This window comes from Haloarcula nitratireducens, assembly GCF_019599505.1.
In genome coordinates this window covers 1-57,671 of sequence record NZ_RKLT01000013.1, presented here as the reverse complement: position 1 = coordinate 57,671, position 57,671 = coordinate 1, and the positions used below count along the sequence as shown (strand labels likewise).

General features: G+C 54.3%; 43 protein-coding genes and 3 pseudogenes (1 of these 46 running past the window's edge). 23 read left to right on the top strand and 23 right to left on the bottom strand.

The annotated features are described in order from the left end of the window. Positions 1 to 87 carry the beginning of a fumarylacetoacetate hydrolase family protein gene (locus EGH23_RS19310; protein ID WP_220581622.1) on the bottom strand. Its footprint begins 762 nt before the window's first position, so only the first 87 of its 849 coding nucleotides appear in the window; its start codon is at positions 85 to 87; the stop codon falls past the left edge of the window. A gap of 69 nt (positions 88 to 156) precedes the next feature. Next, entirely contained in the window at positions 157 to 369 is a 213-nt protein-coding gene (locus EGH23_RS19305; RefSeq protein ID WP_220581621.1) for a hypothetical protein, read from the bottom strand. Positions 370 to 687: 318 nt separating this feature from the next. Here EGH23_RS19305 and EGH23_RS19300 point away from each other — a divergent pair, with 318 nt between their 5' ends. Together EGH23_RS19300 and EGH23_RS19295 are read left to right on the top strand one after the other, a co-directional pair. After that, a complete protein-coding gene (locus tag EGH23_RS19300) occupies positions 688 to 1,227 on the top strand; it encodes an AzlC family ABC transporter permease (RefSeq protein ID WP_220581620.1) in 540 nt (179 codons plus the stop codon). A 142-nt stretch (positions 1,228 to 1,369) separates the two neighbouring features. Continuing rightward, positions 1,370 to 1,705: an AzlD domain-containing protein gene (locus EGH23_RS19295; protein ID WP_220581619.1), complete on the top strand. Its 336-nt coding sequence runs from the start codon at positions 1,370 to 1,372 to the stop codon at positions 1,703 to 1,705. Positions 1,706 to 1,807: 102 nt separating this feature from the next. Here EGH23_RS19295 and EGH23_RS19290 read toward each other — a convergent pair whose 3' ends face one another. Then, positions 1,808 to 2,218 (bottom strand): TRAP transporter large permease subunit, encoded by a 411-nt coding sequence (locus tag EGH23_RS19290; RefSeq protein ID WP_236044951.1) that lies wholly within the window; start codon positions 2,216 to 2,218, stop codon positions 1,808 to 1,810. Positions 2,219 to 2,428: 210 nt separating this feature from the next. Further along, positions 2,429 to 3,184 (bottom strand): IclR family transcriptional regulator, encoded by a 756-nt coding sequence (locus EGH23_RS19285; RefSeq protein ID WP_220581617.1) that lies wholly within the window; start codon positions 3,182 to 3,184, stop codon positions 2,429 to 2,431. A 465-nt stretch (positions 3,185 to 3,649) separates the two neighbouring features. Between EGH23_RS19285 and EGH23_RS19280 the strand changes: the two are divergent. After that, positions 3,650 to 4,228: pseudogene (locus EGH23_RS19280) on the top strand (transposase); the annotation flags it as partial. Between the two features lie 9 nt (positions 4,229 to 4,237). On the opposite strand, the pseudogene EGH23_RS19275 reads toward EGH23_RS19280, so the two are convergent. Beyond that, positions 4,238 to 5,203, bottom strand: a pseudogene (locus EGH23_RS19275) (IS630 family transposase). A 50-nt stretch (positions 5,204 to 5,253) separates the two neighbouring features. Here EGH23_RS19275 and EGH23_RS19270 point away from each other — a divergent pair. Beyond that, complete coding sequence (locus EGH23_RS19270; protein WP_220581616.1) at positions 5,254 to 5,442, top strand: DUF8172 family protein; 189 nt, start codon at positions 5,254 to 5,256, stop codon at positions 5,440 to 5,442. Positions 5,443 to 6,286: 844 nt separating this feature from the next. Here EGH23_RS19270 and EGH23_RS19265 read toward each other — a convergent pair. Next, the gene (locus tag EGH23_RS19265; protein WP_220581615.1) at positions 6,287 to 7,225 is read right to left on the bottom strand and encodes a glycosyltransferase family 4 protein; all 939 of its coding nucleotides are present in this window, start codon (positions 7,223 to 7,225) and stop codon (positions 6,287 to 6,289) included. A gap of 355 nt (positions 7,226 to 7,580) precedes the next feature. On the opposite strand from EGH23_RS19265, the gene EGH23_RS19260 reads away from it, so the two are divergent. From EGH23_RS19260 to EGH23_RS19250, 3 genes are all read left to right on the top strand, one after another. Beyond that, positions 7,581 to 8,615 carry a carboxylate--amine ligase gene (locus tag EGH23_RS19260; RefSeq protein ID WP_220581614.1) on the top strand — a complete coding sequence of 345 codons (1,035 nt, stop codon included), beginning with the start codon at positions 7,581 to 7,583 and terminating at the stop codon, positions 8,613 to 8,615. A 534-nt stretch (positions 8,616 to 9,149) separates the two neighbouring features. Continuing rightward, positions 9,150 to 10,457 (top strand): glycoside hydrolase family 68 protein, encoded by a 1,308-nt coding sequence (locus EGH23_RS19255; protein ID WP_220581647.1) that lies wholly within the window; start codon positions 9,150 to 9,152, stop codon positions 10,455 to 10,457. Positions 10,458 to 10,681: 224 nt separating this feature from the next. Then, on the top strand, positions 10,682 to 12,079 hold the full coding sequence (locus EGH23_RS19250) for a glycoside hydrolase family 68 protein (RefSeq protein WP_220581613.1): 1,398 nt from the start codon (positions 10,682 to 10,684) through the stop codon (positions 12,077 to 12,079). A 296-nt stretch (positions 12,080 to 12,375) separates the two neighbouring features. Here the strand turns inward: EGH23_RS19250 and glpR are convergent, their stop codons facing one another. The 5 genes from glpR to EGH23_RS19225 form a co-directional block, all read right to left on the bottom strand. Then, positions 12,376 to 13,140, bottom strand: coding sequence for an HTH-type transcriptional regulator GlpR (glpR, locus tag EGH23_RS19245; RefSeq protein WP_220581612.1), 765 nt, complete (start codon positions 13,138 to 13,140; stop codon positions 12,376 to 12,378). Between the two features lie 184 nt (positions 13,141 to 13,324). Then, positions 13,325 to 14,476: a PTS fructose transporter subunit IIC gene (locus EGH23_RS19240; protein WP_220581611.1), complete on the bottom strand. Its 1,152-nt coding sequence runs from the start codon at positions 14,474 to 14,476 to the stop codon at positions 13,325 to 13,327. A gap of 790 nt (positions 14,477 to 15,266) precedes the next feature. Beyond that, on the bottom strand, positions 15,267 to 16,301 hold the full coding sequence (locus EGH23_RS19235; protein ID WP_220581610.1) for an ABC transporter permease: 1,035 nt from the start codon (positions 16,299 to 16,301) through the stop codon (positions 15,267 to 15,269). A gap of 9 nt (positions 16,302 to 16,310) precedes the next feature. Beyond that, complete coding sequence (locus EGH23_RS19230; RefSeq protein ID WP_220581609.1) at positions 16,311 to 17,522, bottom strand: sugar ABC transporter substrate-binding protein; 1,212 nt, start codon at positions 17,520 to 17,522, stop codon at positions 16,311 to 16,313. A 172-nt stretch (positions 17,523 to 17,694) separates the two neighbouring features. Beyond that, positions 17,695 to 18,534, bottom strand: coding sequence for an ATP-binding cassette domain-containing protein (locus EGH23_RS19225; RefSeq protein WP_220581608.1), 840 nt, complete (start codon positions 18,532 to 18,534; stop codon positions 17,695 to 17,697). Positions 18,535 to 18,748: 214 nt separating this feature from the next. Between EGH23_RS19225 and EGH23_RS19220 the strand changes: the two genes are divergently transcribed. From EGH23_RS19220 to EGH23_RS19205, 4 genes are all read left to right on the top strand, one after another. Next, entirely contained in the window at positions 18,749 to 20,398 is a 1,650-nt protein-coding gene (locus EGH23_RS19220; protein WP_268899486.1) for a glycoside hydrolase family 32 protein, read from the top strand. Positions 20,399 to 20,662: 264 nt separating this feature from the next. After that, on the top strand, positions 20,663 to 22,510 hold the full coding sequence (locus EGH23_RS19215; protein WP_220581606.1) for an ABC transporter substrate-binding protein: 1,848 nt from the start codon (positions 20,663 to 20,665) through the stop codon (positions 22,508 to 22,510). After that, positions 22,507 to 23,478: a DUF1349 domain-containing protein gene (locus tag EGH23_RS19210; protein ID WP_220581605.1), complete on the top strand. Its 972-nt coding sequence runs from the start codon at positions 22,507 to 22,509 to the stop codon at positions 23,476 to 23,478. Before EGH23_RS19215 ends, EGH23_RS19210 begins: the two co-directional genes overlap by 4 nt. A gap of 3 nt (positions 23,479 to 23,481) precedes the next feature. Further along, on the top strand, positions 23,482 to 26,043 hold the full coding sequence (locus tag EGH23_RS19205; protein WP_220581604.1) for a GH32 C-terminal domain-containing protein: 2,562 nt from the start codon (positions 23,482 to 23,484) through the stop codon (positions 26,041 to 26,043). Positions 26,044 to 26,134: 91 nt separating this feature from the next. Here the strand turns inward: EGH23_RS19205 and EGH23_RS19200 are convergent, their stop codons facing one another. Then, positions 26,135 to 26,314, bottom strand: coding sequence for a hypothetical protein (locus EGH23_RS19200; RefSeq protein WP_220581603.1), 180 nt, complete (start codon positions 26,312 to 26,314; stop codon positions 26,135 to 26,137). A 102-nt stretch (positions 26,315 to 26,416) separates the two neighbouring features. Between EGH23_RS19200 and EGH23_RS19195 the strand changes: the two genes are divergently transcribed. Together EGH23_RS19195 and rdfA are read left to right on the top strand one after the other, a co-directional pair. After that, positions 26,417 to 28,495 carry a GH32 C-terminal domain-containing protein gene (locus EGH23_RS19195; protein WP_328766518.1) on the top strand — a complete coding sequence of 693 codons (2,079 nt, stop codon included), beginning with the start codon at positions 26,417 to 26,419 and terminating at the stop codon, positions 28,493 to 28,495. A gap of 317 nt (positions 28,496 to 28,812) precedes the next feature. Beyond that, positions 28,813 to 29,421, top strand: coding sequence for a rod-determining factor RdfA (gene rdfA, locus EGH23_RS19190; protein WP_220581601.1), 609 nt, complete (start codon positions 28,813 to 28,815; stop codon positions 29,419 to 29,421). Between the two features lie 5 nt (positions 29,422 to 29,426). Here rdfA and EGH23_RS19185 read toward each other — a convergent pair whose 3' ends face one another. Together EGH23_RS19185 and EGH23_RS19180 are read right to left on the bottom strand one after the other, a co-directional pair. Further along, complete coding sequence (locus EGH23_RS19185) at positions 29,427 to 31,385, bottom strand: archaea-specific SMC-related protein (RefSeq protein WP_220581600.1); 1,959 nt, start codon at positions 31,383 to 31,385, stop codon at positions 29,427 to 29,429. A gap of 916 nt (positions 31,386 to 32,301) precedes the next feature. Next, positions 32,302 to 33,648: a cytochrome P450 gene (locus tag EGH23_RS19180; RefSeq protein ID WP_220581599.1), complete on the bottom strand. Its 1,347-nt coding sequence runs from the start codon at positions 33,646 to 33,648 to the stop codon at positions 32,302 to 32,304. Positions 33,649 to 33,735: 87 nt separating this feature from the next. Here EGH23_RS19180 and EGH23_RS19175 point away from each other — a divergent pair, with 87 nt between their 5' ends. Further along, positions 33,736 to 34,413, top strand: a complete 678-nt coding sequence (locus tag EGH23_RS19175; protein WP_220581598.1) for a helix-turn-helix domain-containing protein — start codon at positions 33,736 to 33,738, stop codon at positions 34,411 to 34,413. A gap of 504 nt (positions 34,414 to 34,917) precedes the next feature. Here the strand turns inward: EGH23_RS19175 and EGH23_RS19170 are convergent. From EGH23_RS19170 to EGH23_RS19150, 5 genes and pseudogenes are all read right to left on the bottom strand, one after another. Then, positions 34,918 to 35,291: pseudogene (locus tag EGH23_RS19170) on the bottom strand (HAD-IC family P-type ATPase); the annotation flags it as partial. A gap of 251 nt (positions 35,292 to 35,542) precedes the next feature. Continuing rightward, positions 35,543 to 36,418, bottom strand: a complete 876-nt coding sequence (locus tag EGH23_RS19165; protein WP_220581597.1) for a hypothetical protein — start codon at positions 36,416 to 36,418, stop codon at positions 35,543 to 35,545. Between the two features lie 143 nt (positions 36,419 to 36,561). Then, positions 36,562 to 36,774 carry a hypothetical protein gene (locus EGH23_RS19160; RefSeq protein WP_220581596.1) on the bottom strand — a complete coding sequence of 71 codons (213 nt, stop codon included), beginning with the start codon at positions 36,772 to 36,774 and terminating at the stop codon, positions 36,562 to 36,564. A gap of 340 nt (positions 36,775 to 37,114) precedes the next feature. Next, on the bottom strand, positions 37,115 to 37,411 hold the full coding sequence (locus EGH23_RS19155) for a hypothetical protein (protein WP_220581595.1): 297 nt from the start codon (positions 37,409 to 37,411) through the stop codon (positions 37,115 to 37,117). 106 nt (positions 37,412 to 37,517) lie between these two features. Then, positions 37,518 to 37,859 (bottom strand): PadR family transcriptional regulator, encoded by a 342-nt coding sequence (locus EGH23_RS19150; RefSeq protein WP_220581594.1) that lies wholly within the window; start codon positions 37,857 to 37,859, stop codon positions 37,518 to 37,520. Between the two features lie 324 nt (positions 37,860 to 38,183). Between EGH23_RS19150 and EGH23_RS19145 the strand changes: the two genes are divergently transcribed. The 7 genes from EGH23_RS19145 to EGH23_RS19115 all read left to right on the top strand — a co-directional run bounded on the left by EGH23_RS19145 (position 38,184) and on the right by EGH23_RS19115 (position 48,180). Next, positions 38,184 to 38,588, top strand: a complete 405-nt coding sequence (locus tag EGH23_RS19145; protein WP_220581593.1) for a hypothetical protein — start codon at positions 38,184 to 38,186, stop codon at positions 38,586 to 38,588. 133 nt (positions 38,589 to 38,721) lie between these two features. Then, positions 38,722 to 39,015 carry a hypothetical protein gene (locus EGH23_RS19140; RefSeq protein WP_220581592.1) on the top strand — a complete coding sequence of 98 codons (294 nt, stop codon included), beginning with the start codon at positions 38,722 to 38,724 and terminating at the stop codon, positions 39,013 to 39,015. Further along, entirely contained in the window at positions 39,012 to 39,263 is a 252-nt protein-coding gene (locus tag EGH23_RS19135; RefSeq protein ID WP_220581591.1) for an acyl-CoA dehydrogenase family protein, read from the top strand. The genes EGH23_RS19140 and EGH23_RS19135 overlap by 4 nt, the downstream gene beginning before the upstream one ends. Before the next feature lie 310 nt (positions 39,264 to 39,573). Further along, positions 39,574 to 41,652: an AAA family ATPase gene (locus EGH23_RS19130; RefSeq protein ID WP_220581590.1), complete on the top strand. Its 2,079-nt coding sequence runs from the start codon at positions 39,574 to 39,576 to the stop codon at positions 41,650 to 41,652. Positions 41,653 to 41,903: 251 nt separating this feature from the next. Next, entirely contained in the window at positions 41,904 to 43,895 is a 1,992-nt protein-coding gene (locus tag EGH23_RS19125; RefSeq protein ID WP_220581589.1) for a type I restriction-modification system subunit M, read from the top strand. After that, on the top strand, positions 43,892 to 45,217 hold the full coding sequence (locus tag EGH23_RS19120) for a restriction endonuclease subunit S (RefSeq protein ID WP_220581588.1): 1,326 nt from the start codon (positions 43,892 to 43,894) through the stop codon (positions 45,215 to 45,217). The genes EGH23_RS19125 and EGH23_RS19120 overlap by 4 nt, the downstream gene beginning before the upstream one ends. After that, positions 45,214 to 48,180, top strand: a complete 2,967-nt coding sequence (locus EGH23_RS19115; RefSeq protein ID WP_220581587.1) for a type I restriction endonuclease subunit R — start codon at positions 45,214 to 45,216, stop codon at positions 48,178 to 48,180. The genes EGH23_RS19120 and EGH23_RS19115 overlap by 4 nt, the downstream gene beginning before the upstream one ends. A gap of 871 nt (positions 48,181 to 49,051) precedes the next feature. Here the strand turns inward: EGH23_RS19115 and EGH23_RS19110 are convergent. Then, the gene (locus EGH23_RS19110) at positions 49,052 to 51,241 is read right to left on the bottom strand and encodes a hypothetical protein (RefSeq protein WP_220581586.1); all 2,190 of its coding nucleotides are present in this window, start codon (positions 51,239 to 51,241) and stop codon (positions 49,052 to 49,054) included. A gap of 220 nt (positions 51,242 to 51,461) precedes the next feature. Further along, positions 51,462 to 52,205, bottom strand: a complete 744-nt coding sequence (locus EGH23_RS19105) for a hypothetical protein (RefSeq protein ID WP_220581585.1) — start codon at positions 52,203 to 52,205, stop codon at positions 51,462 to 51,464. 223 nt (positions 52,206 to 52,428) lie between these two features. On the opposite strand from EGH23_RS19105, the gene EGH23_RS19100 reads away from it, so the two are divergent. Continuing rightward, positions 52,429 to 52,941, top strand: coding sequence for a hypothetical protein (locus EGH23_RS19100; RefSeq protein ID WP_220581584.1), 513 nt, complete (start codon positions 52,429 to 52,431; stop codon positions 52,939 to 52,941). A gap of 328 nt (positions 52,942 to 53,269) precedes the next feature. On the opposite strand, the gene EGH23_RS19095 is transcribed toward EGH23_RS19100, so the two are convergent. Together EGH23_RS19095 and EGH23_RS19090 are read right to left on the bottom strand one after the other, a co-directional pair. After that, positions 53,270 to 54,811: a hypothetical protein gene (locus tag EGH23_RS19095; RefSeq protein WP_220581583.1), complete on the bottom strand. Its 1,542-nt coding sequence runs from the start codon at positions 54,809 to 54,811 to the stop codon at positions 53,270 to 53,272. A 141-nt stretch (positions 54,812 to 54,952) separates the two neighbouring features. After that, positions 54,953 to 55,699, bottom strand: a complete 747-nt coding sequence (locus tag EGH23_RS19090; RefSeq protein ID WP_220581582.1) for a hypothetical protein — start codon at positions 55,697 to 55,699, stop codon at positions 54,953 to 54,955. A 102-nt stretch (positions 55,700 to 55,801) separates the two neighbouring features. Here EGH23_RS19090 and EGH23_RS19085 point away from each other — a divergent pair, with 102 nt between their 5' ends. Next, positions 55,802 to 56,824: a hypothetical protein gene (locus EGH23_RS19085; protein WP_220581581.1), complete on the top strand. Its 1,023-nt coding sequence runs from the start codon at positions 55,802 to 55,804 to the stop codon at positions 56,822 to 56,824. Positions 56,825 to 57,671: the final 847 nt, after the last annotated feature.

Below are 57,671 nucleotides of genomic sequence, written 5' to 3'. Positions count from 1 at the left end.
CGGTGCGTCGGCGAGCGAGTGCACGGTGTCGCTGTCGAGGACGCCCCAGTGGCCGCCACCGCCGGCGCTGTATCGAACGAATTTCACCAGTTGTATGGGATCACGTTTGTCACTTAAGCGTTTCTGTGGCTGCCCGGCGGACGCGGGGCTGTGCGGTCAAGACACGGTCCCCGAGGCGCTCGCCGTCGGGTCGTGGCTCTCCGTGACGAACGCGGCGACAATTCCGAGGCCAATCCATGAGAGGAGGCTCACCAGGAGGAAGACGGGCTCGAAACCGAGCGCGTTTGCTGCGAGGCCGACGAGCGGCGGCGCCACCATTCCGCCGAACCCGCGCGCCGTCGAGCGCAGGCCGATAAGTTCGGATTCCACTAGTTCGCTCCCGCGGCGACGGCGACGGTGGTCTCCTGGCGGTTCACTCTCCCCACGCCGTCTCAGCTCCCGTGGCATGACGTTCTCGGCTGGTTACTCCTCGCATCTTGCTCGTGTGGTTCGAGAGTGGTTCGGGCATAGGGCATAACCGTTGCGTTCATGGATATCACTCGCCGCCACTTCCGGTCACCCGCAACCCCCACCTCTCATCCGCAGCCTCCCCCCGCCATCCGGCGACGGTATCGTCGGTCCGGGCAGACCGCCGCTCGATCGGCGAAAAAACGAGGGTTAATGACAAGTTCGGTCTATCATCCAGTAATGACTGCACGTCGCGGTTTCGTCGCCGGGGTGAAGGCAATGGGGCCGGTACTGCTCGGGATCGCACCGTTCGGACTGATCAGCGGCGTGGCCGCGGTCGATGTCGGAATGGACCCGCTTCAGATAATGGGCATGTCGCTGCTGATCTTTGCCGGGACCTCCCAGCTCGCGGCCATCGACCTAGTCGCCCAGCGCGCTAGTGCGCCCGTGGTCATCCTGACGGTCGCAGTAATAAACATCCGTATGATGATGTACAGCGCGTCGATCGCCCCGTACCTGCGGGACCTCTCGGCGCGGTGGCGGTCGCTACTCGCCTACCTGCTCACCGACCACGTGTACGCGCTAGCAATCGTCGCTGTCGAGGACGACGACCGGCCCGTCACCGTGAAGTGGTACGTGCTCGGTCTGGGCGCGGCAATCTGGATCGTCTGGCAGGTGAGCACCGTTGCGGTATCATCCTCCGGGCGACCGTTCCCGACCAGTGGGGGCTCGGGTTTGTCGTCCCGCTCACCTTCCTCGCCATCCTCGTCCCCGAACTGAAAGACCGCGTTCACGGGCTGGTGGCCGCCGTTTCCGGCATCACCGCCGTGCTCGGTGGAGCATTCCCGATGAACCTTGACTTGATTACCGCGGCCGTCGCGGGCGTCGTTGTAGGGATGGTCCTTGAGGAGGTGCGTCGTGCGTGACCCCCACTGACGACTGGCTCCTGTGGGCGGTCATCGTCGTCGCCGGCCTGCTCACCTTTGCCCTCCGTGCGTCGTTCGTCTTCCTGCTTGGGCGCGTCGGCGACATTCCCCTGCGCCTTGAGCGGGCGCTCGGGTTTGTCCCCGCCGCGGTGCTCGCAGCGCTTGTGATACCGAGCCTGCTCGTCCAAGACGGCCAGCTGGCGGTCAGGCCGGGCAATGACCAGCTTCTAGCCGGTGCGGCTGCCGCCCTGGCCGCGTGGGCGAGCGAGAACGTGTTAGCGACGATCTTTGTCGGGATGGCGGTCTTCTGGGGACTGCGACTTCTCGCGTAGGTATCCCGGCTTTGGTTCGGCCGGCGAAACTAGGCTTCACCGAACGGCGCGGCTCCGTGGCGCGTGGATTGCTACGAGCGCGATAAGTAACCGGTCTATAGGTTAGCCGCCCGCGGCGCTCGGCAGCATTATCCTCAGTTGGGCGATGAAAATGATCGACAGCAGTACGAAGATGTCGGCAACGTAGAACGGAAGGACCTGCTTGCCAATCGCCCAGACCGACCGGTCAGAGACGCTCGAGGTAGCGAACAGGCGGATCCCCAGCGGGGGTGTGCTGAGTCCGAATTTCAGGGTCACGACGAATGTGGTCCTAAACTGGTAGGCAGGGATGCCGAGCGTCTCGGCAATGGTAGCGAGCGTCGGCGCGAGGATGACCGTTACGGCGCCGATCTCCAGCCACATGCCGACGAACTGCGGGACGAGCCCGACGACAGGTATGAACGCTTCCGGACCGATTCCCATCTCGACGAGCGTCGTGCCGAGTCCCCACGCGATGCCCTCTTTGGCGAGCATCCACGACAAGAACCTACTATATCTCTACCAGCATATCAACCTGCCCCAATTCGGGCATAACGTCGATCTTCCTACGATTGACTCAATAATGTCGATGCTGTTTTTCGACGGCGCTGGCCGTGGGTCGTGTAAACCTGTCCGTCGTAGTCGGGATAGTCACTCTCTCCGTATTTAATTGGACGTCGTGAATCTCCGGCAAAACGAGAATGACTACGAGTAGGTGATATTGAGTTCGATTACGTTCACTGCTTCGAGGAGCTTCGTCGGTAGCTTTTCGTGGAAGGCATCGTCTCGTAGCCGCTTCGTCGGCCCAGCAATACTGATTGCCCCTAGAACTCGGTCGCTGTTGCTCTGAATGGGCGCAGCGACACAGCGCAGTCCCTCAAGCCGTTCTTCGTCGTCATAGGCGTACCCGCGCTCACGAATCGTCTCGAGTTCTTCGTATAGCTTATCGCGGTCGGTCGTCGTCCGCGCTGTCTGTTCGGGCAAACCGTGACGGTCAAGGATTTCTTCGCAGCGTTCGGCAGGGAGGTTCGCGAGAATCGCCTTTCCGAGAGCGGTGCTGTGGAGATAGACGCGGGTCCCGACGTGGGCCTTGACTTGTACAGCATCCTCGCCGCGAGCACGACGGAGATAGCTCCCGCGACCGTGTTCCTCAATGAGTAGGTTCGCCAGTTCCCCGGTCTCCTCGGCAAGCTTGTCGACCTCGGGCTTAGCAGTTTCGTAGACGCGCTTGCGGGCCCGAGCGTACGCTCCATGTTCGAGGAACCGGATTCCTATATGGTAGGTACCGTCATCCTCAGTCAGGTATTCTGCCTCTTCGAGCGACTTAAGATAGTTGTGGGCCGTACTCTGGGGGATTCCCATCTCCCGGGAGAGCGTCGTCAGCGACGCGCCGTCAAGCTCTTGGATCGTTCTGACGATTTCGAACGTCTTTTCGACTGATTTGACCTTGTTTTCGACCATACTGATACAAGTATTGATTAGCCAAATAAATCTTCAGAATTGCATTGGGCCCGACTGTCCGCTGTGCGTGGTTTTAAAGATGCTCTCTGACCGAACAGCGTCGTCAATGTTATAATTAGCTCTTCAGTACTGCTCTCGCTCTTGCGAGCCGCTGCTTTGTTGTTGTAGGTCACGCCTGTCGGTTACACCACCTTGGTACCAAGGGTTTCGCTACCTTTTCTGAGATTGCGTCAACGACCGAAGTCAGCTGGGCGCTATCTTAAACTAGCTCCGACAATACTGAAACACTATTTATCTTCTAAACCAGCAAATCCGGGGTCTGATATTGTTATATCAGTAGTACATCTGTTATGCCTATATTTCAGTAATACTGAGTTCCTTTTGCGTAGAGATTATCGATACTGCTGAGCGGTAGCTACGGAGTCGAAGATCACAAGAGCACCGCGTCAGCGGTGCCCGACACGAATGATTCCGCTCGATGTGTTTGAGTCGGAATCGGCCGCAGTGGACCTGCTCCAACAGTTTCGCTGGCGTGACGGTGTTAGCTGTCCCCGCTCCCATTCTGACCGGACGGTCAGATACGGCAGCTACAGAGAGTTTCAGCGGTGTCTCTGTAAGAATTGTGACCACACGTTTAACGACAAGACAGACACGATTTTCGCTCACTCGAAGATGGCGCTCCGACAGTGGCTGTTCTCAATTTACGCGTTCCTCCGGTTTAACGCGAGTCTCAGCCGACTCCAGTGCGAAATCGAAGTGACACACAAAACGATGCACTAGCGCATCGAGCACTTCGCCAGAGCGCTCGATGTGCCTCCCCTCGATCTTGTTAGACCAGTCGAAATCGACGAAGTGTACGTCTCTGCCGAGAAGAAAGGCTGCGAGCGCGACCAGGAGTCGCGCTCGCGTGGCCTGTCCACGCGTGGCCGTGGTTCGTACGATGGCGACAAGCTACCCGTGTTCATAACCGCCAACCGTTGCACCGGACAACGGTACGTGATCCCGGGGAAAGCCGCAGACGAATCGACGATTCGACTCCTGCTATAGTGAACGTTAGAAGTAGTTGCTCACTTTTGTGATTAAAAGTTGGTCAAGAGCTGTAGCAATCGCTGTCGTCAGCTCGTCAAGTGAGTCAAAGAAGCGGTTGCTAAGAAACGCTTGAAGCTGTCTCCAGCACTCCTCGACAGGATTCAGTTCCGACGAATACGATGGTAACGTCACGAAAGAAAGGTCGTCACGGGCCGCTCGGTCCGTGACGGCCGACGCCTAGAAATATGGCGCTCTATCTAAGACGATAATCAAGTTATCTTCGAATTATTTGTATAATGATAAAATGAAATGTTTCGCGTGTTCAGCGGTGACGTACTCAGTGAATCGAGAGAAAAAGCAATCACCGTTCTCGGTGATCGCGCCCAGCAGACACGTCCAGTCGCGTTGGCCAGGCAGTTCGACGGAGGGCTGCGTGCCGCGCGGAAACCACGCGGCACGCGGCTCGACTTGCACGGATTTCTTGGTTTGGTTGATACAGACTACGGTGGCGTCTATTTCCCGCCGCTTTTTTGAGTTCATCGTAGAACTCTTCTTGCTCGGTTTCGCCAGTCTCGACGGCTTTCAGGTGGGGTTTCTGATAGCTCAACCCCGCCTCTTTCAGCAACCGCCGGCAACTCGGGAGTGAGTACTCCACGCCGTACGTTTCTTCGAGATACTCTTGGACGAGCGCCGGCGTCCACGCCAGCACGTCGATTCCAACCTTCTCGGGTGGTTCGTGAACAGTTTCTCCGATTCTTCCAGTTTGTATATCATTAGACACGGCCTGCTCAAGCGACTCGTCGGTGTCGAGTCGCTTGAGCCAGCTGTAGATGGTCCGCCGCTGAACGTCGTACCACTCGGCTAGCTCGGCCTGCATCACACCGTTCTTGTACACGATTGCCACTAAGAGACGTTGTATCGGCTTTCTACCGTTCCGTTGTCGAGAGCGTCTTGCAGTTCCTTGACGGAGATCTTGTCAAGATGGTCCACTATTTTCTGCAGCAGTTTTTGGGCAGAAAGTTCTAACGGGTATCATAGATATGCACTGGCGTGAGGCCCTTACGACGTACGCGATGCGGCACGAAGCTCACTGTCGGGCGTTTGCTCGTGCAACTCTTCAACGAGCAGACCGCGACGCGCTCCTGAGTCGAACCGGACCGACAAAGCGGGAGTTCATCGACTACTTAGAAGCAGGCCTCGTCGAACGGGACTTCAAAAACCTGTTTTGATCAGTCGCGAAGCTCCACAACTGACTGACCGACCTCGCGGACGTGTTCACTTCGCTCGAGGTCGAGTTCCTCGGCAAGGTAATCGACTGTCTCTTCGAGGTTCATCGCTGAATGGGAGCTTCCGAGCGGGATAAACCTAGTGCTGTGCCGACTACTATGGTTCACTCACTCGACTGCGCTGGCGCTCAGATAGTATAAGAGGAGGGAATCTTCTGTACATTGGAAGTGCTGACAGCACTTTCGGAGAGATTTCTTGCTGGGAAAGTCGTCACACCCGTTGTGAACAGGAAATCGGGACTAGTCGCTCCGTTCGTGTTACAAACACTCACTACACTCCTGTAAGAATGGGGTCGCTCCCGGTTCCTGCATCAAGATTGTTCTACAACAGCGGCGGCGTAAGGATGCCCTCGAGTAGTGCCGATGGCGTTACCACTTCGAGATCCTCGGTAGCTGCAATCAGCTGCATCTGGTCACGAAAGCCGGCCTCATCGATCCACTTTCCAGCGCCAATCTCGTGGTATGCGAGTACAACAATACAATTTTTCGAGAGTGCATTTCGATAATTTGGTCTTATTTGGGACACAGCGACGATAAGATGGGGTTTCAGTTCCTTCTTCTACCAGTATCTCAGTCAAGCTTGTTCCTGAACACTCCGCAAACCGTGCCCACAGATAATCTAAGGAAGTCAGATCTTGCCTTCGGCGAATTCCGTAGTTCTATTACCTGTACTCCGACGAGTCTTTGTGACAAAGCTGGTGGATCTGTATATTGCTACAAACTCAAGCATTGGACTAGAGCCAAACGAGAGCTTGTGGAAGCAAATACCGCTTCGAGACGTCGCAAATCAGCCTGCTAGTGCCTGACGATATACCGTTTCCAGTTGGTCAGCCATCCGGTCAACACTCAGCAACCGTGCGACTGGCCGTCCATTCGAACGTTCATCGTGGTCAAGCACACGTGCTAACGCCGCAGTAAGGCTGGTTTCATCGGTACATACGGCTGACGGCGTGACCCCATCCAATCGTTCCCGAACGTCACCAACGTCCGTTGCGACCACAGGGAGGTTGCATGCCAGCGCCTCCTTGACGGTGTTGGGCGATCCCTCTCGGCGAGAGGTTAACAGTAACGCGTCAGCCGCGTTCATGTAGACAGGCACATCCGGTAACTCTACTTGGTAGACGGCATGCAGTCGCACGTTACGGTCGATTCGAGGGCGAGCTTGCTTGACGACGCGTTCGGCGAGTGGGTAGTTTTTCACCTCCCGTGAGGGTGTATACGGGAAGAGAACGTGTGCGGCTGTGGGATCCCAGTCGACCGCCTGCTGGGCAGTCTGTTGGTCCATCGGTTTAAATAGGTCCAGATCGACCCCATGAGGAATTACTGTCGCTACCCCATCGAGGTGAGTCGCCATCTCATGACTCATCACAATAGTCTCATCAACCAGTCGAGTACAGCGTTCGGTGAGCCATCCGAATTCACCGAATAGATCTGTTCCCCATAACGTGAGGACGACCGGTCGGTGCGGTTGGGCGAGTGCGAATGGCGATGTGAGGCCATAATGGGCGTGGACGATGTCATAAGAGTCTCGGACGGCCGAGAGGACATGTCTGTAGAAGCGAAGATAGTGTTGGAATGATCGGGTCGTTGCTTTGCGCTGGGCACGGTCATCGAGGTCACGACCAGGAACAGTAACGATATCACATGTATGCCCCCGCTTACGAAGACTCTCGATTCGCCGGTCAAAGAACGATGACCGGTGGGTCACAAGATGGAGAATCCTCATCGGCCACTCTATCCGGTCTGTGACACAAAGTAATGATGCGCCAACCACGGTCTAATGACGGTAGATAAGTTCTACATCGGCTGAAAAATCAGTGATCTATCTGCTGATACTATTATCTGGCTGAACACTCTCGGATGGTCAGTTATCGGTGCATATCTCAGCCGTACAGAGGCTTTAAGTCCCGAAATGCGGAATAATCTCACTATTACAAACTGTCCGTTGTGCGGTATATAGTCATATGGACGTGTTGGTTACCGACGGATTCGAAAAAAAGTCGTTAACCGTCATTCGCGCTATCCATCCACTTACTGACTCCATCGGAACGGTTGCGCAGTACCCTGGTTCGGTTGCGTCCATGTCGCGATACACCACTCGTACTCACCGTTTCCGCGCTGACGATCCTGCGGAGTATGCCGACAGATTGGCAGCTGTCGTTGCGGAGTACGGGTACGATTATGTTATTCCCGTTGGGGGCCGTACAACTGAAATTGTCTCGGAGTATCGTGACGAGATTCCAGTTCCGCTCGATCCGATTCTTCCCCCGAAGACGTCGCTCCGTCGGGCTATCGACAAACACGACCTCTACCTACTGGCCGATGACATGGAAATTCCGAGACCGACGTCTGTTCGCATCCAGTCGTCCAGTGATATACCGCGTGCTATTGAGACGGTTGGAGAGTCAGGCGTCTTTAAGACGGGCAGTGAGACGGAGCCACGGTTTCTCCGATATGTTGAGTCCCCGACGGAACTGCAAGCAGCCTACCGGGCATATGTCTCGACACACGAGTCTGCGCCGCTCTACCAGGAGTATCTCAGTGGGCGTGGCCGTGGGTTCTTCGGCTTCTATCTCGATGGGACATGTCACGGTTACTATGCCCACCGTCGCATCCGTGAGGCACCGCCCTCGGGCGGTAAAAGCGTATGTGCGGAGTCACTTCTCGATCCGGAGCTGTACGACTACGCCGACCCGCTGCTGTCTGCGCTGGACTGGAATGGCGTGGTCATGCTCGAATTCAAGAACGACGCTGCGGGGAACCCGTATCTGCTGGAGTGTAATCCGAAATTCTGGGGGTCGATGGCCCTTGGCGTCATATCGGGAATGAATTTTCCTCGAGCACTCGTCGAATATCTGGTTGCCGGCACGACGCCGGAGTTCGAGTTCACGCCGGCTCGAGTACACTGGCCGCTCTCAGGCGATCTTCTCCATGCACTCGCTCGACCGGCAAGTGTTCCAGCAGTCATGACTGATTTGGCCTCACGCTCGACCAACTCGAATATCCGACTTTCCGATCCACTACCACACGTCTCCGAGGCCGTCCAAATGCTTGTTTCGACCGTCGTTAGCGTCGACGGGCCGATTAATAGCTCTCGAGTTGAGCCCTCCCAGTAGTGCTCACTGAGAGATGCGAGTATACTGTCAGGTGGACTTATTTTCGTGCAGTTTGCTGGCTTTCGGACATATACGTTCATTCATACCGAGAGCTCAGTAATTCAATAGAACGGGCCCTGATGACGGTACGCAGTCATTAGCTCACTGAGCCGCTCTCACTTAGTTTGACGAATGATGGAGTGGCTAAGCGAACTCGTAAGGGCAGAAAAATAAAATAATATTGTTATATTGGCGTTCTAATCGTCTCTGAGACGATAGCAGACTACTAATCATTACAGAATTCTTATATAATAAATACCGTAGAGCCAATCCGTTATACTTTCAATTCCTGCCCATATCTCGACGCTACATCCATATTCATTGCCAGCCTATCTTATCAGAAAATCGTTGTTTCATTTTTTCAAGCACTCAAAATATAACGAATGCGTATATAGATTATTATGTCCGCCAAAATTCTTTTTACACCTGTAGTAAATATTTTCACCCACGATGTTCGACCAGGACGATGCGACGAAGGCGAATAGACGAGACTTCATGAAAACGGCTGCTGGCGTTGGTCTCGCCGGTCTTGGGCTGTCGTCGGTGACCGGATCCGCAGCCGCCGTCGAACCGCGTGAGGCTGACCAGTGGACACGAGCAGAAGCAGCGAATATCGAACTTACTGACGACACCACCGCGCCGGTTATCGAAGAGAACTCCGAGTCTATCTCCGACGACTACTGGATCTGGGATACGTGGCCACTCCGGACGCGGGACGGCTCGATTGTGAAGATCAATGGCTGGCAGATCGTTTTCTCGCTGACGGCTCCAGATGATCTCGTCCCTGGTGCTCGGCACAACGAAGCGACTATCCGCTATTTCTACTCGCGTAACGGACACGACTGGCAGGAAGGTGGGAAAGCGTTTGATGCGCCACTCGGACATCATCAGTGGGCTGGCTCGGCGATGTACGACCAGGACGAGGAGCAGATCTACCACTTCTATACGGCTGTGAGTTCCTACCCTGAGTTCCGGCAGAAGCCTGCACTTGGGAAAGGAGCGTCAATCGAAACGGGCCCCAAAGGCGTTGAATTGGTTGGCGAGCAGGAACACGTCATCATGGGGACCCCAGATGGCGAGATGTACCAGACCTACGAACAATCGATCGAGCAAGGGATCGTCTACGCTTTCCGTGACCCGTGGTACTTCACGCATCCCGAAACCGGCGAAGACCTCGTCGTTTTCGAAGCAAACACGCCAACTGGGAGCCGAGACCCCACCAACCCTGAGAGCTTCAACGGAAATATCGGGGTCATGCGAGCGACCAACGACGAGTTGACCGAGTGGGAACTGCTGCCGCCGGTTCTGGAAGCTATCGGTACCAACCAGCAGCTTGAGCGCCCACATTACGTGTTCAAAGACGGCAAATGGTATCTGTTCACCATCAGCCACCAGTTCACGTTTGCGCCAGGACTGAGTGGCCCTGACGCGCTGTATGGGTTTGTGGCTGATTCGATGTACGGGGACTACGAACCACTCAACGAAGGTGGGTTGGTCATCTCGAATCCCGACGAGGCACCGTTCCAAGCGTACTCGTGGCTTGCAATGCCACACGGTGATGGGATCGTCGCTGAGAGTTTCGAGAATTTCCGAGGTCTCGACGACACGTCACGCGGTGCGATTAGCCTCGATGAGGTGGGATACCTTCCACCAGAAGAGCAAAAAGAGCTCTTCGGCGGCTCACTTGCGCCCAGTCTCAAACTGGAGCTTGATGGAGCGGAGACTCGCATCGTAACCGAGCTTCAGGATGGTCATTTCCTCCCATCAATCAAATCCTCACGGTCTCCAAACAGGTCACGGTAATAGACTCATAAATGGCCTAATTTTCGGTATGAGGCCCTTGTGATACCGATTTCGGTATCGTTTCGCCGAGTGGGCTGTACCAATAACGAATCGAGACATCTTCCGGATGGGAGGGTCCCGATTCAGTTCTTACACAGTGGCAACTCTCTCTATTGTTTTCTTATTTCTAGACTATACATTAAGTATAAAGACTTATGTGCAAAACCGGTCTACGAGAAGATGGAATGACGGAAGATAATTCCAAACGCGAGCTTGGACGTCGCAAGTTCCTTCGAACGACCGGCGCTGTTGGCCTTGCCGCCACAGTTGGTATCGGAGCGACGAGTGGATCGGCTGCAGCAGTCGAAGTAGAGGAACCAGCGCAGTGGACCGAAGAGATGGCCGCTGAAATCGAACGGACGGAGGAAAACACTGCCCCGTACCTCGATGAGGACCCCACGCAGATTGCTGAAGAGGCAGGCTACTGGGTCTGGGACACGTGGCCGCTCCGGAATCGAGATGGGTCGATTGCAGTCATCGATGGCTGGCAAATCATCTTCTCGTTAGTGGCTGATAAGAGCCACCCAGCAATCGAGGTTCCAGGAGATCGTCACAACTACGCACGTGTGGGGTACTTCTACTCCCGAACTGGCAAAAGTGAGGGACCGAATGGCTGGCAGTTCGGTGGTGAAGTCTTCGATGAGGATGCCTTCCTCGGGAACCAAACGTGGGCCGGCTCTGCGATGTACGACCAGGACGAAGAGCAGATCTACCACTTCTATACGGCCGCAGACGCACTCCCCGAAGCACGCCAGCGCCTCGCCTTGGCGAAAGGGGCCACCGTCGAAACCGGACCACAGGACGTTACCGTTACTGAGTCCGAGTCCCACCACATTCTTGCTGAGGCCGACGGCGAGATGTACGAACAACTGGAAGATTCCAGCGGAATCATCACTGCGTTCCGCGACCCGTGGTACTTCAAGCACCCCGAGACTGGCGAAGATTGGATGATCTTCGAGGGCAACACGCCCACGGAGAACGACAATCCGAATAGCCCGCTGAACTACAACGGAAACATCGGTGCGGCGAAAGCGACGAACGAGGATCTCACCGAGTGGGAACTGAAGCCGCCGATTTTCGAGGCAGTGGGCGTAAGCCAGCAGACTGAACGACCTCACTTCGTCTTCCACGAAGACAAATGGTACCTGTTCTTCATCACCCACGAGTTCACGTACGCTCCCCAGCTCTGGAGCGATGGTGGCCGATTCGAAAAAGAGGGCGAACCGCCGGGGCCGGAAGCCCTCCACGGATTTGCCGCAGACGGCCTGTACGACAGTGAGATGGAACCGCTCAACGGGAGCAGTCTCGTTGTGGCGAATCCGGAGAAAGCTCCCTTCCAGACGTACTCGTGGCTCGCGATGCCCCATGGCAAGGACAGTATTGTCGAGAGCTTCGTGAACTTCCAAGACGTCGACACGCTTGGGCTGCCTGGCGACGAACTGAAGGAGGCGTTCGGTGGTACGCTTGCTCCGAGCCTCAAGGTCGATATCGACGGGACCGACACGAGCATCACAACGGAGCTCAAGGATGGTCAGTTCCCAGCATCTATCGGCGCACGCTCGCGTGGCAACGGGAACAACTAGCGAAGCGTCTCGGCGAGCTTCCCCCTCTCGGTAGCGTGCAGTTCCGAATCCGATTTTTGCGGGTGCCCTGACTGGCACAGTCGTACAAAATTAGGGGCGGGAAAGCCTGCACGGAGAATGTCACTAAATCGCATTGTCACCGTCTGCCGTTCTGGCGTCGACGATGTCAGAACCTTCCCGCTGATGACGTTCTCGAACTTGTAAACATCTCGTCTCCCTTCTGAGCAACCCATCTTGGTGGTCAAGTGCGAGATAGTTCGACTGCTAGAACCGCTCGCTGGTCTGTGCGTTGTCGGTCAGTCCGATACCTCGGCGATAGTCACACCCGCGTCTTCAAAAGCCCCATAGACACCTGCGTCATCCACCGAATCAATGACGAGGAGATCGATATCCTCAAGCCCAGCAAAGCGAACGAAACTCTGTTGGTTGATTTTTGAACTATCAGCAACAAGGACAACGCGTGAGGCAGCATCGACGATTTTCGACTTTATCTCTGCTTCTGATTCGTTTGGAGTCATCAGGCCTATTTTTGGGTCAATACCATTTGTTCCAAGAAAGAGCAGATCGAAGCTTGTTCGATCGATGAACCGCTCGGCGCTTGGGCCAACACAGGCTCGCGTTTCTTCCCGGAACGTCCCACCGGTGAGTTTCACTCTGAAGTTATTTTCCGCGAGAGTGTGGGCCTGGAGTGGAGAATTGGTGACCGCGATGAAGGATTGCTCCGATTCGACTCGTTTAGCGATTTGCATCGTGGTCGTTCCCGCATCAAAGAAGACGACCTCACCGTCGCGAATTTCCTTTTCGGCGCGTTCGGCTATCAATCGCTTCTGTTCTAAGTGCTGGACCTCTTTTTGACTGTAGGACTGTTCGTTTGCGAGTGCCGTCGCTGGGACAGCACCCCCATGTGACCGTTCGATCCGGCCTTCGTCTTCGAGGGCGCGGAGATCGCGACGAATCGTTGCCGTCGAGACGCTCAATTCCTCCGCGAGAACGGCAGCTTTGCAGCCGTCTCGTTCAGTCACTCGTTCGACGATGAGCCGTTTACGTTTTTCTGGTAGCATCGTTAGTATCGGTTGTTAATTGTATGTCCACATTCAGCCGTCTATTATCCTCTATCTGGACTATTTGTCTTTATCTGTCTATTTGTACTCTGTATATCTGGCAGGGAATACCACTCCCCGGGACATATATCGGTTTGTGTGGGTGAACTTTGATTGGTACGGCACAGCAGCTTTCATTTCTATCTTAGTTCCGCATTGCGCGTATCGAGGAGACTTCACTACCAGCCTCCTCGTCACAGTTTGGGTCCGGTTTGATAAGTGTCACCGTCACAGCAGTGATGAGCGATCCCAAGAGGGTGATCCCCACGAATGCCGCTGGTGCATTCGAGAGAGGCACCACAAACAGACCACCATGCGGGGCCCGCATCGTGAGACCGACAACCATTGAGAGGCCTGCGGCCACGGAACTACCTGTAACAAGTGCAGGAATGACCCGGAGGGGATCGGCCGCGGCGTAGGGGATTGCGCCCTCAGTAATAAATGACAATCCGAGGATGACGCCGCTTTTCGCGTTCTCGTACATCGTGTCGGGATATTTGTGGGGGGCAACAACGGTGGCAATGGCCATTCCAATTGGCGGAGTCATCCCCGCGATCATGACGGCAGCCATGGGCTCGTAGATGCCCGCCCGCAATAGGTCAAACGCGAACAGGTAGGCTACCTTGTTGACCGGCCCACCCATATCGAAGGCCATCATCGCTCCGAGGAGCATCCCGACGACGACAGCCTGTCCACCCTGAATGTCGATCAGCGATCGCTGCAACCACTGGTTGACGATTGCACCGGGCACGCCGATACAGAATAACACAACGGGAAATAACAACAGCACCGTCCCTGCCGGAAGGATCAATACCGGCATCATTGGCTTGAGCGCGTCAGGAACAGCTAGGGATCGGATGTAGCTGACAACATATCCCACAAGCAGACCGACAGCGAGTGCACCGAGATAGCCTGCTTGGGCTGTCGCGGTGGGAAACCCGATGGCTTCACCAGCGACCTCCAATACCGTTCCTTGCTGGATAATGTACGAAAGGATGAAACCTGGCGCAATAGCCGGGCGATCTGCGATGGAATACGCGACGTAGGCACCGAGGACTGGTACCATCAGCGTCAGCCCAGCGGTCCCGAGTTGTGCGAGAAACCATCCGATTGAGCCGGTCGTCTCAAAGACGGAGACCGTCCCATCACCAAAGAACGTGGCATAGGCGAATGCCATCGCCAAGAGGAGTCCACCCGTTGTTACGAACGGAACCATATACGATACTCCGGTCATTAAGTCTTCGCGAATTGACGTGAGGTACTTTCGCAGAGCCCCCTCCAGGAGTTCCTTTGACATGGCCTACCAAAACTCTATACTTCGTCAATTATAATATTTGTGTAATTTCCCATTCCTGCGCGTTTGTGAACAGGAAAGAGCAAATATTAGGGGGTTTGCACATTTTTGATTGGTCTGCCAGTCTCGAGAGCATATCCTCGTATACGCCCACGCGGTTCGTCACTATCGGCGAGATGCCGGTTGCAGCCGGTGTTCTCGAAGCCGCCGAATCGTCTCTGATTCGGTTCGGCTGACCGCCGGTCGGCCGATTCCTCTCGTTTCCCACCCATACAGTTATATACGTATCTTGGTACCGTTTCACGTATCGGCGAGGAGAATAACACCGGTACCGATGTTAGACGGCGTGCGTTTCTGTGTGAAATTGCCCCCTTACTCGGGAAACCGAACAGGGCTCACATCGGATGTTCTCCTGATAGGGCGTGACCACTCGACGACGAGGCAGTAGAGACGCACCAATCGAGCAACTGGTCGCCGAACTCTCTATGGCCAAGCACCGAGTGTCGCTGGTGACTGGGCGATATCTACAGACGGAGCAGGTCGAGTGTCTCGGAGTTATTGGAGACAGCTGTACCGTCTCGTGATGGCGAGCGAGCTCGCTCTCTCGAACCACGTGACTCTGTGGCGGTTCACCCGGCGGACCATGGCCTGCGCAACTGCTGATTACCATGACCGTTTGTGTCGATCGGAGATGAGTACAGTTCGACACGACAGCAGTTACACTCGCTGCCGAGGTTGAGTAACAGACATCTTGTAGCCAGACGGAAACGGCTGATGGAGAAAGCTGAGGACCTTAGAGGTCCGAGAGGAGTCGTTCGCGGTATCGGCCGACGAAGGTATACAGCAGGATGGCCGCGAACAAGATGACGCCGTTGACCGTCTGGACGATCTGTGGACCGACGTTCAACATCACGAGGCCGGCGCTAATCGTGCCAAGCAGCAGGACACCGCCCAGTGCGTTGAGGACGTTCCCACGGCCACCGAACAGGCTGATACCGCCGATGACCGCCGCGGTGAACGCCGGGAACAGCTGGGCGGTCCCGAGTGTCGGCGTAGCCCCACCAGTGAAACCGGTCAGCAGGAGGCCACCTGTCGCGGCGAGCATTCCGGAGAGGACGTAGACACTGATGACGACTTTGTCGACGTCAATGCCGGCCTCCGCGGCGGCGTCTTTGTCACCGCCAACAGCATAGATAGCACGGCCGAACCGCGTCTTCGTCAGCCAGAGGAAGACGGCGACGAACAGCGCGAACAAGAAGAAGACGGCGACAGGCATCGGCTTGAACAGCGGCAGGTCAAGTGTCGCGCCGCCGAGGTAGGTGAACGTCTTCGGGAGGTTGTAGATCGACGTCGAGGAGAGGACGAGAATCCCACCCTCGAAGATGATGAGCGTCGAGAGAGTCTGCAAGAATGGATTCACGCCGAATTTGCTGATGAAGAAGCCGTTCGCAAACCCGACGAGCGCGCCCATCCCGAGGACGATGGCGATGCCGACGACACCGGGCATCCCCGGGGCCCACTTCGTCAAGAATAACGCCCCGGTCATCGCCGAGAAGCCTGCGATCGACCCCACCGATAGGTCGAAGTGACCACTGATGAGACAGATACCCTCCGCAAGGGTGATCGCACCGAGTCCTGCACTCGTATACAGCAAGAATCGGATGTTACTGTATTCGGTGAAAATCTCGGGCAGCAATGCCGAGAAGAACAGGAACGACACCAACAGAATGGGCCAGATGAGGTTGTCCATGAGGAACAACAGCGTCTGGGTTCGGTTGGCGCCGCGGAGGCTCTCCACGGACGACGACAGGTTTGTCAGAGCACTCATTATCGGCGGTTACTGTTGTTCCTGGTAGCGGCGTGCGATGTTGCCGTAGAGGTACGGTTCCATAGCGTTGTCCTCGGTGATCATAGCGTGTCGAGCTTTGAGCCATGGGAACCACGTCTTGTCGTTAGACGTGAACTCCGTCATCGGGGCCGGCCCCCAGAAGTTCTTGCTCCATGGCTTGACGCCGAAGACCTCCTTGTTCTCGACGGTGAGGTCCTCACCGGGTTTGACCGTTGAGCCGACCTGCGGCAGCGCTTCTTTACCACCCTCGATGTAGTCTATCATGAGCTCGATGGTCATCGGGGCGTAGAAGTGAAGCGGCTGGTCGACGGCGAAGTCGTAGTAGCCCGCCTCGATACGCTGGTTGAGGGTCGGCCCGCCGTCGATACCGAACGCCATGACGTGGCCCTCCTTTCCCTTCTTCTTGTAGCGGTCGAGTTGCTGGAGCGCCTGTAGTGCGCCCATTCCGCTCCCGACGTTATTGGAGTAGATGGCATTGACTTCGGGGTTTGCCCGGAGGGCGTTGACCATCTTCGGCGTGGTTTCTTCTGCGGTCCCGTTACTCTCGACGCGCGAGACGACTTCCACGCTGTCGGGTAGATTCTCGGTGAACCCGTACAGTCGCTGTTGGCTGGTCGGAGCCGAGAACGTGAAGACGCTGGTGATCACCTTCGCTTCCTTGCTGCCGGTTCGCTCTTCGAGCAGCTTCACAAACCGCTCGGCGGCGACTTTTCCACCGCGCCGCTGGCCGAACATGTTGCCGAGGATGACCTCGTTGCTCAACGTTGCGGTGTCGAAGTTCATCACCGGGACGTCCTCCTCTGCGGCTCGCTGGGCAATCTTCGCGGACGCCTCCCCCGACGATGGATTCAGGAGGATGCCGTCGACGTCCTGGTTGAGCAGGTTGATGGCCTGCTCGGTCTGCTTGGAGGCTTCGAACTGCGCGTCGGTGATGGTCACTTTGTGTGGGGTGTCCTGCGTGTACCACTTGCCGGCGAGGCCCTGTACGAACAGGCCCGCTTGCCCCATCCCTTTCATGGAGATGCCGAAGTGATAGCCGTTGGAGCCGCTCCCGCCGCTGGCGGTTCCCGTCGACGCGCCGCCATCACCGTTACTCGTCGACCCGCCGTCCGAATCCCCGCTGGATTCCAGACAACCGGCCGCACCGAAACAACTGGCTGCACCTATCCCTCTCAGGAGATTACGTCTGCTTACTCGCATGGCTAGTATGGGATGTGTTCCCGAGATAGAATGATAGTTAACTATACTTAAGTTTTTCTAACTATCATTGACAAAGGTCCCAACTGGAAGCATTTCTCTGATAGCGAGGCTGCTATGGCGGTCGTGGCATATCCGAAAACGATGAGAATCGAGACAGGTGCAGCGAGTTCGCCTACGCGGTTGATGAAGATGACGTGGTCGACTCTGATTCGGCACGTTGTTCGTCCGGATCTGTTGTGGTTGTACCAGCGCCACTAGCCGGCTGCCCGCTGATCATCATCGAGACAATGTCGTCTCGGGTTACGCCTTCGGTGTCTACAACGTCGACGACGCGACCGTTGTAGAGGACCGCAATGCGGTCGGTCCAGGAGAATATCTCTTCGAGGTTGTGGTCGATGATGATGACCGAATGGCCGTTGTCCTTGAGCGTGGCAACGAGTTCCTCAACCTGATTGACCGCTGCCTTGGAGAGCGCAGAGGTCGGTTCGTCTAGGAGGACGATGTCAGGGTCGGTGACGAGCGCTCGCGCGATGGCAATCGCTTGTCGCTCCCCGCCTGAGAGATACTCGACCGGCGTTTCGGGGTCGACGTGGATGTTCAGCCGTTCTCTGAGGATGCGCTCTGCTTCTTCGTTCATGTGGTCTTCGTCAATCACGGGGATGAGCCCGCCGATCTTCTTGACGGGATTGCGCCCGAGAAAGAGATTCGAAGCCACCGACAGTTCGTCGACGAGCGCTAGGTCCTGATACACGGTCCCAATACCGAGATCTCGTGCGCCCTTCGGGTCGTCAATCGTCACGGGGTCACCCTCATATCGTATCTCGCCGGCATCCGGTTGGTGGATCCCAACGAGCGTCTTGATGAGCGTGGACTTGCCAGCACCGTTGTCGCCCACGAGACCCAATACTTCGTTATCTTCTAATTCCAGATTCACGCCCGACAGCGCCTCTACTGTTCCGAAGCGTTTCTCGATGCCGTCTACTGCGATGAGGGGGGTATCGTCGTTGGTCATACAATCTGCTCCGTGTGCTACCACGTACCCCAAACTGAGTGGAAAATAATATAAATAAATAACGGTGCTGTTCGGTCACTTGCGTTTCGGGAGTGTCGCACTAGACTCTCTTTCGAAAGATTAGTTATATTATCTGTCGGAAGTGATTGATGTTTTCGTGCCACGTAGGCAAATATTTATGATAGTTGGTTAGCTACAGGGAAGTGCATCACCTATGCACGGAGACGACTCAGAAACAATAGAGACCTCTGACGGAACCGCCCAGACCTCGGAGACTGACCTACAGCTCACTCGACGAAGCCTCACACGGACGATAGGGGCCGGTGCGTTCGCGGCCTTGGCCGGCGGAGTCGATGGTCTTCCGTCCTTTGCTAGTACCGCTTCTGCTGCGGAAGACGCCGAACCGTACCGACCGGAGTACCACTTTTCGCCGTCCGAAGGCTGGATGAACGACCCCAACGGACTGGTATATAAGAACGGTACGTACCACCTGTTCTATCAGGCGGGCGAGTGGCCGCGGCGGTGGGACCACGCTACGAGTACAGACCTCATCAACTGGACCGAACACGGGACGAAGATCCCGGCCGTCGAGCCGGGCGACACTGCGGGTATCTCGCCGTTCTCCGGTGGAGCCGTCATCGATGAGAACGATACGGCCGGATTCGGCGAAGACGCTCTCGTGGCTATGTACACCGGTCATCATTATGGCGACGGGTTCGACGCCGCCGGAATCGAAGACCAGCGCGTCGCATACAGTACGGACAACGGCGAGACCGTCCACAAGTACGAGGAGAATCCAGTCCTCCCAAGCGACGTCGGCGACTGGCGTGATCCGAGGCCGCTCTGGTACGAATCCGACGGGAACTGGCGCATGGTCATCACACGCGTCAGTCCAGCCGAGAACCGCCCGGCTGGCGTCGAAATCTGGGAGTCCTCGAACCTGAAAGATTGGGAGTATCTGAGTACCTACGAATCCGGCGGCGAACCATGGGAAACGCCGAACCTCGAACAACTTCCCGTGGAGGGGACTGACGAATCAGCATGGGTAGTTTCGATGTCGGCCATGGATCCCCGGCGTGTCGAGCACCACATCGGTTGCTTCGACGGAACCGAGTTTACTGCCGAAAAGGCCATTCGAGCGGACCACGGGTTCGACTTCTATGCACCGCAGTACTGGGCGAACACGCCAGAAAACAGAGGTCTCTATATCGCGTGGATGAATAACTGGAACTACGCGATGGAGACGCCTGATAATGGTTGGCAGGGCGAGATGACCGTCCCGCGGACCATCTCACTTGTCGACGGTGACGATGGGCCCGAAGTGAGACAACACCCCGCGAGCGAACTGACCGAGATTCGTCAGGAGCAACTCGCGGAACTGAGCGATAAACAGATTACGCCGTCTAATGCTGATCAAGTCTGTTCTCAAGAGGCTTCGGCTAGCGGTCCGCTAAGCGGAACAGACGTTGACGGGCGTACGCTTGAGATCGTCGCGACTATTGACCCGCAGGACGCCGATGAAGTTGGGCTCCGAGTCCGAGAGGGAGACGAACAGGCGAGCATCATCACCTACGATGCAGCGAATGAAGAACTCCGCTTCGACAGGACGAACGCGGGCGAGTTCTTCGACGAAGGTGAATACGGCGTCGCGGACGCACCGTTGAAGCCCCTCTGTGACGGAACGATAGAACTACGCGTATTCGTCGACAGATCCTCGGTGGAGATATTCGCCAACGAGGGACGCAAGACGATGACGAATCTCGTGTTCCCTGACTGGGAGAGCACTGGCGTCTCGCTATTCGCCGACGGCGGCACTGCGACTCTGGAACACCTGATAGCATACGATCTGTCTACCGAATCGTAACCGCTCACAGGAAGGCGAAACGATTCGACTGCGTAGCGCACCTCAATTACCGAAAGCAGATTTCGGACCTTGGACGCCTATTTCCTCGCTTTCAGACGGTACAACTTCCCATAGAAACTGACGACCGACTATCCGAGCCTCCACTCGATAGCGCGATGCTCGAAGCTCTTTTTGATGGCAGTAATTATTTGTGTACGAATCACTTACCGGGTAGATACGTCGTGTGCCAGCAGTTGTGAGCCACGACATCGGGAGCTAAGAGAGATGAACGATACGTTCGCCACCTATAGCCGTCGCAGTATCCTCCAGTCGCTCGCGATAGCGACCGGCGGGACAGCGGCGGTCGGCATGGAGACAGGTGTATCAAGTGCACAGACTAGACAGGACATCACGTTCAGGGTTCCGGTCGCTGCGGCGACCGACACGGCGCAGTTCAACCCTCGAAATGAGATGGACCGCGTCCCGGCCATCGAGGCGTTCCTATACGAACCGCTTGCGGAGTACGACCCCGAAGACGACGAGTTCGTTCCAGTGCTTGCAGACGAGTGGGATGTCGAGGACCAACGCCTGACCGTTACACTCGAGGACGACTACGAGTGGCACTCCGTCGCAACCGCGTCGGGGAAAACGATCGGCGGCCAACCGGTTACGGCCAGCGACATCGTCAGGCAGTTCCAATTCGACGAGGCGGCGGACGCGGCATACTGGAACGTTATCAGCGACGTCTCGGTGGCCCGCGAACCCCGTCGAGGTGGGGGCGGAACCGTCGCTATTGATTTCGACGGTGACGTCAACGTCGACGTACTGCTGTTCGACGTCCTCACACAGCACGTTAGCCATTCGCCGACCTACTTCGAGAACACAAGCCCGTCGGCCGCGGCATCGCTCTCACTGGCAGCGGACGACGACGGTCCCCCTGTCGGAACAGGACCGTTCAAATACGCTGACCAGACCGACGAAGGAGTCGTACTCGAACCCGCAGCGAGCCATCCGGCGGCAGACGAGATCAACTGGCAGACCTACTCTTTCGAGTCGCATCAGTCCGAACATGCCGTCCTCGATGGCCTCGCTGCGGGGCGATTCGATGGCACTCGAGAGGCCCACTTCCCTGAGGAGTACCGAGAGGCAGCGGGCGACTCATTGGACAATTCGTTGCAGGAGGTGACCAACGAGAGTAGCGGCGGGTGGGGGATCCTCCTGAATCACGAACACCCCCACCTTCAGAACCGACGATTCCGCAAGGCCATCGCGCATATCTTCAGCTCGGCGGAGGCCGTCGAATCGATGACTGCCTCCGTTGTCGAGTCCGTGGCACTCCAAACCGGCCTCTCGCCGGCCCAGACACGGAAATATCTCGATGGCGAACTCGGAAAGTTCGAGATGTACGGCGACGAGAAGCGCGCCGGGGAACTACTCGGAGAGCTTGGCTTCTCCCGGACGTGGGAGATCTGGAACGACTCGCGGGGCGGTTCACTGACGCTGGGGATGATCGGCGCGCCGAACCCGACGCAGGATACGAGCGCATCGCAGAGTCCGAGCGAACCGGCGTGGTACTACGGTGTCCGCTCGTTCGAACGCCAACTTAACGAGTTCTTCCGCGATCAGGACCCGGACATCCAAGATAGCTGGTTCAACGGGACGGACCTCGCCGCGCCGGTTGGCGTCGTCGAGCAGTTTACTGACGTCGGTGTCCATGATGACATCTTCGCGTTCCTGCCCGCGCGGCAGTGGGGCCACATGGCACAGACGCACCCATATCACACATTCCGGGCCGACATGCTCATGCGCGAGGCATCCGACCTCGGATTCGGTCCCGTCGTCTCAGTGCCGCCCTACGCCAACCCGGGCGGCCCTGAGGAAGAAGTCGATATTCGTGAGACGCTCGCGTCCTTACAGCGAGCGAACGAGGAGGACGAAGAACGCCGTCTCGTCCGAGAACTCGCCTGGATTGTCAACGAGACAGTGCCGTATCTGCAAGGGTACTACCGTCCCTCCGTGTCTTATTTGGACGACGAGGGCTGGTCGTTCCCCGATGCATCGGAACTGGACGTTGCGTATCCGAGTACGCACCTACCACGCACCGGCGATATCCAAGCAACCGAACAACGATGACACTCGATTCACTCTACACCGACGGCCTGCGCGACACGTCGATAACCGTGTCGCTCCCCGAGTGGAACCGCATTCAAACGACCGCCAGCATCTGGAACCGCGATCGTGACCCTGCTGACGTAGATCTGACGCTGACTGTCGACGGTGAGGCCGTTGCCAGCGAAACGGTCTCAGTTCAGTCGGATAAAATTCGGACGGCAGTCGAGGAGTGGCGGCGCATGGAACGTGTCGAAATTACACTCGAGCATACGGTCGAGACAGCTGGCGAACATACTGTCGAAATCGGTGGGACGTCACAAACTGTTCTGACCCTGAAGCCCCTTCCCGACGGCTACCGAACGTGGAACGGACGAGGGTTTCAGGGCGACGACGGTGAGTTTGGTCTCGGAGCGAACGACAATCCCATCATTATCGCGGGAACCGGGACCGACGCATGGCGTGGTGTCAACAACTTCAACACCATCTACCGCCCGAACGGTCTCGAGGATGGTGGGTCAGTAACGGTTCAGGTGGTCAGTCAGGAACAAACGAGTCCGTTCACGAAGGGCGGTCTCGTCGTCCGGAACGACATGGACGCTCCGGCGAGCGAAGACGGCGGCAAGGGGATGGTCCGCGCCCTCGTCTCGCCACCGGAGACCATAGACAGACTCGGGACGAGTCCCGGGGACGAAGCGTACGGTCGGTTCTCCGTAGAATGGGATCAGAACGGCGACGGGACGGCCAGCGGCGCGCCATTTCCGCCGACCTACTACGGCGACACCACTCAGGAGTCGACGTGGCTCCGCCTCGAAAAGGACGGCGCCAGCTACACGGCGTCGTATAGCATCGACGGCGACACGTTCACTGAGATGACAACCGTCGAGGTCCCACAGGCGGCGTCCGTGCAGGACGTCGGCATGTGGGCCGTCTCGCTCGCAGGCGAGCGCTGTCGAACCGAGTTCGACGACTTCACCGTGCGGAACCCATAATCCATGAACATCGGATTCATCCATCAAGGCACGCTGACGACAGAACAGAACGCCGCACTCTCGTGGCTCGAATCAACGGCAGAGAACGTCCGGACGGTCGAGCTCGACAGTCTCCGATCATCCGGTCGCGGTCCGCCGGAAGATCCCGGAAACGGCCGTGGGCCGCCGGATAACGTTGGAAATGAGCGCGGTCCGCCGGATAACCTTGGAAACGGTCGTGGGCCGCCCGAAGACAGCAACGAGCGAGACGAGGATAGAGATCGTGGTACCCCCGCCCTCGACTCGTTCGACGCCCTGTGGTGGCACCGCGATCACAGTGTCAACGAGTTCTCGCCCATCTACGACGACCAAGTACAGTCAGCACTCGCGTCTTACGTCGAGAATGGTGGGGGACTCCTACTGACCCAACATGCCTTCGAAGCGGTGACTGTCCTCGGGTTCGAGCCACTGCCCACAGACACCGACGCCGCCGACAGCGAAGGGTCGACGTTTGGCTTCTCGAAGCGCGACCTCTATACTGATCACCCAGTGTTCGATGGCTTTGACAGCCGTGAGTTCACGACGAAGACGGACGCGCGCGATCACCATGATTCAACTCTCTATTGGAGCTTGAACAGCCCGCAGAACGGCGAAGTACTGGCCTATCTGTCCAGAGACGGGCAGCGTGCGCGAACTCACAAGCCGTTCGTCTCCTGGTACGAAGGTGAGGGTACAGTCCTCGGCATGGCAACCGGTGTGCGCTTCACCGATGCTACCGAGGATGCACATCGAGCAAATTTGACACAGTTACTCTCGAACGCGCTGTCGTATCTCCCACAGGGAACTGAAAAGCGACTGCCTGGTGAGGACCGTCCACGAGGCGAGGAGGGATTCCTCGAACTCAGAGAACGACTCGCAGATAATCCGTATCGGCCGCGCTATCACTTCGCACCGCCGGCGAATTGGAACAACGATCCCGCTGGGCTGGTCGAGTACGAAGGAACCTATCACCTGTTCTATCAGCACAACCCCCATGGGGACTTCTGGGGGAACATGCACTGGGGACATGCAGTCAGCGACGATCTCATACACTGGGAAGACCGCCCTATCGCCTTGGCTCCCGAACCCGACGAACACGGTGAGTTCGGTATTTTCACTGGTTGTGGTGTCAATATCGGCGATGAAGCACTGTTCTTCTATACCGGCGTCGGCCCGGAGGTCCATCTCAACGGATCCGCCCAGAAGCAACTTCCCTGTCGTGCTGCGGGGTCGAACGGTGATCTCACGAATATCGAGAAGTATGACGGGAACCCACTGATGGATACGCCCCCGATGGGTGCGTTCGTCCCGCCGTACGATGGTGATGAAGCAAGCGTTCCCTTCGCTAATCCCGCTGGATTCAGAGACCACCACATCTGGGAGGAAGATGGGACATGGTACCACATTGTTGGGAGCGGCCTACAGGGGAACGTCGGCGCGGCTATCGTCTTCCGAGCCGACGACCCGAAAACCGACGACTGGGAGTTCCACACGACCATTACCGGCGACCGAGTCGGGTTCTGGGAGTGTCCACAGCTGTTCAACTTCGAGAACAAATCGCTGGTCCACTGGTCGCTGGGCTTCTTCGCCGACGAAACGGTCGGGTACAACCTCGGGACATGGGACGCCGAGGCCGGCGAGTTCGACATTGAGGAGCAGGGGTACGTTGCTCACGGTGAGTACTATGCTCCACAGGCAATGGAGACACAGGACGACCGCTATGTAATGTTTGGCTGGATAACGCCGGTCCTCGAATTCGACGACGGGTGGGCCGACACGATGATCTCGATTCCCCACACGCTCTCGGAGGCCGAGGACGGGACCTTCCGTATTCGGCCGACCGAGGAAACCGCGAACGCCCGCGACGACCGGTACGACCCGATCACGCGCTCAGAGATCACGCTTGCCCGCGGCAATGGTGGCGAGGGGGATCGCCCGCTCTCGGAACTTGACTACGATAGCGTCGAAATCGAGACGACAATAGAACCGGCTGGCGCGACCGAAGTGACCCTAAATGTCCTCGAACATCCTGACGGGACCGAGGTGACACCCATTACCTATGACTTCGAGGCAGAGACGCTTACCATCGACCACAGTTCGTCCTCGACAGCGACCGACCGACCGCGCAAAGACAGTCGGTCAGAGACGCGGTCTGTTGATGTGCCGACTAATGACGACGGATCGGTTGATCTCCACGTCTTCGTCGACCGTTCGATTATCGAGGTGTTCGCCAACGAGTCAGAACTCGTTGTTTCGAGGGTGTATCCAGAACTCGAAGCGAGCGATGGATATAGTATCGACGCTGACGGCGACGTACGCCTCCAGTCGCTCGCCGCGTATCGAATGCGGGCGATCTGGGACCACCTCGACAGCGAAGCGCGTTCGGGGAAACAGAGTGATCTGGTCAGTGAACCACGTTATGGGACTGTCTCGGGTGACGAAGACCTGCCATTCGAGGCGGTCGTCGAGCACCAGAACAGAGTCAAGACGGATGGGTCGGCCACCAGCCGCTCACTGCTCTCCAACGGGCGCCCGTCGAAGCAGTAACCAACATTCGCGCCTGTAGAAGACGCCGCAACTCGGTCTGACGGCAGCCAACGCGACCGACGGCTCCGCGTCCCCCCGTCGATTCGCTTTCTCAACTGAGTTGTTCTGCCAGCAGTCGCGCCAGTTCTGCTTCGTCACGTTCCAGTGCTATGGTCGCCGCCACATCGACAGCGGCAGCCTTGCTTTCAACGCTGTACTCTTCCATGACCGCCGCGAGCAACGCGGCCGTCTCCTCGCTGACCGTTATCGTCTGATATCCCTCGGGTGGCATTGTTACTGTATTAAACCGACTCAATACGGTAAATCGTCCATTTCAGCAGTTCTACAGTACAATATTGGCAAACCATTATTAATTATCATCGGTATTAGTCGTATGGCTGCAAGAAACGTGCTAGATAGGAACACGCAGGCAGCCACTCACGATACCATGACACGAGATATCGACGATCCGGCTCGGCAACGCACAGCACAGACGAATTCGGCGATTACGGAGGATGCCACGCCGTTAGGCCGACGCACCGTCCTGAAGAGTCTCGGTGCGGGGCTCTCGACGGCACTTCTCAGCGGTGTCCTCTCTGAAGACGCTTCACTCGTTGGGTCCGCTAGTGCCGACGGTCAACCCTATCGCCCAGACTATCACTTCTCACCGAACGACGGTTGGATGAACGACCCGAACGGGATGGTGTATCACGATGGGACGTACCACCTGTTCTATCAGGCGGGCGAAAACCGACGGCGCTGGGACCACGCAACCAGTACGGATCTCGTCAACTGGACAGAGCACGGAACAAAGATTTCGGATACGAGCACGGTTCAGGCGTTTTCCGGCGGCGCGGTGATCGATGCGGACAATACGTCGGGGTTCGGTACCGACGCGCTCGTTTGTATGTATACGGGCCGTCACGACGACGGAACCCAGGACCAGCGACTCGCCTACAGCACTGATGGCGGCGACACTGTCGCCAAGTACGCTGGGAATCCAGTCATCAACACCAATCACGACGACTGGCGCGATCCCAATCCGTTCTGGTACGAACCCGCCGGTGAGTGGCGAATGACCATTGCTCGCGTCAGTTCGACTACGGACGACGGGACAACGTATCCCGCAGGCATCGAAATCTGGCGCTCGCCCGATCTGAAGAACTGGACATACCTGAGTACCTACGAGTCCGGCGGCGCTGGTTGGGAGTGCCCGGACCTCTACGAACTTCCGGTCACGAACACTGGCGAGCGGCGGTGGGTGATGACCATCTCCGTCGAGTGGGACCACGTCGAACACCATATTGGGCGTTTCGACGGGACGACGTTCACCGTCGAAAACACCGTGTACGCAAACGACGGCCGTGACTTCTACGGCGGGCAATCGTGGGACAACGAACCGGCAACCGGCGACCGCCTGAGTCTCTCGTGGATGAACCACTGGGACTACGCGATGGACACACCCGATAACGGATGGAAGGGCGCACAGTCGTTCCCACAGCGCCTGGAACTGTACGATACGGGGACTGCAATCGAACCGCGCCAGCGTCCAGACAGTGCCCTCGAATCTGCTCGAGAGAACCGACTCGCTTCGCTGAGCGGGGAGCCGATCTCGTCCGCGAACGACCCGCTCTCGGGAACAAACGTACAGGGACAGCGCCTCGAACTCTTCGCCACTATCGACCCCGGTGACGCCGATTCCATCACCCTCGGTGTCCGCGAGGGCGACAGTGAGACGACGCGCATCACCTACGACGCTGTCAATACCGAACTCGTCTTCAACCGCAATGACGCTGGCGTGTTCTTCGGCGACACGAACAAAGACGTCGCCAGCGGGCCATTTGACACGTTGAGCGACGGGACGATACAGCTCCGTGTCCTCGTCGATCGAAGCCTCGTGGAGATCTTCGGTAACGACGGCCGGTTCAACATGTCGAACCAGATATTCCCGCACGAAGACAGTATCGGGACCTCGCTGACGGCCAGCGGTGGGACCGCCACACTCGAGAGTCTCACGGCCTACGGGTTCGAGCCCGGACTCATCGACGGCGCGACCTACCGCATCGAGAACAGCAACAGCGCGAAGACGCTCGAAGTCCGAGACGCGGGGACAGGCGACGGCGACCGCGTTCAGCAATGGGATTGGCTCGGGTACGACCACCAGAAGTGGATCGCCCACGAAGTCGCGTCAGGAGTCTGGCGGTTCGAGAACGTCCACAGCGGTAAGGTACTCGATGTCGCAGACGCCTCGACCGACCAGGGAGCATACACCACTCAGTGGGAGTGGTGGGGCGGTGACAACCAACAGTGGACAGCCGAATCAGTATCGAACGGTCTCTATCGGGTACAGAACGTCAATAGCGACTGGTATCTCGATGTTGAGGACGCCTCGACTGCCGACGGAGCCAACGGGATGCAGTGGGAGTGGTGGGGCGGTGATAACCAGCAGTGGCGGTTCGAGCGTCTCGACTAACCGGCCTATAGTGGCACGTCGATTCTGGCTTACACTCGTGTCGACGCTCCATCGATTCTGTGCGTTTGTGAGCGGTTATCTCGTGCGAGGTGGTTATTTTACTAGTTCGGTGGTCGTTTCAATCGGAAGCTGAGAGTGGCGGCAGAGTGGCGAATCGCCGATCCGATTATGTACCCCGCATTCGAATACTAATTTCAGCCGTAAACTTCGGCGACGACTCCTATGAAAAGCTCAATGGTCAACGAGTAGATTGCACACGAATCGACAAAATTCGCCAAGACGGAACTGATAACTGCGCGATGCGAGAACACCCGCATATGAGCGGATCCGACGACACGCCGACGACGAAGGTGGGGCGTCTCATCGAGATATACGAACTCGATGGGTTCGGCGCGGAACTCGAAGCGTACTGGACCGGAGAGGGTGCGGAACGCAAGAGCCTCCGGGACTTGGCGACCCTGTTCAACGAGGAACTACTGCGGACGCAGATGCGCGACCACGGAATGAGTGCTGTCGACAGTGACGTCGAGTCATACTACGAACTCCTTGACGATGATGAGGTGAGTGCTGGGCGCGCGACGGAGGCCCGACGTGATCTCGAACAGCACGGTATCGACATCGATGAAGTCACTGACGACTTCGTCACCTATCAGGCCATCCGGGGATACCTCCAGAACGTCCGCGGTGCGAGCTACGAACAGACCGAAGACAGCGAGCAGATAGCCAAGGAGCAGGAACGATTAGAACGACTCATTACCCGGACTGAGGCAGTCAGCCGAGAGAAGCTTGAACGCCTGCGGGATACGGACCGAATCGATCTCGGCACCTTCCGGATGTTCGTGGGTGTCAACGTCTTCTGTGAGTCCTGTGGCTCCCAGTACAGTATCGAAGAACTGCTTGACGAGGGTGGTTGTGATTGCGGTTAATATCCTCAGATATCGGTGACACGGTTGTACGACTCCGGTAATGCCTGTGCATCCTCGGGTAAGAGCGCAACGATAAGATATTCCGCGAACTCGGCGAAATAGTCGACCAGGTCGGCAATGCGGGCCGAATCGATGGCCTCCAGCGAGTCCATGAGCATGAACGGCACCGTCTCATGGAGATCGTGAACCAGATAGCCCGCGAGCGCGAAGATCAGTCCCGTTACCTCACGCTCACTCTCGCTCAAGTGTGCTATCGTATCCTCGTATGCAGCCCCAGTTTCTGTAGTCCGGACCACGTGGAGTTCGAATGTCGTGCTCTCTTCGGCTGTCGGTAGTCCGCCGCTGTCTGCCTGTGTACGTCGCTCGATCCAGATTCGGTCTAAGTTGTCGTAACCGAGAATATCGAGTACCTGCTCCATATGCGTATTGAACTGCTCGACGGCCGCTCGCTCTAATTGGTCGATGCGCGTCCGCAGATCTTCGAGCTCGTCCATCAGTTCCTCCCGGCGTTCTCGTAGGTCATCTGCCTCCGCAATTGTCGCCTCCTTCTCAGCAATCTCCTCGGCGACGGATTCTAACTCGGATTCTAGCTGTTCGATGTCGAACTCCAGTTGATTTGCTTCCTTATGCAATTCGAGCACCTCGTCGAAATCCTCGACACGAAGACTCTCAACCTCTGACTCTAGTGTCTCTATCTCCGTAGTCAGCTCGCTCCGACGCGTCCGCAATTGCTCTAACCGGTCGGTTCGCTCCGCGACTTCGTCGTCTATCTCCGCTAGCTGGCGTTCGATATCGGCCCGGCGCTTGCGCATCTGTTCTTGTTCCCGCTGTTGCTCTTTTAACTGTTCAAGTTCGGACTCGATCGAGCGAATCTCATCGAGTTGTTCCTGTCGGTAGGTCTGTAGCTGGTCGAGCGTCCGTTCGATATCTTCTTTCTCAACACTCGATCCGCAGGTCCAACAGGTCACGTCTTGTTGTCGCTCGAGTAGTTGGTTCGTAATGTCCCCCATCGTCTCAGGCTGTTTCTCTACGGCATTTAGGACCGCGCTATCGGCGTCTTCAAGCATTTCTTCATTGAAGGTGATGACACTCTGGAGGTCGTTTATCTCGGCATTTCTGGCGCGCTTTTCCTCACGGAGTTGTGAGAGTCTGGCGTCGATGTCTCTCTCCGTGTCGTCGCTCGATTCGTCGAGCTCATCCTGATCCCGCTGTAGCTCTGTTCGATCCTGTTTGAGCGCTGCAAGGCTCTCTTCCTGTTTGTCGATTTCGTCACGGACAGTAGCGAGTTCGCTACGTCGATCCCGCAACGCTTCGAGTTTGTCTTCGAGTCGTTCCTGCTCCTTTCGTGTCTCTTCTATCTCGCCACTACTGCGATCGATTTCAGTCTCGAGGTCAGTGAGTTCTGCACGTTTCGTCTCTATCCGCTCTCTGAGTTCCGTCCGCTGTTGTTCCAGCTCCGGGAGTTCCCGTTTCACCGATTCGATGGTCGCCAATTCGTCATTGATGGCCTGTTTTTCCTCATTTGTCTGGCGTATCTCAGTTCGTAGTTCATCGATATCGACTGGTCGCATGATGAGCCGGCGCAGGTCTTCGTCCAGTGCGACCGCTCGGCGAGCCTCATTCGTCTCGAGGAGGAACGCGAACAGTTCGGCAACGGCTGGGTCCGAAAGGAGACCCTCGCCTGTACTGATGACGTTCCCCTCTTCATCGCGTGAGAGCGTCCGATCGTAGGTTTCCCCGTCATGAATGAGAATGACCTGCGCCTCATCAGCGTCGCCTTTTACTGTCGCTCGGTCGCTCCCCATCCCAGCGATAATGGCCTGTAAAAACGAGGTCCGATTGGTCGCATTCTTTCCGGTAAGCACCGTCACACCGGGTGGAATTTCGACAGCTGTATCGTCTATCCCGCCGATATTTTCGACCTCGAATCGAGATCGCTGCCCCAACTCCGATGACTTCGTCATTGAAGCAGTGTTGACTGTTCACATATATACCGCTTTCTATGGTTCGGGCTTAGGATAACACCGGTACCGATGTTATACAAGCTTTAGAATCTAGTTGAGTGGTAGAGCTTCCAGAGCTAATTCGCAGGACCATCCGATAATGAATAGACAAATAGTGCCCTCATACAACTATACCTGCGTATAAATGGTGGTTAAACCATATGAAAGTCCAAATTTCGGATTTTGTATCTGTTCTGCTAGCTCTCGTTCTGAATAGGGTCAAACCTTGAGAAGAAAAGGCCATATAGAATAGTATATTGTAAAATATACTTCTATATCTGGCGGATTCTATCTAACTTCTCTATCTCTGGTATAGGATCGGGTATCTTGAAGCAATGAGGCCTCAACGGACGCACGCTTCGACGGTCGATAGTTCGTGCTCTGCACGCTTGATGCGGTCTCGGCCGACTAACTCGATCGCCGTCCCTCGGTCGAGCTCCTCGCTCACACATCACAAGAGAACTATTCTGCTGAAAGGTCCGTCACACCTGTTGTGAGCAGGGAATTAGGACTGGTCGCTCCGTTCGTGTTACGAACACTCACTTCGCTCCTGTAAGAATGGGGTCGCTCCCGGTTCCTGCAGCTAGCAAACAGCAACGGCAGCGGCAGCAGGGTACGTGCCGCCGAATTCAGAAGGTTGGTTCCGTATCGATCCGGTCGGTAGGTCGTCTGATCAGAGGGCGGTGTCCCCTCACCGTAGCAGTAGCGGATCAACAGGACTCTCAGATGAAGAACACCGAGTTGATTTAGGTTCGTCTCCTGAACTCACAGGTATAGATGGCGCGAGTCGTCCATTATCACCATCCGCAAGCCGAGAATTTTTCGCTGAAGTATAGCTCGGCGTCGTCAGCGGATTTAGCCGTTCATCTAACAGAGACTACTCCGTCCGGCGACGGACCGTCACGGACACGTCGTCTTTCGGGCGCGAGGTAATCGTCTGCAGCACCTCCAGATTTCGGTCGGAGGTTAGTTCGAGATGGTAGTTCTGGTATATCATCGCGAGGAGCAACCGCGCCTCGAGCATCGCGAAGCGGTCACCGATACACCGGCGAGGCCCAGCGGAGAACGGGAAGTACGCCAAGCTTGGAAGCGACTGCTCGAACTCCCTCGTCCAGCGTTCCGGCTCAAAGGCGAGGGGGTCGTCGTACCACCGCGAATCCCGGTGAACGACCCACTGGTTCAGGAGTACTTTCGAGCCTGCTGGAATCGTATAGCCGCTGATCTCGTCCGCGGTCTTCGCCTCTCGAATGATGCCCGGGACCGGTGGGAACAGCCGCATCGACTCTTTTACCACCTGTTCCGTATAGGTGAGTTCGGGCAGGTCACTCATGGTCGGAACCTCGTTGTCAAGTACCAATTCGAGTTCGTCGACCAGTTTGCTCTCTATCTCCGGGTGTTGTGCCAGCAGGTACGTCGTATACGTGAGCGAGACGGCAGTCGTTTCGTGACCCGCTACGATCAGCGTGATCGCCTCGTCGCGGATCTGCTCCTCGGACATCGACTGTCCGTCCTCGTCGCCCGCGGCGAGCAGCATCGAAATCACGTCGTCGCCCCCCGGATCGGCGCGCTTTTGCCGGATGATGTCGTCCACGACGTCGTCAAGGGTCTCGCGGGCGCGTCTCATCCGCCAGCGCGACGGGAGCGGGACGTCTTCGGGCAACAGGGCGTTCGGGAGACTGGATGTCGCCGGGAGGAACTCGTTGACTGCGGTCTCGATATCGTCTACGTATTCGTCGATGTCGACTCCGAAGAGTGCCCGCGTAACGATTCGGAGCGTGAGCTCCATCATGTCTTCGTGTATCGAGCGCGTCTCGCCGTCCGACCACTCGTCGAGCATCCTGCCCGTCTCCTCGGTCATCATCTCAGCGTAGGTCTGAATCCGATCCGGGTGGAACGCCGGCTGAACCAGGTGACGGTTCCGCCGCCACTCTTCGCCTTCGCTGTTGAGAATCCCGTTACCGGTGAGCGGGCCGAGCAACTGCTGGAACTGCTCTCCCTTCCGGTAGTTGGTGTTGTTATGAACCAGGACGTGACCGATGTCGTCCGGGTGGTTGAGCTGAAAGACGTCGCCACTGGGGTCTGTCCAGTGGACGACGTCTCCGTACTCCTCGAGCATGCGCTCGTTGAACTCTAATCCCCCGAGAATCGACTTCGGCATCGCCCCGACGAGAGGGAGTCCTGACGGGCCGGGCGGATACTCGACGTCCGATAAGCTGTCTACCACACCCGGTGAGTGGGCCGCCGAGCAGTTACTGATTTCGTCTGGTATGCTAGAACCATTTATATACGAACTCCCGTAGAATACAGGTCCATGTCCGCGGACTCGCTTCGATACGCGTCGCTCTCGCTCTCGGGACAGACAGAGTTCCCGCTGTTCGGGGAGTCCCAGGCAGTTTCGCTCGAATCGACCCGGTACGTCGGCCCGGTCCAGAACGGGGAGTACGTCGGGGTGTCGGAGTTCCGCGGTGACCTCGCTGTCGCCCGCGAACTGCTGAGCGAGAGCGACCGAGTGCTCCAGTTCAACATCGTCGGGACCGACGAACACGCCATCCTCTACGGCCATTACGAGACGGTCGGCTCCATCGAACGACTGCTCACGATTCTCTACGAACACGACATCGTGATTGAGTGGCCGATAGACCACCGACGAAAGCACGGAGAGCGGGTGATAGAGTTCACCGTAATCGGACGGTCGGCGGGGATCAAACGGGCGGCAGCTGAAATCCCCGATATGATCGGTCTCTCGGTCCTGAAAGTCGGCCGGCTCGAATCGAAAGACGGGACCGACGCGCTGCTGACGGACGCGCAGAGTGACCTCCTCGAACGCGCTGTCAGCGAGGGTTACTACGAGGTCCCCCGTGAAACGACCCACCGCGCTCTCGCTGACGAACTCGGCCTCACTGCGGCTACGATAAGCGACCGCCTCCAGCGGATCGAACGCCGTATAATCGTGGATTACGCCGACGATTTCGCCAGTGGCCGACGATAGACCGAAGCTCGACGTGATTCCCCGGTGACGGTTTCGTCCATGACTGCCGCCGTGGTTTTCGCCTGTATCCGCTGTAACCCTATTCGGTTAGTGTTCGCGGATAACCAGAACGGGGGAATCCGTCCGCTCGGCGACTTGATTGTACGTTCTCCCGAAGATTCGCTCGGAGGCGATGTCCTGCGTTTCCCCATTACAATGAGGTCCTGATTCCGTGCTGCTTGGCTGAGCGAAAATGCAGGGTCGTCGGAAACCTCCACGTTGATATCAATGCTCGGACGGGAGCAGCCCTCCTCGACGAGATGGTTTCTGATCTCGGTCAAGAGTTGTTCACCAGCCGCGACGTCATCTTCATGCCGGAGCCGTAATACTCGAGTGAGGAGTGACGCCGGTAACCTTCGTTTCGTCGCGACCAGCAATGGTCATTCCACTCGGGTCGTCAAGCGCAGTGGCCAGTTCTTCCGCTTTCGTGTGTCAATCGACCGTAGACTCCGACAATCGGCGTCGTCATACCGAGAGATCTACCCCTCTGAGTTGGCGGGCGTTTACCGCGACGATGATCGTCGATAGCGACAGGAACACCGCACCGGTCGCTGGCGACAGTAGGATCCCAATGGGCGCGAGAATCCCGGCCGCAAGCGGGAGCGCGATCACGTTGTAGCCGGTCGCCCATACGAGGTTCTCCTGCATCTTTCGATAGCTCGCCTTCGAGAGTTGGATGAGTCGCACAACGTCAGAGGATTGTTGTCGACGCGGATGATATCGCCCGACTCGATGGCGACGTTAGTCTCGGAGCCGATGGCGATACCGACGTCGGCTCTGGTGAGTGCGGGGGCGTCGCTGACGCCGTCACCGACCATCGCGGCCAACTTCCCCTCTGTATCGTGCGACTTCTGGTATCTCTCTGAAGGGTTTCTTGCTTGGAGGCCCGTCACACCCGTTGTGAACCGGAAACCGGGAGTGGTCGCTCCGTTCGTGTTACAAACACTCACTCCACTCCTGCAAGAATGGGGTCGCTCCCGGTTACTGCAGCTAACGAACAGCCACGCCAGCGGCAGCAGGGCACGTGCCACCGCGTCCAGCAGCGTCGATTCTATGCCGATTCCCGTCTTATCTCGTGTTCGTCACAAGGTTACCCCGAAGACTCCACCACAACGGGTGTGACGCCTCCTGTGGTTGCTTTCCGGTCGCCGTTCTCCAAGAGATCCAAGCCGACATAACGTTTCTCAACCAGTCCTTCTGCTGTCTCGGCATCCATCGCCAATAACTCCGTCTTCGTCTGGTCCCGTCCCACTTGCCGCGTCTTCTCGATAAGGTCGTCACCACCGATCTCGATCAGCTTCTCCCAGACACGCTTGACTGTCTGGCGGTGCGGTTCTTTCCCCAGTTCGGCGGTCAGCGCGGTCTCCACATCGTCCTTGGTGAAGAACACGCCGCTCCCGTCAGTCCGTTCCGTGGCGAACTCCGGCCATCGTTTGGCCACGCTGATCGCTCGGTAGGTGTTCTGCCGATTCGAGCGCTCGACGAACATCGTCTTGACTTTGGCCTGCCGGCAGTTCGCGAAGAAATCCAACGGCGAGGAACTGGGTTCGATGCCCTCGGGCAGTGTCTCAGCGTCTTCCTGCTGGTCAGGATCCGCTTCGAGTTGCTGCGCTTTGGCGATGGCACTCTTGGCGATCTCGTGGGTTTCCTCCTGTTGCTCTTCAACGTCGTCGAGGCGGCTCTCGGCTTCAGCTGACTTCCCAACAGCCGTCGTCGCGACGTCGTGGGTCTGCTCTTGTTGGGCTTCGAGTTCGTCGACCCGATCCTGCAGACTGTCGATGGTCGCGACCAGTCCTTCGAGAACACTCGAAACGGGGGGTGCCGTTTTCCCCTCTAACTGCCCGACCAGCTCCTGTAGGGCCTCGGTATCGGGCGCATCAGTAATATCCATCCCCAGCTGGGCAGCCAGCTGGTCGTCGGTGGCTGTGCTCTCGGTCTCGTTCTCGTCGTTGGTGTTACGTGGCATACTGACCACAGGGCCCGTGCTCGGAATCGAACCGAACAGTGCCGACCACGGCACGGGCTAGGCGTGACTGGGCAACAGCAGCGACTGGCCACTCCTCGCACCGCGCAGGACACGAGCCAGACCGCCGTCGGGACCGAGTGCCCTCATCCCTCGACCGCCGTCCGGCGTTCGATGACGACGTCATGGCCGTAGTCGCCGTGTCGATACTGCACAGCGAGATTCTCGACCGTGGCAAAGTCCTCGTGCCACTCGGTGTAGTGGACCAGATCCCCGACCTGATAGCGCAGCCGCCACTGCGGACGCTGAGCGGGTGCTGAATCGCCTCCGGTCGCTGCTGTGGGATCAGTCCGGGCCATCACCGATCACCCCCATTGTCCGCCGAGAGCGGATCGTGAGGCCACTGATAGAGTCGAACTGAGCGATGGGGCTGACGGGAAGACCCGTATATATCTAGTGAGAAGCTTTTTACAACTAATTGGTAAATAAAGTGAATGCTGTCAGAGGAGCAGCCGTGAATCTTCGGTTCTCGCGTCCGGTGGTCTGGTACTCCCATCGGACGCTTCGGCCCCGTACACGAATACGGACGCGTCTCCCAACCACGACCATCTTTCTCGTAGCCCTGGCTGGGTCCGTGGCGCTGCCAGTCAGTCGCAGTGTAGGTTCGCTTGTACCTACGCGACAGTAGTCCTGCACGAGTCATTGAGTCTCACGCTCCCGGCGTGCAGCGCCATCGAAACCCGATTCATCCAGCTGCCGACACTCTTCGACTGGCACACAGAACCGCGCGAGCTCAGTCTGTGTCACCGCGAGTACCAGCTCCTCGCGACGGTGGCGGTCACCGACCGAGGCGAGCCGTTGGAGCGTCTCGGCGGCCAGATCCGCGAGCAAGACGCCAGTGACAGTGTCGTCGCCGTCGTCGACGGCGGTGACGAACAGCCGTGGCGTACTGTCGAGTTTGGTGAGGACGACGACCGCGCCGACGGCGGGCATCATCGATCCCCGCCCAGCGCGCGTCTCGTCGCCGCCCAGTGCTGGTGGGGGTTCGACGGCCGTTCGTGGATCTCAGCGCTGGCTGGGCAAGCTCGTGCAACGGGGCCAGTCATGGCCGGTCGGCCTCCGTCGGGGCGTGGGCACCGCCATCGGCGACCGGCCGCGGGCGGTCAGTGCAGCGGGCGAGGGTCTCGGCCTGGTGGGTGAGGAGCTTGTGGCCGGCCGCAGTCAGGGTGTAGGCGTTGGTGCGGTCGTCGAGAGGGTCGCAGGTGATGAGGTTCTTGTCGGCGAGGGTATCGAGGTTCTGGTAGAGGCGGCTGTGGTTGATCGGCTCGGGGTAGCGCTCGTCGAGGTACTCCTTGAGCGCGAGGCCGTAGGGGTCGTCATCGACGGCGGCGATGGCCTGGCAGACATCGCGCTGGAAGCCCGTGAGGGCGTAGTAGGACGTCATGCTGGGCCTCCTTGGCGGGCTGTGCGGTCGTGAGCGGGGCTCCAACGGCTACTGTGGGCACGTGAACGACAGGTGGGCTGTTGGTGTCGTGATCCGAAACGACGAAGCTGGCTGATGATCGGATAGCGATACGACGCAGTCCGTGGGAAGGTTTCAAGGCTCCCCGTTGCGTGTGCGTTCATGCGGTTCTGGACCGACGCGGCGCCCGTGTTGCACCACGGCGTCGTACTCGGTTTTCCAACGACGCCCGAGGAGCGACGCGTCGGCTGTGCTAAGACTGTGAGATGCGCAAGCACTTAGTGCTTTGCACGCAACTGGATAAATATGGCCAAAACTAGAAATAATTGCCCAGTATCAAAGAAATATGACAGATTCAGTAATGTCATTGCACAGGGCTACGAGAAGCAGAGTGTGGCGTCTAAAGAAGAGCGCAAACAACGCGTTCTGGAATTTATGGAAGAGACGCGTTTAGCCTTACCAAAACGGGCACTTTACAGAAATCTTGCCTATCGGGGTGTCGACTTTGGAGAAGGGTCGTTGAAGAACTACCTAGGAGAACTCCGCGAGGAGGGTCTTATTGAGCGAATTGATGCTGAGAACTATGAGAACGGTAACCTCGTGATTTCAGACGAAGATCCCGGGTATTGGGTAATTACAGGAGAAGGAGTGAAGGTGGCTCAAGGGAATACCACTTCTGGAAAGTCAGATATAGACGGCAGCCATCTTTAGCCAGTACTGGAAAAGTTTTATTGGTATGGGGCTTCTGAGTTATAACTGAGAGCGCACGCGTCGCTGGCCGATTTCCATCAGGAAATCGCCCCGGTGTACCAGCACCGAGGCGCGTGGGTTCTTGCTCAGACCCATGTCGAGAACAGAAGCCAATCCCCAAGAACGTATCGCCCGCGACCGACTGACCCAGCAGCCGTGCTTCGTCGGCATTGATGCCGACGACGCTGCCCACTACTGGGACAGCTACGAATCTGCTGTCGTCGTTGTCGATGGAAATCTGAACGCTGAGAAATTCGATCTTGCCGAGACGCCTTGCCAAACGCTCCGGGACTGGTGTGAGCACACCCGGCGAAAGCGTGGCTGGGACGTTGGCCCGCACGTCGGCGGCTCACTGGTCGGTGATCTTGTGCGGGGTGTCGAGGCATGAGCTGCACCGTCGAGGATCGGAAGCAGGTGCGGCGCGCCGCACGAGCGATTCGAGATTCAGTGCCGACCATCGCTGTTGACGTGGTCGCGCCGAACGCCAGTCGCCACGACGCGTGGACGCTCGACGCTGTGTTGCGCGACCGGGAGAGTGTGCCACCAGAAGTGTTGCGGGAGTTGGCGCTGGCTGGGCTAACGCTGCAGCCAGTGCCGTCCCAAGCTAGGTATCAGCATGTTGTGGCGACGAAATAGATCGTGAGGATGCTGGCTAACCTGGTACTGTAGCAGCTCGGTACAGAAACTAATCTTTTCTTGCTCATTTCGGTGAGCATCACTAGGTTTTCAATAGTTACAGACGGACCTTGGCCTGTTGAGGGTCACAGATGGTCCATGAGAACGGTAATTCCCTCACTGGTATCAGATGGACCCCTGTGCGGCTGAAGCGACGATCATAGGTGGTCGCCGACACGATGCTGGCCGAAGTTTCAGACTCAGTAGTCTGAAGGACTTCGCTGTTATAGACATTTTAAACGTTTATTAACATATTTAGCCAGGATAGTATATGGAACGAATGTACACCACCGGATTACTACGGAGATTTAGTCGTGTGGATTTATATGTATCGGTGGTTGCAAAACAGATAATGGAATTTGAAACGATCTGCATCTCCGGGTATCGGTCTCTTGACTCAAATGTACGCCTTAATCTCGAACCTCAAATCACTACATTAGTTGGACCAAATGAAAGTGGAAAATCTAACCTGATAAGTGCTCTTTCTAAATGCAAGGTAAATCCTAAGTATTCAGATTCAGACAGATCGTATATCTCTGAGGAAGAAATGGAGATTATAATTGAGATATCAAGTACTCCCATAAATAATATATTAGAAGATATAGTTAAAACAAGGCAAAGGCTATACAATGATGAAAGTATCCCGAATAAGGTTAGATTATCTATCGAATTGGCTGATAATAACCCTAGTATAGTTGAAATAGACTCCCCAGATATAATATCAGTAATCAATGAAAGACGGCACGAAGAATTACGTAACGTAGTTGAATTTATCAAAAATAAAGAGGATTTGTCACCACCGGGACACCTCATTTCTACTATTGAAAATATGATATATCAAGACGATATTAGGATGTCTAAAGAAAAAGATTATTTAAATAGTTTGAAAAAGTGGGCAGATGCTGAATTGGAAGATTCTGAATTTGATGGCCTCGTATCTGTTATAGAGTGGGTCTCATATTCACCAGCACAGTTGATTCTACAATCGATTCCTGATGTTCAATATTATGATGAAGCTCAAACAGTAGAAGACGAAAGACAGATTTCAGAACTTGAAGAAGGTGATTTCTATTACGAACTTCTCAGATACGCAGAATTGGAACCTGATGAGTTCAATGAATTAGATCCGATCAGCCGCAGGAATATTCGTGAACTAGCCTCCAAAGAACTCACAGAACTCTTCAATGAATTTTGGCGGCAGGAAGATATTGACTTCAAAATCGAATTCGGGAACGGAACAGTCTCGTTACTCATCGCTAACAAAGACGACGATTTAGAAGATGGTGAACTCAGAAATTATGACTTGCCATCGTATCGAAGCGAAGGATTCCGATACTTCCTCTCATTCTTTGTCAAAATCTTAGCCAACTCAGATAATCTTCTCGAAGACAATCTAATCCTTCTAGATGATGCTGGAACACATCTCCACCCGGATGCACAAAAAGACCTGCGAGCGTCACTAGAACGCTTAGCAGAAGACAATCAGGTAGTGATGGCGACCCACTCACCATTTCTCATCAATGGCGATGATACATCCGAAATCAGACTAGTCGACACCCAAGGCGAAGGCGAGGGGACACGGGTCTTAGAGAAGATGTCTCAGCACGATGCCTCGGGTGATGATGCCTTTGCGTCGGTTCGAGCAGTTATCGGTGCAGGATTCGCTGATTCCCTATTCGCGAACAAACGGAATGTTTTGGTGGAAGGAACAACCGATGAAACCTATCTCAAAGCTTTCTCGAAATACTTTGAATCTAGAGACGGTCCCGCACTCAACCCTGAAAAGACAGCCGTGGTTGATTCGATGGGCGCGTCAAAAATGGGCAAGTACGGCAAAATCTTCTATGCAGAGGGCTATGACTTCGTCTGCCTATTTGATTCAGACAAGGAGGGAATAGACCACTCTGGGGAGCTTAGAGAGGACTACAATATAGGGACAGAATCAATACACCTCTTGGACGAATCAATAAAAGAACTACAGGAATACAACGCTGAGATTGAGGACCTAGTGTCTGTTGATGTATATTTCGATGCTGTCGCGGACAGTCATGACCAAATCGGACGTGAGGAACTTGAAGCGATGGATCGACCAGAAACACGGCAAACCACCAATCAAATTAACAGAGAGTTCGGTCCAAGGACGGGTGGAATCAATAAACGCGCTGTAGCAGATACAATAGCGGAATGGACTGAAGAAGACCCAGGGCAGATCGATGAGGAAACAGTACAGAATTTCGAGGCTCTGATAACGGACTTGCTACACAAACTGGGTGATGACTATTCTACTGACAGTAAGAGTCAACCAGAGTCCGCGATTGTTCCACACGAGCCAGTTGAAAACGGCCAATAGATACTAACGGACTTTCGGACAGTTGAAGTTGTAAGCAGTGTCGGTCTGCCGACTCAGGTATATAGTTACAGATAATTTTCGAATGATTAAATTGGGTTAGCACAGAGGTACCATTTTGGCTGGGTCAGTGTTTCAGACGGACCTTTGTGGAGGGCAGATCTCATATGAATAGTAGTATATTTTCAATTTTATTACTTCTAAAAGAACTTCTCCGCACCACTTATGTCCCCCAGTTACTACGAATGACGTAGATGGTCGATAACTTCAATAAGAAGGCTGATTTCATTTGGTCTATTGCAGACCTTCTCCGTGGGGATTACAAACAATCAGAGTATCAGAAAGTCATTCTGCCGATGACAGTCCTTCGCAGACTCGACTGTGTAACTGAGCGCAACAAAGATGAGGTGCTAAAAAGATACGAGCAACTCCAAGACCAGGGCATTGAGAACGTTGCTCCTGCCCTGCGAAAAGCGTCTGACGAAAAGGTGTACAATACCAGCGAATACACCTTCGAAAGCCTCTGTAACGACCCTGATCAGATCGCGAGTAATCTCCAGTATTATATTAACGCCTACGACGAGGAGACGCGAGAAATCTTCGATAAGTTCGATTTCGACCACCAGATTCAGCGCCTTGATGAAGCGGATCTCCTCTACAAAGTAGTTCGGCAATTCGCTGAAATCGATCTTCATCCTGACGAAGTCCCCAACGAAGAGATGGGGTACATCTACGAAGAACTAATCCGGAAGTTCAACGAGCTCAGTAATGAGACCGCGGGAGAGCACTTCACGCCCCGTGAGGTAATCGAGCTGATGGTAAACCTCATCTTTGACGAGGATGACGAGGCACTAGCCGAGGAAGGTGCGGTTCGTACTGTCTATGACCCAGCATGTGGGACTGGCGGGATGCTCAGCGTAGCTGAAGATCACGTTCGGAACCTCAACTCGGAAGCGAACCTCCACGTCTTCGGACAAGAGCTAAACCCGGAATCTTACGCCGTCTGTAACTCTGACATGCTAATCAAGGGTAAAGAACCAGAGAACATCGTCTATGGAAATTCATTTACCGAGGATGGATTCCCTAATCGGTCCTTTGACTATATGCTCTCGAATCCTCCATTCGGGGTGTCATGGAAGAAAATTAAAGAAGAAGTTGAAAGGGAACATGACGAACAAGGATTTGCTGGGCGATTCGGAGCAGGCACGCCACGTATCAATGACGGTGCGTTTCTGTTCCTCCAGCACATGATTAGTAAAATGAAACCACCTGAAGAGGGTGGCTCCAGAATAGCTATCGTATTCAACGGTTCTCCCTTGTTTAATGGAGGACCTAACAGTGGAGAGTCAGCTATTCGTCGCTGGATTCTCGAAAATGATTGGCTAGAATCCATCATCGGTCTACCGGAGAATCTATTCTATAACACTGGAATCAGGACATACATTTGGGTGCTCTCAAACGATAAATCGGATCATCGAGAGGGCAGGACCCAGTTAATAGATGCCAGTGATATGTATGATGAAATGGACGAGAGCCTCGGTGAGAAGCGTCACGAACTTCTCGATAAACATATTCAGGAGATCACTCGGATATTCGGTAACTTAGAAGCCAACGACCGCTCAAAGATAGTTGATAATAAGGAGTTCGGCTATCGGCGTATCGTAATCGACAGACCGCTTCGAATGCGGTTCCAAGTGACCGAAGATCGAATCAAGGCACTTGACGACGAACGTGCATTCACAAATCGTGAGGAAGAAACACAGAAGGAAATCAGGGAAGCACTTTCTGAGATGGATAAAGAGAAAGTTTGGATGGACCGCGATGCCTTTGTGAATGACGTTGAGCTACAGTTGAACATGGCTGGTCTTGACGTGCGGAATAGCGTCTACAACGCCATAGAAAGGGTAATGGGGAAACGAGATCCAGAAGCCGAAATCTGCCGAGACAGCAATGGTAAACCTGAGCACGATAGTGATCTCCGCGAACGAGAGCGCGTACCTCTTGGAAGGGATCCATATGAATATTTTGAACAGGAGGTTGCGCCGTACTTTGACAACGCGTGGATCAACGAGAGTAGCAAATATCATGATGATCAAGACGGTGAGCTTGGCGTAGTTGGCTATGAAATAAACTTTGATAGACATTTCTACGAATACAAATCTCCAAGACCATTAGAAGAAATAGATTCGGAAATTAACTCCCTGAAAAAGTCGATTTCAAGTCTTCTGGAGGGAGTGACTAAATGAAGACGCCTTGGGAGGAAGAGATTCCAGAAGAGTGGGATACCATTCCACTCAAGTATCTTATGGATATTCGAACTGGTGGAACTCCAAGTAGGTCTAAAGACAATTTTTGGGACGGAAAAATTCCGTGGGTTTCTTCAAAAGATATGGTATCGAAGAACATTGGTGACGCAGAAGAGTATATTTCACATGATGCAGTTGAACAATCATCGGCAGAATTAGTTCCTAAGGGGAGTTTATTGATTGTATCTCGATCAGGGATTCTGGAGCACACAATACCAGTAGCGGTAACGACTGATAAAGTCGCAATCAATCAGGATATTCGTGCGTACATTCCTCGAGAAGATATTATATCTTCAAAATACATTTGTAATGTTATAACCGGCTTTGAACAACCATTGCTAGAAATGTGGAAACAACAAGGTGCTACTGTTCAGAGCTTGAATTCTGTTGCTGTGGCTGAAACAAAGTTCCCAGTCCCATCAAAACAACAGCAGAATTTAATTACTGACTTCTGTTCAGAAAATTCTATTTATATTTCATCTGCAATTGATGCAGCCGATTCTCTAAAAGAAGCGCTGAAACAAAGACGAATTGCGAAGATTTGGGAAGAAGTAACTCACTCTGGCAGTAAGAATTCAGGAAGAAAGGAGACGAATTTACCTTGGTTGGGTACTATTCCGAATGATTGGATGGTCACAAAAATAGGCTGGATTTATGATATTCAACTTGGTAAGATGTTAGATGAATCTGAAATTTCTGGAGATGATTTAGCCCCATATCTACGAAACAAAGATGTTCAATGGTGGAGTATTAATACCGACAATCTGCCAGAAATGGATTTCTCTGAAAGCGAACAATCAAAATACCAACTTAAAAATGGCGACGTATTGGTGTGTGAAGGGGGCGAAGCAGGTCGGAGCGCGGTATGGCGCGAAGACGATGACGAAATCTTCTACCAGAAAGCCTTGCACCGAGTGAGACCAACAAACTCAGACCAAGTTCCAGAGTTCTTTTGTTACTTTATGGAATTCGCTGTAAAAGAGGGTCTCTTCTCTTCTCGGGCGAATCAGAGCACGATTGAGCATGTAACTGTAGAGAAGTTGAGCAATCAAAAGATACCGGTACCACCACTTAGCGAACAAGAAGAAATTGTACAAGAATTGTCTGAATGTATAGGCGAAATAGAATCTTCGCTAGAAGATTTAAATAAAATCCAAGATTTACTTAAAGAAAAGCGCCAAGCACTCATCACCAAGGCAGTCACCGACCAAATTGATTTAAGCGACTGGCAACCACCTGACAAGCAAGAAGCCACCCCATGAGTCCCGGAATCTATGACGAGCACGCCTTCGAGGACGCTATAGAAGCGCATCTCCTCCAGCACGGCGGCTATGAACAACTCCCCGCCGAAGAATTCGACGCCGAGCGCGGCATCTTCCCCGACGTCGTCGTCTCGTTCGTCAAAGAGACACAACCAGACAAATGGGAGAAACTGGAGACGGCATACAAAGGTAACGCCCGAAAGCGCTTCCTCCAGGACCTCACCAGCGCCCTCGAAAACCTTGGCACGCTCGAAATCCTCCGCCACGGTCTCCGCACAACAGGCACTACCATCGAGCTCGCCGCCTTCAAGCCCAACACGGGCCTAAATCCCGAGGTCCAGCGACGCTACGAAGCCAACCGACTAGCCGTCACCCGCCAACTATACTACTCTGCGACAGACCCACAGAAGAGTATTGACCTCGCGCTGTCGGTCAACGGCCTCCCGGTCGCGACAGCCGAGCTGAAGAACAAGAAGACTGACCAGAATATTGAGGACGCGAAAACACAGTATAAGACCGACCGTGACCCCGGTGAACCGGTCCTGAAATTCAAACGCGGCGCGTTAGTTCACTTTGCCATTGACACTGATAGAGTCGAGTATACTACTGAACTCGATGGTGACAGCACGCATTTCCTGCCGTTCAACCGCGGACACAACAAAGGTTCAGGAAATCCTCAACACGAGTCGGGCCACCGAACGGCCTATCTCTGGGAGGACATCTGGGCTAAGGATAGCTGGATGGACATCATCCAGCGATTCATCCACATCGACACCGAAGAAATCCGGAAAGACGGCGTGAAGGTCGACGAGGAAGAGACGATGATCTTTCCCCGGTACCACCAGCTAGAGTGTGTCCGTCAGCTGGTCGACAGTGCCCGTCAAAACGGCGCGGGGGAAGACTACCTAATTCAACACTCCACCGGCAGCGGCAAGAGCAAATCTATTGCATGGTTAGTCCATCGCCTTGTCTCACTACACGACGCTGACGACGAGGCTGTATTCGATGGCGTGGTCGTCGTCACGGACCGAACTGTTCTCGACAAACAGCTTCGCAACACCATCTACGAACTGGACCATAAGACCGGCGTGGTCCATGGAATCAAGGGCGAACAGAGCTCGAAATCCGAGGAGCTTGCCGACGCGTTAGAAGCCGGAAAACCGATCATCATCACCACACTCCAGACGTTCCCCTACGTCATTGAGCACACCCAAGGGCTCCCCGAACGGGACTATGCTGTCGTCGTCGACGAAGCTCACAGTAGTCAGACCGGTGAGATGGCAAAAGAGATGAAACAGATTCTCTCCGGCCAGGACGTCAGCGAGGATGACGACTGGGAAGACCTCCTCGCCAAAAGCGCAGAGTCTCGTGGCCAACAGGATAACCTCAGCTTCTTTGCGTTCACTGCCACGCCGAAGGGGAAAACATTGGAATCGTTCGGTCACACGTCGAAAGACGGTGAGAAACCAGACCCGTTCCATCTCTACTCGATGCGCCAAGCCATCGAGGAAGGGTTCATTCTCGACGTCCTCCAGAACTACACGACCTACGATACCTTCTATGGTATCGCGAAGGCCATTGAAGAAGACCCGCAGGTCCCTCAGAAGAAGGCCGCCAAGGCTGTCTCACGATTCCTGAAGCTCCATCCACACAATATTTCCCAGAAAGTGGAGATCATCGTCGAACACTTCCGGAATCACACGCAGCACAAAATCGGCGGCAAGGCAAAGGCGATGATCGTCACGTCCTCGCGCGTTCACGCTGTGCGCTACAAGCAGGCTATCGACGAACACATTGAAGAACACGGGTACGACATGAACGCACTCGTCGCGTTCAGTGGGACCGTGGAGGACGACGGGCTAGAATACACCGAGAAGGGGATGAACGATATCAAGGAATCCGAACTCCCCGATAAATTCGACACGCCAGAATACCAGGTGCTTGTCGTCGCCGACAAATATCAGACTGGCTTCGACCAACCACTACTCCACACAATGTATGTGGATAAGAAGCTCTCTGGCATTCAAGCAGTGCAGACGCTCTCGCGGTTAAACCGCACGCATCCTGGGAAAGAAGATACGTTCGTCCTCGACTTCGAAAACGACAGAGAGGATATCTACGATGCGTTCGCGCCGTACTACGAAAAGACGACTGTCGAGGAGACGACCGACCCTCAGCACATCTATCAGCTCGAATCCGAACTGAACGCCTTCCAAGTCTATACCCAAACAGAAGTCGATAAATTTGCAGAGGCGTTCTTCGACCCGGAGAACAAAGGGACCGAACAGGCTCATGCAAAGCTGAGTGGGCACATCCAGCCTGCGAAGGATCGCTTCATGGTCAAGGACGAAGAAAGCCAAGACGAGTTCCGCTCAAAGCTTCACTCGTTCCTTCGCCTGTATAAGTTCCAATCGCAGATTGTCAACTACGCTGATCCGGAACTGGAAAAACTCTATACCTTCGGCCGCTTCCTCTACAAGGAACTGCCTCGAGACGCCCAATCATCGCGTGTCGAATTCAACGACGAACTCGCACTACAGTACTATCGGCTCGAAAAAGCTGAAGAGGGTGATATCGAAATGCAGACTGGTAGTGGGGGTGTTTCCGTTCCAACAGATACCGGGACTGGAAGTCAAGAAGACGACGAGGTGGAGCTGTCCACACTCATCGACAAAATTAACGAGCAGCTGGGGACCGACTTCACCGAGGCTGACCAGCTATTCCTCGATCAACTGAAAGAGGACGCACTGGAAAATGACCATCTCCAGCAATCAGCGCGAGTTAACAGCAAGGAGAACTTTGCACTGGAATTCGACGACGCGCTGACTGAGATGTTCATTGATAGAATGGACCAGAACCAAGAGCTGTTTGCCAAGTTCATGGATAACGACGAGGTTCAGGAAATCATCACGAATCACCTGCGAGATGCAGTGTATCAAGAAAGTCAATCTGCTGAGGGTTGATTGGGCTATACCGATTGATATCTCTGGCCCGAAAAACGACACACTTCTGATGCCGATTTCGCCACCACCAGCACCAACGCGCTTGACCTACCGTGCCGACCCACGATTACACTAGCTGAAAGATACGAAGGCCCCAGTACAATTCTCGCCGAATCCGTTGGTACAAGTACGCATTAAGATTCAGAAATCCGATACAGAGAGGGACACTCGGAAGCCACACAAGAAGAGTATGCACTACGAGACTGCTTGTCCCCATATCTGAGGCAATAGACTTACCCAGGGGCAGAACCGGCAACGCAGTTAGATATGTCAGTATTGCCCCAATGACCTCAAGCGGAACAGATGGAAGTAGTGAGCGGACTGCTGTCTCGTTGAAATAGAGCCACTCGTAGTAGCCGATATTCAGCAGCAGGATACTGCTCAGCGCTAAACCACACCAATCTATAGCTTTAGACTTCGCCGTTTCCATCGATTGGCCGTGTACGACAGGCAGTAGAGACGCTGGCGGGCGTTGACGATGCGGAGGTGTCTGGGTTCGCCAAAATTGCTTCAGGTATCGCCGCCCAAGAACACCGAGCTGAATTAGGATGGCAGCCTGAAATGCGAGATACAGGGCAACTAGCGAATACTGTACTGATAAGAAATATATCGGCACTCGTCGTACTCCCTCGCTAAACAGTAGGAGAATATATAGTCCCCTCAGCACACCCAGTGGACCGAACCAGACTATACAGAAAACAGCAAGGAATGCTGCTGGGCGCGTCCAGAAAATAGTCTGCTTTCGCCATGGAGTAGGATTGTCAAACATGATCTGAGAATATATTAGCGCGATATAAATACTTAGTTGGGTTTTATATAAGATTCAAATGGTTCAGAAATACCGATGTCTGTCTTCTGGCATATAATCCACGTTGTCAACTGCTCGTCTTATTTTTCCGATGTGTTTGTTTTCACTACTACTCAAGTCTTCACAATCCTCAGCAAATTGACTCTCATCGATCATAGATTGAATAGTGAAGAATATTTCGTTTTGCAACTCAGAGCTGCTTGAAATAATGTTAGTATGCTCTGAGAAGAGATCGTACAGAGCACAGACGATCTCGACACTAATAAAATGAAATGAGAACTCGGTACCCTTCTCAACTCGCTGACGAGCTTTCCAGTTCAAGCTGCCAGACTTTGTATTCGACAGGAGGAGTTCTTTAGAGATGATGAAAATCATATGCTTGCTTCCACTATACGTGCTATTTTCAGATTCTTCTAAATCTTCTTTTGATTTTGTTAGCTGAATTTTTTCAACTTTTTCACTCTGCTTAGAATCTACAAGATAGCTATCCCCCTCCAATTGAAGTGTTCCATCTGGCTCGTTCTTTCCGCCCCCTGAGAGATAGTCCCGAAATAGGTATCTCAGCACGACATTCAAGTGATCCTCTATCTCATATCCTGCTTTCTGTTTAGTGTCTTGAGATTCCCGAAATTCCTCTGGCTCTGGATAGTACTCTTCTAATATCTTTGCCGATCTACGCGCCTCCTTCTCAATAAGCATTTCTTGATGATATCTTATTATCTTTCGAGTTTCTCCCACAATGTATTTGACTACTTCTTCCTCTGATTCAGAGGTCAATATTTTGTGATAGTTGATCTGGGAGAGAACAACATTGTATATCTTTTCGAATTTATCTGGTCTGGCTCTAAAGGGGATAATGACTCTATAGAACCGTCGATGGTCATCATCAGCATTGTCCGAATACGATTTCAAAACAAGATGTATTCTGTTTTCGTCTGGATCCTCAACGTCCGCAATTCGATGCTGTCGGCCATTAGCCTCTATATCTACTCCCGCCGATTCGCTTAGAACACTATGTGTCTTCTTAATTAGCGCCTCCTTATCCAAAGGAATATAGCTTTCATCACTACTCATATCTATAATACCGTCATTCAAGATCTCATCTACACTCGCACCCACATCCATCTCTTGTAGAGATTTGAGATATTTTTTCCGATGATTTCGATTTGTAGTCAGCATTTTATTGAAATAGTATGAGGCTGGTTTGTGATACGGCTCATAAACATCAATGCCATATCTTGAGAGGACATCTTCAATTGTGTCTCTTATTGATGGGTCACTCTCAGACACTTCGAGAGAAATTTTGATGAACTCTCTATTATCACTTGTTCGGGAAAATGTTTGAAAATTGAGTTCAAACTCAATGTCGTTTTCTTCAGTAACATACACAAATTTGCACTTATTTACCGCCAACAAGTCCAGTTTGTTCCGTATTAGAAGATCATAGTCAACGAACTCTTGCACCGCAATAACGCCTTCACCGGAAGATACAGAAAGGGAGATATCTGAGCTTCCCCCGGAGATACTGATATCTCGGAGGAAAAAGTCGTGTGACTTCAACTGCTGTATGAAGTGCGGATCTATGTCCAGTTTATCGTATGCTTCTGGCTCCTCATCTTGAAGTACAATCGTATCAAGATCATGCGCTGTATGCACGAACCGATTTCTCTGACTTTTGTTACCTGAAAGCCGTATTTCGTCATCATCCTTATTTACCTCCAACAGGAGTGGCGGATAGTATTCTTCCTCAGTTGGTTGAAGTGGCTCAATATACTCTCTCGAATTCTTTTCACCAACGTAGATTATTCTGGGATTACAGCTTTCACTATTCAAAACAATATTTTCTCCCATATCAATATCTAATAAAAACTCATCAATATCCGTTTCATCGTCCAGTTTTCGAATGTCGCTTAATCTGAACTCTTTGTCGAATCTAGCGTTGATCAATTCAGTCACAAACTCTTCGAACCCGACGTCAGAAAAATCTGAAAATGTGACATCATAGGCATCTGAGAGTATGTCTGCTACATCCTCCCAGAACTCATTGTCCTCTCTATATGTTGAAGTATACTGTTCCTGCAGTTCGCTTACTGATGTATCATGGCTTTCAAGCGCATTTCTAGCTGAGCGAAAGATGGTAGCACTCTTCCTATTGAAAAGTAAAGGAAGTATTCTGTCCGTCAAGAACCTCTGTTCAAATTGTTCGTCTTTCATGTTCCTTTCTCCCACGGGATAATCCCAGTAAATGTAATATATGTACCATTGAATGTCATATTTCTTCTCAGTTCGAACAGATATTAAAGGTTAGCCATCAGGTTGAGATTGCGAGGATCAAACATCCGCGGAAACACCTCAATCTGAGCCATTCCATTCAAGCGAATAGCCGATGACAGCGGCACCAGATTCCAGTACCCTTCAGCCGGTGGGACGGTTTTCAGCGAATCAGCCAACAAATCCCCGATAGCACTATCCCGGAGACGAATCCAGCGCCGTGACTGATGATATTCGTCGTCGTCCCCTGCTGGACGATATCTACCGGGAACAACAGGAGAACAAGGAGCCCGAGTAGCACAACGACGAGACCAACGAACAGTCCCTCCGGAACCACTTCCAACCGAAAGGCAGCCCCCACTGGCAAAGCGACCTCGTCGACCAGCTGCCATCCGCTCAATGCGATGCCAACCAAGCCCAGCCCGATGATGGTCACCGGCACACCCGACGTGTAGATGACCGCAATCTCAAGCAACAACCCAATGAAAACCATTGGACCCACCGACCACGTAACCACACGCGAGTACCGCCGCTCCAACCAAATGAGCAACGCAACGAAGAGAAAGCCGACAAACCCAGCGGCGACACCGGAGAACCCACGTTCAGCCCCCATGAGTCCAGGCTGCAGGCTCGTCAGCACCAGATAGCTTGTCGAAGTCACCAAGAACGGTACCATCACGACGAGCACGACGACCGTCCGACGGAACCAGCGACGCTGGCCAGCCTCCCGGGATAGCAGATACGTCATGCCCGCAGCCAAGCCATAGCCAATCAGATTCGTGACCAAGTGACTGGTGCTATGATGGACGAACGCACTCGTGAACACCGACAGCACAGCTGGGTACTGGTACCTGAACGCCAACTGCGAGTGCATGGCTGGTGGCAACAAGACGTGAATCGCGGCCACGGCCAACCCAATTCCTCCCACCAGTCCTATCTCGAGGTATGCACCTGACAAACTACAATAGATAGTGTATCCATCTACATATTAACGTTATTGCAGACATATACTAATGAGTGAGATAAACCGATTCCGACTGCTCATAGCGAGACTGTTTCCCCTTCCGGGACAATTTGTCGGTCAGACCAGTGAGCACAATGTCGGAGAAACATCGACGACAGTCTGCTGGATGCCAAACGCGGTCATCGGCACGCCGGGGAAGACGACAATTTTCAATACTATTTGGGTAAACGAGCGCGTCAAAGACGAATTGCCGGCCGAGCTAATCGAGTATCTGATCCTCCACGAACACGGCCATGCATCACGCAGCGTTGCCGTCCGCCTCAAATTCCTCGTCCTGACGGTCGGTCTTGCTGTTACTACCGTAGCCCTGCTCTTTCTCACCATGATTGTAGGCACAACTGCAGTGTTCAATCCGATGTACTCCCTTGTGCAGGGAGCGATCGTGGTCATAATTGGTCTAGTGTTTGCGACATTCGCCGCTACAGGATATCGTCAGGTGCGCTGGAACGAGGAACTTCGAGCGGAACGGAACGCGCTTCGTGGATTGGGGCCAGCGGAGTATCGGCGCCGGCACGATCAATTTGAGAGACTCAGAAACCGTGGAATTATCGAGCAACTCAAGCGCCGACTCTTTTATCCGACGGTAGACGAGGTCGTCGGTAGAGAAAATCCCCAGTAAGAGAGTAGGTACATGGGGGATAATGAGATGTCTGCTCAGCAGGTCCGAAAAGAAGCCAGAGGATGTCCACGGAACCTTGCTGTTGACGTTCAGTTGCATACCCATCCCAGCGGTCGCGTATTTGGTGCGGTGAACGCGCCAGTATCGGCCATCTCGCAGCACCGAACTCGGGTGACAGTATCCAATAAACGAGGCCGGGTTCCCATCGGACAGCCAGTGCAGTATGCTGTCATCTGGAACCTGGCTCCGATCCGCCTCTGAGCACTGTTGTTGCTCACGACAACGGCAGAAACATCCACTCAGTGGAAATGCGAAATGACTACCGGTTTCAGTATGTAGTATCAATCAGCTCAACGTTGTTTTGACTCTTGAACCGATTGTTTGTCCACCAGTAATCAAAAATTTTCTCAAGCTGTGCGGCTTTTTCTTCAGAAATTTCGTGTACAATCGTCAGATTGGATTCCAACGAGTTGAACGAGGTTCCAAAAGTCATGCTGCGTCCTTTGGAGAGTAGAAATCTATCGTGAAGCGGTGTCGGAGAATCGGGGACCCAGCTAATGTGGAGATCTTTCCCATCCTGTCTGGCCGTCGATACAGTGCTCTCAAAGTCTTGGCGTTTATCTTGCATCTCTCCACTATAAAGGGCTGTTATCACCCACATATTAGCATCTTGTTCTGACGCAGCCACTAGTTTCGTGAGGTCATCCGGTCTCAAATACGGATCGACAATCTTGACGGTCCCTGACAGGGAATCATGAACCATTTCCATCACCTCCTCATAATCCGATTCGTCTTCAACAACCCAATTCTCTTGGTCACTTCCGCCTGAAAGCGCTAATCTCTGATCCCAACTAAAACGGCCTACGGTATAATCTGAATCTCCAAAAATTAGTTCAGGAGTTTCGGCCGATGGAGCTGAACTATAACCAGACCTCACATTGACATTCAGGTTAACATGCCTCACGAGGGGTATGCTGTATTCATCAAGGAGAACCCCGTCATACGTGATTTTGAGAATCCTATCGGATGCGCCGGATGAGGGGATATCAGGAAGCTCGTACCTCTGAGTTGAATCCGCATTTAACGCCAACCTTGATGGCACACGTTGCTCTGTCCGAACAAACTCGCTTGCAGTGCTCTCGGAAATACTATTTGAACCGTTCAAATCTACAGATTTCTCATTCAGTAACTGACCGTACTCCTCTTCCCGTAAGGTGATTTCTAATTCGTTCGTGAAACCCGACTTGGTTTCAACAATCCACGTATCATGCAGGTCCAATACCTCCTCATCATTGAGAGTCTCTACCTCTTCGTGCAGGCGGCGCGCTAATTTCTCACCACTTTCGTTAAACCGAATCCGTACCCTCCTATCTTCTACGGCAGCTAGAATCGCACCGAGGTACTCCGCATGCTCATCAAGATCGATACCAAAATTATCTTTCAATGAATCCTGAAGAGCTATTTCCTGTTCAAGCCCCGAGGACGGGATTGAATCTCCCACAGGCCAATACTCGACACAGAACGCGGGATACTCCATTCCAAATCCTTCCATCTCCTGACTATTCCGACGACAGATGCGGGGTTGCCGATGCTGATCAAAGGTGATAGTTCCGGTGTCCGGCAAGTCCACTGAGAGTTCTATCTGGACCTGATTGCTGAGGGCCTCAGGGACGACCTTAAGAAGATCTGTTTCAGAAATTCTTTCTGAAGTAATAATAAGGTCATCTTCTGGAGAAATCGTTATGTCTCCAAAATCTGTAGTAGTCAACAAACCGAACAGAAGTGAGGGGTTACCCGAACTCAAATTCCATGCACTAACGAAGCTTCCTGAACTGAACGTTGTCGGATATTCCTCAATTAACTCACGCATTTCTGTTTTCATAGGGACATCAATCCACTCATAACAGTAGTTACTTCGGATACCCTCGTTCCGCTCACTACACGCACTACACTGACCGACCGGGGAGTGAATTCCACCCTTGTAATCTCCAAAGAAGTACTCAGATAGCAATCAGTCCCACGTCCCATCAAGTGACGCCTGCAAAGACCGGTTCTCGCTCAGAAACTCCTGCCGATACTGGCGTGGCATCTTCTCTAACGCCCACACATCGATCTGGTCGGGATCAAACAGCCGCGGAAACGCCTCGATTTGAGCCACACCATTCGAGCGAATATTCGAGGACAGCAAGTCCATATCCCAGTACCCCTCAGCCAACGCCACCGTTTTCAGCGAATCAGCTAGCGAAATGGAATTACGCTCGACCGGGTTCGACGTCCGACCACCATCTGCCGGTGGCCCATAAATCGACCACTCGACACCGTCGGTTAGAATCCCGTAGGGTGAAATGAACCCCTCGATGCCGAGATACTCTTTGATATCCTCTGCCCCACGCTCGACATCGTTCATGGCCTTCACCTCGCCAATGTAGGGAATTTCAGTACTCGTCAGTTCGAAATCCGGCCACCGCTTGCGATAGACACCAGTACTTCGTGGTTCCAGCTGGGAGTCCAGTCCCACTGCCGAGAGCAACGGCTCGACCAAATTGAACCGCGTGTACGCTTCTGGCTTGTAGGCGAGGTCGACTGCATCCAACGAGATAGTCCCAAAGAGCAACTTCTCGAATTCGCGCCGTGACGTCTCCGACTCCAGTTTAGCAAGAGTGGTGATAAACCCGCCTACTACTAGAATTGTTTCAGATACCCCTTCGTCATTGATGCTGTCGATGACAAGACATCGAATTTGAGATAAGACGTCCATCCATTCAAACGAAACCGAGTCTCCTGAGCGACCAACACTTAGTCACAGATGATAATAGTAACCGAACACTTTTCTACCTCTCTGAAGCAGTCCGGTACGTAAATGACAGAGAAAAAGGAAGGAGGAATAGGAGATTTTACTCGACAGGACCTTCGAAAAGCCACGAAGTTTGTCGAAGGGGACTATAACGGGATTAACCCTCGATCATTCTACCGGAAGCTCAAACGAGCCGTAGAAGAAATTCAGGACCCTCGCGGGTTTAAATATCAAACTGAAGGCACACAAGCGGCAGACCTCTCCATCGAGAGCGAGGATGTCGGACAAAAGACGGGTACTGTCAAGGGCCGACTCAAAGCCGACTCAGATTGGCTGGAGGTTGGAGACGGTGAGTTAGAGTACCGACCGTACGGGCCACACGGCGCAGCAAGCATCGTTGCAGGAATCGTGATGCTCGTTTTGGGTATCAGCGGTGCAGGAATCCTCTGGACGATACTCGGTCTTGCGGGTGTCGGCGGTGGGATCTACGGATATACTCGAAGGGAGACAGACACCTTCCCTATCATTCAGCAAGACGTCATCCGTGTGCTCATCACCGGCGAAGTGAGCGAGCGCACAACGGAAGGAGAACACGAAACCCGGACTGATATTTTCGCGAATATGAGTGTCGTGTTCTCCGGTGACGTGTTCGTTGCCGTCGATACTGGCGGTCTCGAAGAGCTCGAGTGGACGTTCCGCAGAGAGATCGTTAATCAGGTCAAACGGTGGCATAATCAAGTCGTTGAGTCAGAGCGAGAAGAACTCCAGATTGAAGAGGGGTTTATTTGGCAACTGAAAGGCTTGGGCGATCGTGATGTCAAAGAACATCGCGGAGTCATTGAGGGTGCGCAATCGGTTCTCATCCGAGACGCGCCGTTCGAATACCGAGTGGCATACACTGATTTGCTCGAAGAACAGCTCACCCCCGAAATGCAGGAGAATCTTCGGACTCACGAAACCGAACTTATGGCAGAACTCGAAGAACTGGCCGAAGATGTGGATGTCTACGTCGAGCGGGAAGGACTCCAGCACACTAGTCGGCTGGAAGGCTCGAGCGGCGACCCCAATCCGCAGCTCAATTCCGAATAGACGCTCAGACCATCACGTTTCTTTCCTTTAGCGGGCCGGACATCGGCGATTTCGATGAGAAGAGATAGTCAGAGACGTTGTCGGCAACGTAGTGTCACCGAACATCAGTCAGTTTTGCCACTCCTAGTGACTGGGATGAAGCTACGACCCCACCATCGCAACAAAGGAGAACACACGACATCGAGAGAGACACGCATGGTACACTGAGACGCATGACGACCTCTTGCTACCAGAGAGATATACCCACGCTTTTGACGGTAGAACAGAAACCCCACAATTGGGAGCATGGGCTTACGAAACGCAGTAGCAACAGTTATTCGTGGACGGCAGTCGGATACACGTATTCGAGAATGCCGGCAGTGCGGGACGATGCTTGACGAGGAGACGACTGTCTGTCCAGACTGTGGATCAACCGAAATCGCGCAGTACCAATTTGCCTGACTGGCCGCACATACCCGAGGAATTGTTGGAGTAGCTGCCGTAGAGACACATATGGTGGCACCGGATGCGAGTGACCGTCTTGCTGATGCGCCACCCAGCGCCAAGCTCGTCTACAAAATTTGAGGGACTCGATGAAAGAATCTGGCGGACTAGAATGTGTTGACTATCTCTACTCGCAGTGAAGCGTGCTATGCAGTACTGTTCTTTCGGCGGTTACGCGGAGTACCAAGGCGCGAGCACAGGGAGTAGGGCAGATGCCACCTATATCGCGCTGCGAAGCCACCAGTGATGACCCGAGGAACGACGAAATTCAATCCCCGATACGACCACCAACCCTAGAATACAGCATAACTGAACTACACGCAGCCCGGAAGCACCAGTCGTCCTGCTGAAAGAACACTACCTC

Bases quoted from the DNA above. Each gene is read 5' to 3' on its own strand.
- EGH23_RS19300 (WP_220581620.1), top strand. From the start codon at position 688: ATGACTGCACGTCGCGGTTTCGTCGCCGGGGTGAAGGCAATGGGGCCG.
- EGH23_RS19290 (WP_236044951.1), bottom strand. From the start codon at position 2,218: ATGCTCGCCAAAGAGGGCATCGCGTGGGGACTCGGCACGACGCTCGTC.
- EGH23_RS19285 (WP_220581617.1), bottom strand. From the start codon at position 3,184: ATGGTCGAAAACAAGGTCAAATCAGTCGAAAAGACGTTCGAAATCGTC.
- EGH23_RS19270 (WP_220581616.1), top strand. From the start codon at position 5,254: ATGCACTGGCGTGAGGCCCTTACGACGTACGCGATGCGGCACGAAGCT.
- EGH23_RS19265 (WP_220581615.1), bottom strand. From the start codon at position 7,225: ATGAGGATTCTCCATCTTGTGACCCACCGGTCATCGTTCTTTGACCGG.
- EGH23_RS19260 (WP_220581614.1), top strand. From the start codon at position 7,581: ATGTCGCGATACACCACTCGTACTCACCGTTTCCGCGCTGACGATCCT.
- EGH23_RS19255 (WP_220581647.1), top strand. From the start codon at position 9,150: ATGAAAACGGCTGCTGGCGTTGGTCTCGCCGGTCTTGGGCTGTCGTCG.
- EGH23_RS19250 (WP_220581613.1), top strand. From the start codon at position 10,682: ATGACGGAAGATAATTCCAAACGCGAGCTTGGACGTCGCAAGTTCCTT.
- glpR (WP_220581612.1), bottom strand. From the start codon at position 13,140: ATGCTACCAGAAAAACGTAAACGGCTCATCGTCGAACGAGTGACTGAA.
- EGH23_RS19240 (WP_220581611.1), bottom strand. From the start codon at position 14,476: ATGTCAAAGGAACTCCTGGAGGGGGCTCTGCGAAAGTACCTCACGTCA.
- EGH23_RS19235 (WP_220581610.1), bottom strand. From the start codon at position 16,301: ATGAGTGCTCTGACAAACCTGTCGTCGTCCGTGGAGAGCCTCCGCGGC.
- EGH23_RS19230 (WP_220581609.1), bottom strand. From the start codon at position 17,522: ATGCGAGTAAGCAGACGTAATCTCCTGAGAGGGATAGGTGCAGCCAGT.
- EGH23_RS19225 (WP_220581608.1), bottom strand. From the start codon at position 18,534: ATGACCAACGACGATACCCCCCTCATCGCAGTAGACGGCATCGAGAAA.
- EGH23_RS19220 (WP_268899486.1), top strand. From the start codon at position 18,749: ATGCACGGAGACGACTCAGAAACAATAGAGACCTCTGACGGAACCGCC.
- EGH23_RS19215 (WP_220581606.1), top strand. From the start codon at position 20,663: ATGAACGATACGTTCGCCACCTATAGCCGTCGCAGTATCCTCCAGTCG.
- EGH23_RS19210 (WP_220581605.1), top strand. From the start codon at position 22,507: ATGACACTCGATTCACTCTACACCGACGGCCTGCGCGACACGTCGATA.
- EGH23_RS19205 (WP_220581604.1), top strand. From the start codon at position 23,482: ATGAACATCGGATTCATCCATCAAGGCACGCTGACGACAGAACAGAAC.
- EGH23_RS19200 (WP_220581603.1), bottom strand. From the start codon at position 26,314: ATGCCACCCGAGGGATATCAGACGATAACGGTCAGCGAGGAGACGGCC.
- EGH23_RS19195 (WP_328766518.1), top strand. From the start codon at position 26,417: ATGGCTGCAAGAAACGTGCTAGATAGGAACACGCAGGCAGCCACTCAC.
- rdfA (WP_220581601.1), top strand. From the start codon at position 28,813: ATGAGCGGATCCGACGACACGCCGACGACGAAGGTGGGGCGTCTCATC.
- EGH23_RS19185 (WP_220581600.1), bottom strand. From the start codon at position 31,385: ATGACGAAGTCATCGGAGTTGGGGCAGCGATCTCGATTCGAGGTCGAA.
- EGH23_RS19175 (WP_220581598.1), top strand. From the start codon at position 33,736: ATGTCCGCGGACTCGCTTCGATACGCGTCGCTCTCGCTCTCGGGACAG.
- EGH23_RS19165 (WP_220581597.1), bottom strand. From the start codon at position 36,418: ATGCCACGTAACACCAACGACGAGAACGAGACCGAGAGCACAGCCACC.
- EGH23_RS19160 (WP_220581596.1), bottom strand. From the start codon at position 36,774: ATGGCCCGGACTGATCCCACAGCAGCGACCGGAGGCGATTCAGCACCC.
- EGH23_RS19155 (WP_220581595.1), bottom strand. From the start codon at position 37,411: ATGATGCCCGCCGTCGGCGCGGTCGTCGTCCTCACCAAACTCGACAGT.
- EGH23_RS19150 (WP_220581594.1), bottom strand. From the start codon at position 37,859: ATGACGTCCTACTACGCCCTCACGGGCTTCCAGCGCGATGTCTGCCAG.
- EGH23_RS19145 (WP_220581593.1), top strand. From the start codon at position 38,184: ATGGCCAAAACTAGAAATAATTGCCCAGTATCAAAGAAATATGACAGA.
- EGH23_RS19140 (WP_220581592.1), top strand. From the start codon at position 38,722: ATGTCGAGAACAGAAGCCAATCCCCAAGAACGTATCGCCCGCGACCGA.
- EGH23_RS19135 (WP_220581591.1), top strand. From the start codon at position 39,012: ATGAGCTGCACCGTCGAGGATCGGAAGCAGGTGCGGCGCGCCGCACGA.
- EGH23_RS19130 (WP_220581590.1), top strand. From the start codon at position 39,574: ATGGAACGAATGTACACCACCGGATTACTACGGAGATTTAGTCGTGTG.
- EGH23_RS19125 (WP_220581589.1), top strand. From the start codon at position 41,904: ATGGTCGATAACTTCAATAAGAAGGCTGATTTCATTTGGTCTATTGCA.
- EGH23_RS19120 (WP_220581588.1), top strand. From the start codon at position 43,892: ATGAAGACGCCTTGGGAGGAAGAGATTCCAGAAGAGTGGGATACCATT.
- EGH23_RS19115 (WP_220581587.1), top strand. From the start codon at position 45,214: ATGAGTCCCGGAATCTATGACGAGCACGCCTTCGAGGACGCTATAGAA.
- EGH23_RS19110 (WP_220581586.1), bottom strand. From the start codon at position 51,241: ATGAAAGACGAACAATTTGAACAGAGGTTCTTGACGGACAGAATACTT.
- EGH23_RS19100 (WP_220581584.1), top strand. From the start codon at position 52,429: ATGCCAAACGCGGTCATCGGCACGCCGGGGAAGACGACAATTTTCAAT.
- EGH23_RS19095 (WP_220581583.1), bottom strand. From the start codon at position 54,811: ATGCGTGAGTTAATTGAGGAATATCCGACAACGTTCAGTTCAGGAAGC.
- EGH23_RS19090 (WP_220581582.1), bottom strand. From the start codon at position 55,699: ATGGACGTCTTATCTCAAATTCGATGTCTTGTCATCGACAGCATCAAT.
- EGH23_RS19085 (WP_220581581.1), top strand. From the start codon at position 55,802: ATGACAGAGAAAAAGGAAGGAGGAATAGGAGATTTTACTCGACAGGAC.